General features: G+C 72.3%; 50 protein-coding genes and 1 pseudogene (1 of these 51 only partly in view). 24 read left to right on the forward strand and 27 right to left on the reverse strand.

Going from position 1 to position 57,045, the window contains the following annotated elements; genetic code table 11:
- Both OG570_RS41860 and OG570_RS41865 read left to right on the forward strand, forming a co-directional pair.
- Window positions 1-101, forward strand: the 3' portion of a protein-coding gene (locus OG570_RS41860; protein ID WP_326954286.1) for an aldo/keto reductase. It extends 805 nt beyond the left edge of the window; 101 of the gene's 906 nt are visible here — the last part of the coding sequence; its start codon lies beyond the left edge, outside the window; the stop codon is at window positions 99-101.
- Between the two features lie 85 nt (window positions 102-186).
- Window positions 187-579 carry a hypothetical protein gene (locus OG570_RS41865; RefSeq protein WP_326948384.1) on the forward strand — a complete coding sequence of 131 codons (393 nt, stop codon included), beginning with the start codon at window positions 187-189 and terminating at the stop codon, window positions 577-579.
- A 30-nt stretch (window positions 580-609) separates the two neighbouring features.
- Here OG570_RS41865 and OG570_RS41870 read toward each other — a convergent pair whose 3' ends face one another.
- Complete coding sequence (locus OG570_RS41870; protein WP_326954287.1) at window positions 610-1,266, reverse strand: TetR/AcrR family transcriptional regulator; 657 nt, start codon at window positions 1,264-1,266, stop codon at window positions 610-612.
- Between the two features lie 112 nt (window positions 1,267-1,378).
- Between OG570_RS41870 and OG570_RS41875 the strand changes: the two genes are divergently transcribed.
- Both OG570_RS41875 and OG570_RS41880 read left to right on the forward strand, forming a co-directional pair.
- A complete protein-coding gene (locus tag OG570_RS41875; RefSeq protein ID WP_326954288.1) occupies window positions 1,379-2,713 on the forward strand; it encodes an MFS transporter in 1,335 nt (444 codons plus the stop codon).
- Window positions 2,710-3,531 carry an SGNH/GDSL hydrolase family protein gene (locus OG570_RS41880; protein ID WP_326954289.1) on the forward strand — a complete coding sequence of 274 codons (822 nt, stop codon included), beginning with the start codon at window positions 2,710-2,712 and terminating at the stop codon, window positions 3,529-3,531. Before OG570_RS41875 ends, OG570_RS41880 begins: the two co-directional genes overlap by 4 nt.
- Here OG570_RS41880 and OG570_RS41885 read toward each other — a convergent pair.
- Window positions 3,528-3,992: a hypothetical protein gene (locus tag OG570_RS41885; protein WP_326948380.1), complete on the reverse strand. Its 465-nt coding sequence runs from the start codon at window positions 3,990-3,992 to the stop codon at window positions 3,528-3,530. The two genes, OG570_RS41880 and OG570_RS41885, sit on opposite strands and share 4 nt — an antisense overlap.
- Window positions 3,989-5,233: an MFS transporter gene (locus OG570_RS41890; protein WP_326954290.1), complete on the reverse strand. Its 1,245-nt coding sequence runs from the start codon at window positions 5,231-5,233 to the stop codon at window positions 3,989-3,991. Before OG570_RS41890 ends, OG570_RS41885 begins: the two co-directional genes overlap by 4 nt.
- A 59-nt stretch (window positions 5,234-5,292) precedes the next feature.
- Here OG570_RS41890 and OG570_RS41895 point away from each other — a divergent pair, with 59 nt between their 5' ends.
- On the forward strand, window positions 5,293-6,420 hold the full coding sequence (locus OG570_RS41895) for an ROK family transcriptional regulator (RefSeq protein ID WP_326948378.1): 1,128 nt from the start codon (window positions 5,293-5,295) through the stop codon (window positions 6,418-6,420).
- Here the strand turns inward: OG570_RS41895 and OG570_RS41900 are convergent.
- A complete protein-coding gene (locus OG570_RS41900) occupies window positions 6,401-6,913 on the reverse strand; it encodes a GNAT family N-acetyltransferase (protein WP_326948377.1) in 513 nt (170 codons plus the stop codon). The genes OG570_RS41895 and OG570_RS41900 overlap by 20 nt on opposite strands.
- A gap of 49 nt (window positions 6,914-6,962) precedes the next feature.
- Between OG570_RS41900 and OG570_RS41905 the strand changes: the two genes are divergently transcribed.
- Window positions 6,963-7,793, forward strand: a complete 831-nt coding sequence (locus OG570_RS41905) for a helix-turn-helix domain-containing protein (RefSeq protein ID WP_326948376.1) — start codon at window positions 6,963-6,965, stop codon at window positions 7,791-7,793.
- A gap of 63 nt (window positions 7,794-7,856) precedes the next feature.
- Window positions 7,857-8,489, forward strand: coding sequence for a dihydrofolate reductase family protein (locus tag OG570_RS41910; protein WP_326948375.1), 633 nt, complete (start codon window positions 7,857-7,859; stop codon window positions 8,487-8,489).
- On the opposite strand, the gene OG570_RS41915 is transcribed toward OG570_RS41910, so the two are convergent.
- Window positions 8,469-11,330 carry an AfsR/SARP family transcriptional regulator gene (locus OG570_RS41915; RefSeq protein ID WP_326954291.1) on the reverse strand — a complete coding sequence of 954 codons (2,862 nt, stop codon included), beginning with the start codon at window positions 11,328-11,330 and terminating at the stop codon, window positions 8,469-8,471. The two genes, OG570_RS41910 and OG570_RS41915, sit on opposite strands and share 21 nt — an antisense overlap.
- A gap of 77 nt (window positions 11,331-11,407) precedes the next feature.
- Complete coding sequence (locus OG570_RS41920) at window positions 11,408-12,643, reverse strand: NAD(P)/FAD-dependent oxidoreductase (protein WP_326954292.1); 1,236 nt, start codon at window positions 12,641-12,643, stop codon at window positions 11,408-11,410.
- 148 nt (window positions 12,644-12,791) lie between these two features.
- Here OG570_RS41920 and OG570_RS41925 point away from each other — a divergent pair, with 148 nt between their 5' ends.
- Complete coding sequence (locus OG570_RS41925; RefSeq protein WP_326954293.1) at window positions 12,792-13,550, forward strand: SDR family oxidoreductase; 759 nt, start codon at window positions 12,792-12,794, stop codon at window positions 13,548-13,550.
- Here the strand turns inward: OG570_RS41925 and OG570_RS41930 are convergent.
- On the reverse strand, window positions 13,528-14,241 hold the full coding sequence (locus OG570_RS41930; RefSeq protein WP_326954294.1) for a VOC family protein: 714 nt from the start codon (window positions 14,239-14,241) through the stop codon (window positions 13,528-13,530). The genes OG570_RS41925 and OG570_RS41930 overlap by 23 nt on opposite strands.
- Window positions 14,242-14,412: 171 nt before the next feature.
- Between OG570_RS41930 and OG570_RS41935 the strand changes: the two genes are divergently transcribed.
- Entirely contained in the window at window positions 14,413-15,189 is a 777-nt protein-coding gene (locus tag OG570_RS41935) for an SDR family oxidoreductase (protein WP_326954295.1), read from the forward strand.
- A gap of 28 nt (window positions 15,190-15,217) precedes the next feature.
- Here the strand turns inward: OG570_RS41935 and OG570_RS41940 are convergent, their stop codons facing one another.
- Entirely contained in the window at window positions 15,218-16,108 is an 891-nt protein-coding gene (locus OG570_RS41940; protein ID WP_326948369.1) for a LysR family transcriptional regulator, read from the reverse strand.
- Window positions 16,105-16,719 (reverse strand): TetR/AcrR family transcriptional regulator, encoded by a 615-nt coding sequence (locus tag OG570_RS41945; protein ID WP_326954296.1) that lies wholly within the window; start codon window positions 16,717-16,719, stop codon window positions 16,105-16,107. The genes OG570_RS41940 and OG570_RS41945 overlap by 4 nt, the downstream gene beginning before the upstream one ends.
- A 90-nt stretch (window positions 16,720-16,809) precedes the next feature.
- Here OG570_RS41945 and OG570_RS41950 point away from each other — a divergent pair, with 90 nt between their 5' ends.
- The 4 genes from OG570_RS41950 (at window position 16,810) to OG570_RS41965 (ending at window position 20,659) form a co-directional block, all read left to right on the forward strand.
- Window positions 16,810-17,547, forward strand: a complete 738-nt coding sequence (locus tag OG570_RS41950; protein WP_326954297.1) for an SDR family NAD(P)-dependent oxidoreductase — start codon at window positions 16,810-16,812, stop codon at window positions 17,545-17,547.
- On the forward strand, window positions 17,544-18,416 hold the full coding sequence (locus tag OG570_RS41955) for an alpha/beta fold hydrolase (RefSeq protein ID WP_326954298.1): 873 nt from the start codon (window positions 17,544-17,546) through the stop codon (window positions 18,414-18,416). Before OG570_RS41950 ends, OG570_RS41955 begins: the two co-directional genes overlap by 4 nt.
- Window positions 18,413-19,348, forward strand: a complete 936-nt coding sequence (locus OG570_RS41960) for an NAD-dependent epimerase/dehydratase family protein (RefSeq protein ID WP_326954299.1) — start codon at window positions 18,413-18,415, stop codon at window positions 19,346-19,348. The genes OG570_RS41955 and OG570_RS41960 overlap by 4 nt, the downstream gene beginning before the upstream one ends.
- 111 nt (window positions 19,349-19,459) lie before the next feature.
- A complete protein-coding gene (locus OG570_RS41965) occupies window positions 19,460-20,659 on the forward strand; it encodes an MFS transporter (RefSeq protein WP_326954300.1) in 1,200 nt (399 codons plus the stop codon).
- 399 nt (window positions 20,660-21,058) lie between these two features.
- Here OG570_RS41965 and OG570_RS41970 read toward each other — a convergent pair whose 3' ends face one another.
- From OG570_RS41970 to OG570_RS41990, 6 genes and pseudogenes are all read right to left on the reverse strand, one after another.
- Window positions 21,059-23,890, reverse strand: coding sequence for a helix-turn-helix transcriptional regulator (locus OG570_RS41970; protein WP_326948363.1), 2,832 nt, complete (start codon window positions 23,888-23,890; stop codon window positions 21,059-21,061).
- Window positions 23,891-24,536: 646 nt separating this feature from the next.
- Window positions 24,537-25,100, reverse strand: a complete 564-nt coding sequence (locus tag OG570_RS41975) for a YbhB/YbcL family Raf kinase inhibitor-like protein (protein WP_326954301.1) — start codon at window positions 25,098-25,100, stop codon at window positions 24,537-24,539.
- Window positions 25,097-25,663: an isochorismatase family protein gene (locus OG570_RS48500; RefSeq protein ID WP_442788352.1), complete on the reverse strand. Its 567-nt coding sequence runs from the start codon at window positions 25,661-25,663 to the stop codon at window positions 25,097-25,099. The genes OG570_RS41975 and OG570_RS48500 overlap by 4 nt, the downstream gene beginning before the upstream one ends.
- 33 nt (window positions 25,664-25,696) lie before the next feature.
- Window positions 25,697-27,349 (reverse strand): annotated as a pseudogene (locus OG570_RS41980) (MFS transporter); the annotation flags it as partial.
- A 27-nt stretch (window positions 27,350-27,376) separates the two neighbouring features.
- The gene (locus OG570_RS41985) at window positions 27,377-27,817 is read right to left on the reverse strand and encodes a MarR family winged helix-turn-helix transcriptional regulator (RefSeq protein ID WP_326954303.1); all 441 of its coding nucleotides are present in this window, start codon (window positions 27,815-27,817) and stop codon (window positions 27,377-27,379) included.
- A gap of 80 nt (window positions 27,818-27,897) precedes the next feature.
- Complete coding sequence (locus OG570_RS41990) at window positions 27,898-28,437, reverse strand: helix-turn-helix domain-containing protein (RefSeq protein WP_326954304.1); 540 nt, start codon at window positions 28,435-28,437, stop codon at window positions 27,898-27,900.
- A 77-nt stretch (window positions 28,438-28,514) separates the two neighbouring features.
- Between OG570_RS41990 and OG570_RS41995 the strand changes: the two genes are divergently transcribed.
- The 3 genes from OG570_RS41995 to OG570_RS42005 all read left to right on the forward strand — a co-directional run bounded on the left by OG570_RS41995 (window position 28,515) and on the right by OG570_RS42005 (window position 33,614).
- Window positions 28,515-29,402 carry an alpha/beta hydrolase family protein gene (locus OG570_RS41995; RefSeq protein ID WP_326954305.1) on the forward strand — a complete coding sequence of 296 codons (888 nt, stop codon included), beginning with the start codon at window positions 28,515-28,517 and terminating at the stop codon, window positions 29,400-29,402.
- A 61-nt stretch (window positions 29,403-29,463) separates the two neighbouring features.
- Window positions 29,464-30,276: a CPBP family intramembrane glutamic endopeptidase gene (locus OG570_RS42000; RefSeq protein ID WP_326954306.1), complete on the forward strand. Its 813-nt coding sequence runs from the start codon at window positions 29,464-29,466 to the stop codon at window positions 30,274-30,276.
- Window positions 30,277-30,446: 170 nt separating this feature from the next.
- Window positions 30,447-33,614 (forward strand): family 78 glycoside hydrolase catalytic domain, encoded by a 3,168-nt coding sequence (locus tag OG570_RS42005; protein ID WP_326954307.1) that lies wholly within the window; start codon window positions 30,447-30,449, stop codon window positions 33,612-33,614.
- 256 nt (window positions 33,615-33,870) lie between these two features.
- Here OG570_RS42005 and OG570_RS42010 read toward each other — a convergent pair whose 3' ends face one another.
- The 3 genes from OG570_RS42010 to OG570_RS42020 are packed head-to-tail and all read right to left on the reverse strand — an operon-like array spanning window position 33,871 to window position 36,138.
- Window positions 33,871-34,119: an Atu4866 domain-containing protein gene (locus tag OG570_RS42010; RefSeq protein ID WP_326954308.1), complete on the reverse strand. Its 249-nt coding sequence runs from the start codon at window positions 34,117-34,119 to the stop codon at window positions 33,871-33,873.
- 54 nt (window positions 34,120-34,173) lie between these two features.
- Window positions 34,174-34,959 carry an FAS1-like dehydratase domain-containing protein gene (locus OG570_RS42015; protein ID WP_326954309.1) on the reverse strand — a complete coding sequence of 262 codons (786 nt, stop codon included), beginning with the start codon at window positions 34,957-34,959 and terminating at the stop codon, window positions 34,174-34,176.
- A 21-nt stretch (window positions 34,960-34,980) separates the two neighbouring features.
- Window positions 34,981-36,138 carry an acyl-CoA dehydrogenase family protein gene (locus tag OG570_RS42020; protein ID WP_326954310.1) on the reverse strand — a complete coding sequence of 386 codons (1,158 nt, stop codon included), beginning with the start codon at window positions 36,136-36,138 and terminating at the stop codon, window positions 34,981-34,983.
- Window positions 36,139-36,327: 189 nt separating this feature from the next.
- Between OG570_RS42020 and OG570_RS42025 the strand changes: the two genes are divergently transcribed.
- Entirely contained in the window at window positions 36,328-37,863 is a 1,536-nt protein-coding gene (locus tag OG570_RS42025) for a hypothetical protein (protein ID WP_326954311.1), read from the forward strand.
- Complete coding sequence (locus tag OG570_RS42030; protein WP_326954312.1) at window positions 37,860-39,317, forward strand: MDR family MFS transporter; 1,458 nt, start codon at window positions 37,860-37,862, stop codon at window positions 39,315-39,317. Before OG570_RS42025 ends, OG570_RS42030 begins: the two co-directional genes overlap by 4 nt.
- A gap of 58 nt (window positions 39,318-39,375) precedes the next feature.
- On the opposite strand, the gene OG570_RS42035 is transcribed toward OG570_RS42030, so the two are convergent.
- The 3 genes from OG570_RS42035 to OG570_RS42045 all read right to left on the reverse strand — a co-directional run bounded on the left by OG570_RS42035 (window position 39,376) and on the right by OG570_RS42045 (window position 42,665).
- A complete protein-coding gene (locus OG570_RS42035; RefSeq protein WP_326954313.1) occupies window positions 39,376-40,836 on the reverse strand; it encodes an alpha/beta hydrolase in 1,461 nt (486 codons plus the stop codon).
- A 109-nt stretch (window positions 40,837-40,945) separates the two neighbouring features.
- Window positions 40,946-41,323, reverse strand: coding sequence for an STAS domain-containing protein (locus OG570_RS42040; protein WP_326954314.1), 378 nt, complete (start codon window positions 41,321-41,323; stop codon window positions 40,946-40,948).
- Window positions 41,324-41,627: 304 nt separating this feature from the next.
- The gene (locus OG570_RS42045) at window positions 41,628-42,665 is read right to left on the reverse strand and encodes a fatty acid desaturase family protein (protein WP_326954315.1); all 1,038 of its coding nucleotides are present in this window, start codon (window positions 42,663-42,665) and stop codon (window positions 41,628-41,630) included.
- A gap of 219 nt (window positions 42,666-42,884) precedes the next feature.
- Here OG570_RS42045 and OG570_RS42050 point away from each other — a divergent pair, with 219 nt between their 5' ends.
- Window positions 42,885-43,124 carry a hypothetical protein gene (locus OG570_RS42050; protein WP_326954316.1) on the forward strand — a complete coding sequence of 80 codons (240 nt, stop codon included), beginning with the start codon at window positions 42,885-42,887 and terminating at the stop codon, window positions 43,122-43,124.
- A gap of 19 nt (window positions 43,125-43,143) precedes the next feature.
- Here the strand turns inward: OG570_RS42050 and OG570_RS42055 are convergent, their stop codons facing one another.
- Window positions 43,144-43,962 carry a phytanoyl-CoA dioxygenase family protein gene (locus OG570_RS42055; RefSeq protein WP_326954317.1) on the reverse strand — a complete coding sequence of 273 codons (819 nt, stop codon included), beginning with the start codon at window positions 43,960-43,962 and terminating at the stop codon, window positions 43,144-43,146.
- 72 nt (window positions 43,963-44,034) lie between these two features.
- Between OG570_RS42055 and OG570_RS42060 the strand changes: the two genes are divergently transcribed.
- Window positions 44,035-45,030: a LacI family DNA-binding transcriptional regulator gene (locus tag OG570_RS42060; RefSeq protein ID WP_326954318.1), complete on the forward strand. Its 996-nt coding sequence runs from the start codon at window positions 44,035-44,037 to the stop codon at window positions 45,028-45,030.
- Between the two features lie 100 nt (window positions 45,031-45,130).
- Window positions 45,131-45,958 (forward strand): SCO6745 family protein, encoded by an 828-nt coding sequence (locus tag OG570_RS42065; protein ID WP_326954319.1) that lies wholly within the window; start codon window positions 45,131-45,133, stop codon window positions 45,956-45,958.
- Between the two features lie 238 nt (window positions 45,959-46,196).
- On the opposite strand, the gene OG570_RS42070 is transcribed toward OG570_RS42065, so the two are convergent.
- Entirely contained in the window at window positions 46,197-47,063 is an 867-nt protein-coding gene (locus OG570_RS42070) for an alpha/beta fold hydrolase (RefSeq protein ID WP_326954320.1), read from the reverse strand.
- Between the two features lie 229 nt (window positions 47,064-47,292).
- Here OG570_RS42070 and OG570_RS42075 point away from each other — a divergent pair, with 229 nt between their 5' ends.
- Window positions 47,293-49,002, forward strand: coding sequence for a glycoside hydrolase family 3 N-terminal domain-containing protein (locus OG570_RS42075; protein ID WP_326954321.1), 1,710 nt, complete (start codon window positions 47,293-47,295; stop codon window positions 49,000-49,002).
- Window positions 48,999-51,521 (forward strand): glycoside hydrolase family 3 C-terminal domain-containing protein, encoded by a 2,523-nt coding sequence (locus OG570_RS42080; RefSeq protein ID WP_326954322.1) that lies wholly within the window; start codon window positions 48,999-49,001, stop codon window positions 51,519-51,521. The genes OG570_RS42075 and OG570_RS42080 overlap by 4 nt, the downstream gene beginning before the upstream one ends.
- A gap of 28 nt (window positions 51,522-51,549) precedes the next feature.
- On the opposite strand, the gene OG570_RS42085 is transcribed toward OG570_RS42080, so the two are convergent.
- The 4 genes from OG570_RS42085 to OG570_RS42100 form a co-directional block, all read right to left on the reverse strand.
- Window positions 51,550-51,786, reverse strand: a complete 237-nt coding sequence (locus tag OG570_RS42085) for a hypothetical protein (RefSeq protein ID WP_326954323.1) — start codon at window positions 51,784-51,786, stop codon at window positions 51,550-51,552.
- Window positions 51,787-52,040: 254 nt separating this feature from the next.
- On the reverse strand, window positions 52,041-52,619 hold the full coding sequence (locus OG570_RS42090) for a LutC/YkgG family protein (RefSeq protein ID WP_326954324.1): 579 nt from the start codon (window positions 52,617-52,619) through the stop codon (window positions 52,041-52,043).
- Complete coding sequence (locus OG570_RS42095) at window positions 52,616-54,055, reverse strand: lactate utilization protein B (RefSeq protein ID WP_326960305.1); 1,440 nt, start codon at window positions 54,053-54,055, stop codon at window positions 52,616-52,618. The genes OG570_RS42090 and OG570_RS42095 overlap by 4 nt, the downstream gene beginning before the upstream one ends.
- A 67-nt stretch (window positions 54,056-54,122) precedes the next feature.
- Window positions 54,123-54,848 (reverse strand): (Fe-S)-binding protein, encoded by a 726-nt coding sequence (locus OG570_RS42100; RefSeq protein ID WP_326960307.1) that lies wholly within the window; start codon window positions 54,846-54,848, stop codon window positions 54,123-54,125.
- A 519-nt stretch (window positions 54,849-55,367) separates the two neighbouring features.
- Between OG570_RS42100 and OG570_RS42105 the strand changes: the two genes are divergently transcribed.
- Entirely contained in the window at window positions 55,368-56,972 is a 1,605-nt protein-coding gene (locus OG570_RS42105) for a beta-1,3-glucanase family protein (protein ID WP_326948337.1), read from the forward strand.
- Window positions 56,973-57,045 lie beyond the last annotated feature (73 nt).

Here is a 57,045-nt window from a genome sequence, read left to right on the forward strand (position 1 = left end):
TCGAGGAGAACGTCGCCGCCGGTTCGATCGGGTTCGACGACGCGACGCTCGCCACCCTCGACGCCGTCCCGTCGCGCTCCCAGGACATGGCGCTCGGCTGAGCCGTCGGTATGTCCGGAGTGCCGGGCCCGACCGCGGCGTGAGATGCTCCTCTCGCTGGAAGGTCTTAGGCGAGAGGCGGAGCGGGTGACCACCTGGACCGATGTGATCAACTTTGTCCGGACACGGTACGAAGTCCTGGAGGAGCAAGGCGACTGGCTGCGGTTCCGCCTCGCCGGGCCGCAGGACCGGACGCAGCAGGCGACGGTGCACCACCTGCCCGAGCTGGACGGCGGCGCGTGGGTCGAGATCTCCTCACCGGTCGGCTGGGCCGACAAGATCGACCTGCGGCAGCTGCTGGAGCTGGCCGGGGCCGCGGCCGCCGGCGGCGCGGCGGTCGTGGACGGGGTCGCGCTGCTCAAGCACACGCTGCCCCTGGAGGACCTCAGCATCGAGCTCGAGTTCGAGCGTCCCCTCAAGACGCTCGTCGCCCGGGCGGACGCCTTCGAGCACGAGCTGACCAAAGCGGACGAGTTCTGATCCCGCGCGGGCAGGCGGCCGTGGCCGGGGTCAGCCGGCCAGGCCGCCGATCAGGAGGTCCACGACGCTGCGCGCCAGTGCGTGGATCTCCTCGGCCGGCTGGCCCTCGATCCGGCGGAACCACGTGTCGACCGCGTTGAGGTTGCTCAGCAGGGTCCGCGTGGCCAGCGACGCGTCGACCGCACGCAGGGAGCCGTCGGCGAGGCCGGCCTCCACCACCTTCCGGAACAGCTGCTCGTAGTCGCTGCGCAGCTGGTTCAGCTCCTGCAGCGCCTCGACCTGGCGCGCCTTCAGCGCGGTCGCCACCTGGCCGCGTACCGCCTGGTGGACGACGTGGTGGTAGGCCAGGTCCTGCATCAGGTTCACCACGTGCGCCTCCGACATCGCCACGAGCCGGTCGCGACCCGTGCCGTCGCCGTGGGCGAGCACCTCGATCCGCTCGCGCACGCGCCCCATCGCCTCCTCGTAGACGGCGAGGAAGATGTCGAACTTCGACCGGAAGTGGTAGTACACCAGGCCTTTGGTCGCACCCACGTCGCGCGCGATGTCGTCGATCGTGGCGTTGGCGAACCCGGTCGCCATGAAGGCCTCCGCCGCGGCGTCGAGGATCCTGCTCCGCGCACCGGGTTCGACGTCGGGGCTCGCGCTCACCTGGTCGTCCTCCTCGTTCTTCAGGTGTCCCATCATCCCATGTCCGGCTCGGGCTGTTGACACCAACACGCGCCGAACCCTACCGTGATACTCCGTAGTATTGCAGGTCAGACGGTATCAGCGTGAGAAGTCACCTGAAAGGCGTCCAATGACGAACGCACGAGACCTCCTGCACGAACTCGCCACCAAGAAGGCCGTGACCCGGCTGCTGCCGGTGCTCGGCCTCGCCTACTTCATGTCTTATGTGGACCGGACGAACGTCGCGCTCGCCAAGACCTCGCTCGCGGCCGACATCGGCCTCAGCGCGGCCGCCTACGGGCTCGGCGCCGGCCTGTTCTTCATCAGCTACGCGCTGCTCGAGGTGCCCAGCAACCTGATCCTCTACCGCGTCGGCGCGCGCCTGTGGATCACGCGCATCGCGATCACCTGGGGCATCGTCTCCGCCGCGATGATGTTCGTGGGCGACGACGTCTCGTTCTACATCCTGCGGTTGCTGCTCGGCGCCGCCGAGGCGGGCCTGTTCCCGGCGATGATGTACATGGTCACGCAGTGGTTCTCGCAGAAGCACCGCGTCACGATCGTCGGCCTGATCTACGTCGCGCCCTGCGTCGCGGTCATCATCGGCTCCCCCGTCGGCGGCGCGCTGATGGAACTGCAGGGTGTCGCCGGGCTGCGCGGCTGGCAGTGGATGTTCCTCGTCGAAGGCCTGGTCACCGTCCTCATCGGCGTCGTCGTCTGGTTCGCGCTGCCCAGCCGGCCCACCGACGCGAAGTGGCTCACGGCGGAGGAAGCGGCCATGCTCTCGGAGCGGGCCGTCGGCGACACCGCGGCGTCGCCGACGCGCGTGCGCGGGAACCTGCGCCGGGCGTTCGGCCACCCGACCGTGCTGCTGCTCGGCGCGATCTACCTGATCAACCAGTCGATCGGCGGCGGGATCGGCTTCAACTTCCCCGCCTACATCCAGTCGCTCGGCCTGCAGAGCCCGTTCCTGATCGGCCTCGTGGCGGGCAGCGGCGGCATCTCGGGGCTGGCCGGGGTGCTGTTCTTCCCCTGGTTCAAGCGCCGGTACGGCCACGAGGTGACGCTCATCGGAATCTGCGCCGGCGCCGTGCTGCTGGTCCTCGTGGGCTTCCTGGTGTCGCGGAACCCGGTGTGGAGCATCAGCTTGCTCTTCATCTCGAACTTCTTCGCCTTCGGCACGCTGCCGCTGTTCTGGTCGGTCGCGATGTCACGCCTGTCCGGCCTGATGGCCGCGGCCGGGCTCGCGTTCATCAACATGCTCGGGATCACCGGCGGCTTCGTCGGGCCGTACGTCTACGGCCTCATCGAAGGCTCCACGGACAGCCTCGTCGCGCCCTACTACGTGTTCGCCGCCGCGGCCTGCGTCGCCGTCGCCCTGGTGCCGGTGCTGGGCATGTCGATCCGGCGCGCCGCGGTGCAGGACCAGGCCGTCACGGCGAGCGAAGGGCAGCCGGTCCAGTGAGGTACGTGCTGGTGCTGGTGCTGCTGGCCTGCCTGGCCGCCGCACCGGCGGAGGCGAGCGGGCGGATCCGGTACGTCGCGCTCGGCGACTCGTCGGCCGCGGGCCCGCTGATCCCGGACCAGATCGACGCGACGTGCTTGCGCTCCGACCGGAACTGGCCGCACGTCCTGGCCGGCCGGCTGGGCGCGACGCTCACCGACGTGACGTGCTCCGGTGCGACGACCGCCGACCTCACCGGGCGGCAGGCCGGGATCGTCGCACCGCAGTTCGACGCGCTGCGCCGGGACACCGACCTCGTCACGCTCGCGATCGCCGCCAACGACATCGTCCTCAGCTCGGCGTTCGTGACGTGCGCGAGCCCGGACGGGCCCGTCGTCCCGTCGTGCCGGGACCAGTACACCACCGGCGGCGTCGACCAGTTCCAGGCGCGGATCGCCGCCACCGCACCGAAAGTGGCCGCCGCGCTGGCCGAGATCCACCGCCGCTCCCCCGCCGCCCGCGTGGTGGTCGTCGGCTACCTGACCTACTGGCAACCGGGTGGCTGCTACCCGGCCGACCCTTACACCGCCGCCGACGCGAACTACATCCAGGCCACGTTCGACCGCCTGATGGTGATGCTGGCCGGCCAGGCAGCCCGCACCAAGGCGTCCTATGTGGACATCCGGAACCCGAGTGCCCGGCACGGTTTGTGCGCGGCACCCGCGACCCGGTGGCTGGAAGGCGCGGTGCCGGCGTCCCCGGCGTACCCGTACCACCCGAACGCCGCGGGCATGGCCGCGGCGGCCGCGATCATCGCGGCCGCCGGGGTCGCCCGCTAGGAGGTGAGCAGGCCGCGGATCCGGTCGTACTCCGCGGCCATCTCGGGGGTGGCCAGCATGTCGTCCAGATCGGCGGACACCTGGAAGTCGACGTCCTCGATCGAGCGGATCGCCAGTTCGTAGAGCTCGCCGCGCCGGCCGCCCTGGAGGTAGCTGTTCCAGTGCATCAGGGCGGTCAGCGCGGCGACGATCCCGCGGTCGAGGTCGTCGTCGACCAGGATCCCCGCGTCGATCCGCTCGATCAGCGCCCCCAGCTCGCCGGCGTCGACGGTCAGGATCGACTCGCGGGCGGTGGCCAGCGCGGCCCAGGCGTCTTCGGAAAGTTCGTCCGGTACGGCGTCTTCCACGGCTTCTTCCCGGAGCAGCCGGGTGATCGTCGCGGCGCCGAACGCCGCGGCGCTCTCGTCGCTCGCCGCGATGACGAGGTTCAGGATCGCCGTTTCCAGTTCCGGGTATTTCACCCGCCGGACCCTATCCGGTCCCCTTCCGCGACCGCCGCCGGCCGGGCGGCCCGACGGCGCTCCACCGCCAAGCCCGCCACGGCCAGCGCGAACCCGATCGCGCTCACCACGACGCCGGCCCATGCCGTCGCGCGGTAGCCCAGGCCGACCGCGATGACCACGCTGCCCAGCGCCGCGCCGATGCTGTTGGCCGCGTTGAACGCCGACTGGTTGAGCGCCGCCCCCATCAGCTGGGCGCCCGGCGCCACCGCGATCAGCCGCGCCTGCAGGACCGGGCCCAGGAACAGGATCGTCCCGCCGATCAGGAAGGCGCCGGTGAACAGCCCGAACGCCGAGCCGGCGGTCAGTCCGAAGTAGACGTTCGCGACGATCACCGCGCCGAAGCCCGCCACCATGGCCCGGTGCAGGTTCCGGTCGGCGGACCAGCCGCCCAGGACGTTGCCGACGGTCATGCCCAGCCCGACGGCGACCAGGACCCAGGCGACCGACCCGGACGACAGCCCGGTGACCGACGTCGTGATCGGCGCCAGGTAGCTGTCCACCGCGAAAAACCCGGCGATCCCGATCGACGCGGTCGCCACGACCAGCCACACCTGCGGCCGCCGCAACGCCCGCAGCTCGTCGGCCGGCGACCCGCCCGAGGCCGGCGCGTCCGGCACCGTGAGCGCCACGGCCAGCAGCGCGAGCAGGAACACCCCGGCGATGACCAGGTACGCCGTCCGCCAGCCGACGGCCTGCCCCAGCCGCGTGATCACCGGGACGCCCGCCACGTTGGCGACGGTCAGCCCGCTCAGCACCACCGCGAACCCCCGGCCCTCGCTGCCGGGCCCCATCAGCGACGCCGCCAGCAGCCCGGCCGCCCCGAAGTACGCGCCGTGCGGCAGCCCGGCGGCGAACCGGGCCGCCAGGACCAGCCCGAACGTCGAGGCCAGCGCGGACGCCGCGGTGCCGAGCACGAACAGCACCAGCAACCCGAGCACCAGGCGTTTGCGCCGCAGCCGCGCGGTGATCGTGGCGATCAGCGGCGCGCCGACGACCACGCCCAGCGCGTACGCGGTGATCATCCAGCCGGCGTGCGCGACGGCGTCCGGTTCGGACCGAGCGTATTCGTCCCCGAGCACGCTGCGCGCGATGTCCGGCAGCAACCCGGCCGGCACGAACTCGGTCAGCCCGATCGCGACCGAGCCGAGGGCCAGTGCGAGCAGCGCGGCCCAGCGGCGCCGGCGGGTGAGATCCTCCATTCCGGCGACTTTAGCAACGCTGTTGCGTTAGTTCCAGACACCGGCGGTAAGGTGACGCGGTGCACCTGGCTTTCCTGCGGGACTACCACGAGGCCCTGGTGATCGCGCTGGCGCGAACCTTGCCCACCCTCGAGCGGGGCACGGTCGCCGAGGTCACCGGGCTGACCCCGCAGGCGGTGTCGAAGGTGCTGGCGCGCCTGGTCGAGGAGGGCCTGCTCGAACCGGCCGGCGTGCGGCGGCCGGCGCTGGGCAAACCGGCCGCGGTCTACCGGCTCGTCCCCGAAAGCCGCTGGGCGATCGGCGCGCAGGTCACCCGCCGCGAGCTGCGCCTGGCCCTGACGGACCTGGCCGGCACCGTCCGCGCGTCCGCCACGACCCCGCTGCCGGACGACTTCACCCCGGAGCAGCTGCTGGTCCGGCTCGCTGCCGGCGTCACGACGATGATCGCCGAACACCGCCTGAGCGCACCCGAGCCGGCCGCCGGCGCGGACCCGGCCCGGATCCTGGCGGGTGTCGGCGTCGGCATGATCGGGCCGCTCGACCAGTCGAGCGGCACTGTCCGCGGCGCGCACCGGCTGCGGCACTGGCGCGACGTCCCGCTGGCCGAGCTCGCCGAACGCGCGCTGGGCCTGCCGGTGGTGGTGGACAAGGACGTCACGGCCGGGGTCACCGCCGAAGCCTGGCGCCGCGGCCCCGCCTTCCGCGACGCCGCCCTGGTGGTGGTCGACGCCGGGGTCGGCGCCGGCCTGTGGCTGCGCGGCGCCGCCCACCGCGGCGCGCACACCAACGCCAGCGAGTTCGGCCACACGGTCGTCCAGCTCGACGGGCCGCGATGCGCGTGCGGCCGGCACGGCTGCCTGGAAGCCGTCCACGAACGGGCGGCCGACCCCGCGGCGGCCGCGGCCGTGCTCGCGACCGGCGTGGTGAACCTGCTGCAGACGCTCGACCTGGGCCACATCGTCCTCGGCGGCGCCGACCTGCTCCGCCACGGCGACGTCTACCGGGACGCCGTCGAGCACGCGGTGCGCACCCAGCTCCCCGGCGCCGACTGGCTCACCGTGGAGGTCAGCTTGACGACGCTGGGCACCGACGTGGTCGCGGCCGGCGCGGCCATGCAGGTGCTCAACACCCGCTACGGCCTGCCCGATCCGGCGGGCCTGCAGCCACTCACCGGCCGGCCGGCCTGACCGGCGACCACCGGCCGAGCCACTGCTGGGCGCCGTACGCCTCGTACGTCTCCACCTCGGTGAACCCCAGTTTCGCCGCGAGCCGCATCGAGGGGACGTTGGCGGTCTGGGTGCGCAGCGCCACCGGCTCGCCGGGGCGAACGCCGGCGAACCAGCCGAGCGCCGCCGCGCACGCCTCGGTGGCGTACCCGTGGCCCCACGCCGCCGGCAGGAACAGGTAGCCGAGCTCGGTCTCCGCGTCGCGCCGGTCGAGCGTGATCATGCCGATCATCGCGCCGTCGAGGTCGGCCGCGAAGAGGCCGAAGCGCCGCCCGGGCACCTCGGCCACCGTGCGCTCCAGCTCGTCGCGCGGCTGCGCGCCACCGATGTAGCCGCCGACCTCAGGCGAGGCGAACAGCTCGACGAACGCCGCGCGGTCCCGGGCTTCGGACTCGCGCAGCACGAGCCGCTCGGTCCTGATCGGGGCCGGGGGCCAGGGTCCGGGCTCGGTCATGGCGGGCAACCTATCGCGCGGGCCGGACCGGCCCGGCCACACTGGGCTCATGGAGTACGTCGGCCAGGTGCCCGCCCCGCCGCTCGACCGGTTCGTCGACGACGTCTACTGCCAGACCGGCGTGCCGGGCCACCGGCTGATGACCGTCCCGCCGATGCCGTCGGCGCACCTGTTCCTCAACCTGGGCGCGCCCGTCCGGCTGTACGACTCCGACCCTTCGGTGCCGCCGGCGGTGTTCGCCGACGGGTGGTTCATGGGGATGTGGACCCGGCGCTTCCGCGTCGAGTTCCCCGCGCGGGTGCGGCTCGTGGGGGTGCACTTCAAGCCGTGGGGGCTGTCGCCGTTCGTCGGCGTGCCGGCCAGTGAGCTGCGGGACCGGTGGGTGCCGGTCGACGCCGTCTGGCACCGGTCCCTCGACCGGATCCGCGACCGGCTCGGGGAGCTCGCGTCGGCCGGCGAGACGCTGCGGGTGGTCGAGGAGGAGCTGCGCGCCCGGCTCGCCGAGGCGCCGGCGCGTGGTCTCGACCTGGTCCGGCACACCGGCGGACGGCTGGCGACCTCCTACGGCGCGGTCCCGGTCGGCGCGCTGACCGAGGCCGCGGGGGTGAGCGGCAACCACCTGGCCGCGCAGTTCAAGGCCCACGTCGGGATCACCCCGAAACGGGTGGCGCGGATCTACCGCTTCGCACGGCTGATCCTCTCGGTGGACGCGCTGGGCCCGGCCGGCTGGGCGGATCTCGCGCACCGCGTCGGCTACTTCGACCAGGCGCACTTCGGCAAGGAGTTCAAGGACTTCACCGGCCACACCCCGACGGAGTTCCTGGCCCTGCGGCGCCGGTTCCCCGCCGAAGGGCCGTTCCCGCCGATGCCCGCCGAGTGATTTTTTACAAGCGCGGCCCGGCCCGGGACACCAAGATCGAGCGAGACGACCTGAGGAGGGCCCGTGGGCACGGTGATCATGCAGAACGTGGTGTCGGTGGACGGCTTCATCGCCGACGAGCACGACGACGTCGGCCCGCTGCACGAGTGGTACTTCTCCGGCGACACCCCGATCACCGAGACGCCACCCGACGAGGAGTTCGACCATTCCGGGACGGGCAACGGCTTCCGGGTCTCGAGCGCGTCGGCGCCCTACGTCCGGGCGATGTGGGAGAGCATCGGCGTGATCGTCATGGGCCGCACGCTGTTCGACCTGATGAACGGCTGGGAGGGGAAGCCGCCCGCGGGTGAGCACGTGGTCGTGGTCTCCCACCGGCCCAAGCCGGCGGGCTGGCACCCCGAGGCGTCCTACCACTTCGTCGACGACCCGAAGGCGGCGATCGCCAAGGCCCAGGAGCTGGCCGGGGACCGGACGATCGCGGTGAACGCGGGCGAGGCGGGCAGCCGGATCTTCGCCGCCGGTCTGGTGGACGAAGTGGCGATGGACGTCGTGCCGGTGGTGTTCGGGTCGGGCAAACGCTTCTTCGCCGGCATCGAGGGGCAGCAGTTGCTCGAGGATCCGCACGTGGTCATCCAGGGTGACCGGGTGCTGCACCTGAAGTTCAAGGTGCGCCGCTCACCAGCCGGCGGGGCGTAGGTGGGGCAACGACTTCGGCCGGTCCAGGTCGAGCCGGGCGGCGATGTCCGCGGCGGCCCGCTCGTGGTCCCGCGCCGCTGACGGGTCGTCGCCGGTGCGGGCGAGTTCGGCGTGGGCCTGGGCTCGTTCGTGGAGGTGCTCGCCCCGGACCACGATCGTGAACTGCTCGACGGCCTCGGTTCCGTGGCCCAGCGCGAGCTGGGTCCGGCCCAGCTCGATCCGGGCGTAGGCCTGGAGGCGGACGTCGTCGTCGAGCATGGTCACCGCGGCGCGCTGCGGCTCCAGGGCGTCGTGGGCGCGTCCGGCCACGCGGTGGGCCGTGCCGATGAGCACCAGGGCCTCGGCTTCGCCTTCCCGGTCGCCGATCCGCTGCCGCAGGTCACGGGCCTGGCGGAGGTGGCCGAGGGCCTCTTCGCCGTCGCCGAGCGCGATGAGGCACCGGGCCAGCGCGGTGAGCACGTGGTCGTTGGGGCTGAACCGGCCCAGCTCGTCGCAGCCCGCGTAAGCCGTGCGCAGGAAGGCCAGCGCCGGCTCGTAGTCGCCGTTCAGCCAGCGGACGACGCCGCGGGTCCAGCAGGTGATGATCCGCGCGTCGATGCCGAGCGGGGACAGGCGGGCGAGGCCGGCCAGCTCGTCGGCCGCCGCCTGCGCGTGCCGCGCCGCCGGCTCGTGGTCGCCGCGTTGCAGGTGCATCAAGCCGAGCAGGGCGAGGGTGTGCGCGTGGGACTCGGTGTTCTCCGGCTGCTTCGCCGACGCCGTCAGCAGGTCGAAGGCCCGCGAGGTGTGGCCGGCGGACCAGTGGGCCAGCGCCAGCAACGTGCTCAGCAGGCCTTCGCCGCCCTCGGCCGTCTCCTGCGCCGCGGCCAGGCTCTGCTCCAGCAGCTCGATCGGGTCGCCGCCGAGGTCGCGCTCCAGGAAGTGCCAGAAGGAGATGGCCAGCTGCCAGGCGTGGGTGCCGTAGCCCTCGGCCGCGGCGCAGCGCGTCGCGGCCAGGAGGTTGCCGCGCTCGGCCAGCAGCCAGGCGTGCGCCGCCGCCGCTTCCGGGCCGCCGGCCTCGAAGCTGGCCGCCGCGTCGGTGACGGCCGCCAGGTAGTGGTCGAGCATCTTCCCGGTCATCCGCGGGTCGTCGGAGAGCCCGCGGGCGTACTGGCGCAGCAGGTCGTGCTGGCGGTACCGGCCGGGCACGGCCTCCTCGGCCAGGTGGACGTCGACCAGCCGCTGCAGGGCGTCGTCGGCCCGCCCCACCGGCGTGCCGGTCATCGCCGCGAGGACGGCGGTGTCCGCGTCGGCGCCGGGATGGCGGCCCAGCGCGTAGAAGAGCTGCTGGTCTTCCGGGGGCAGGTGCTCGTGGGACATCCGGAACGCCAGCGCCACCTCGCGGTCGGCGAACAGCTTCGGCAGCCGCCGGCGCGCGTCGGCCAGCTGCGCGGACAAGTACGCGATCGGCCAGGCGGTGCGGTGCGCGAGCCGGGCGCCGGACAGCCGCAGCGCGAGCGGCAGGCCCGCGCACAGGCGGACGATGCGCGCCACGGCCTCGGGTTCGGCGGCCGCCCGGTCGGTGCCCACCAGCCGGGCGAAGAACGCCGTGGCTTCTTCCTCCGGCAGGACGGCCAGCGAGATCGGCCGCGCCCCGGCGAGGTCCGGCAGCCGGGCCCGGCTCGTCACGATCACGAGGCCGGGACCGGCGGGCAGCAGCGCGGCCACCTGCGTCTCGTCCACGGCGTTGTCGAACACGACCAGCAGCCGCAGCGCCGCGGTCTTCGCCCGCCACTGCGCCTTGGCGTCGCCGGTCGCCGCGAGGCCCAGCTGGCCCAGCAGCACGTCCAGTGCCTCGTCCGCGGTCAGCGGCGTCTTCCCCGCGCTGTGCCCCTGCAGGTCCACGAAGACGACGCCGTCGGGAAAGCGGTCGGCCAGCAGGTGCCCGGCGTGGACGGCGAACGCCGTCTTGCCGACCCCGGCCATCCCGTCGACCGAGTAGACGGTGGCCCGGTCGCCGGTCGACGTCACCAGGCGGGCGAGCTCGGCGGCCCGCCCGGTGAAGTCCGGGAGGTCGCGCGGCAGGCAGTTGCGGCGGGCCGGGGTCCTTCCTGCACTGGCGGGCGGACGCGCTTCGCGATCCCGCCCCAGCAGCCGCCGGTGCGTGTCCGTCAACGCGGCGGTCGGGTCGATGCCCAGGTCTTCGGACAGCCGGGCGTGGACCTCCCGGTAGTGCTGGAGGGCGTCGGCCGTCCGCCCGGCCCGGTGCAGGGCCGTCATGTACAGGCCGGCGATGCGCTCGTCGTACGGGTGCCCGGTGGCCAGGGCGGCGAGCCCGGCGACCAGCTCGGTGCCTTCGCCCAGCCGCAGCCGCGTCTCGGCCAGGTCGAGCTGGGCCGCCAGCCGGGCCCGCTCCAGCCGGTCGCGCTCGGCGTCGGCCCAGTCGCCGGTCAGGCCGGTCAGCGCCGGTCCGTGCCACAACGCCAGCGCCTCGGTGAGGGTCGACACCACGCGCGCGTCGTCGCTGTCCGCACCGGCCTGCGCGCAGAGGTCCTGGAAGACGTACAGGTCGACCGGGAGCGGCGTGGCGTCGGCGATCAGCGCGTAGCCGCCGGACCGGCGGACGAGGCTCACCCCCGGCACCGCGCTCACGGCGCGGCGCAGCCGGGAGATGTAGCTGTGCACGGTTTCGCGGCCGCGCAACGGCACCGCGCCGCCCCACACCCGCTCGGCGAGCCGGTCGGTCGACACGACCCGGCCGCGCTCGACGACCAGCGCGGCCAGCACGCACCGCTGCCGCGGGTGCCCGAGGTCCACCGGAACGCCGTCGACGGACGCGGCCACCTCCCCCAACAACCGCAGCACCGCACTCACCTCCCCGAGCGTCACGGAAACCGGACACAGCGTATACGCTCCGTCAGAGGCTCGGCACCGCCTGTTCGTCAGCCGGTCAAGTCGGCCAGCAGCGCGGCCGCCGCCCGTTGCCCGGACACCAGCGCTCCCTGCACCGACGGCGTGTCGCGGTGGTCGCCGCAGACGTAACGACCGGGGGCGAGCCGCACCGGACGTCGCAGCGGCGCGCCGGGCCCGAACACCGGCAACGCCCGGGGCAGCGCGTAGGCGGCCAGCAGGTCCCAGCCGCCGGTCCCGGTGCCGTAGATCCGGGCCAGCCGTCGCCGGACCTGCGGCTCCAGGCCGGCGTCGGCGTGATCGGGCACCGACGCGGAGATCAGCGCCGACCCGCTCGGGGCGTACCCCGGGGCGACCTCGCTGAGCACGGCGGTGTTGAGCAGCAGCTCGTCGAGCCCGTCGACCAGCAGCGTCGGCGACCGCAACGGCGTCGCCGCGGCGCAGTAGTAGAACGTCGTCACCGCGTGCCAGGCGGGCGCTTCGACGCCGGGCAGCAGCCGGGCGGCGGTGTCGCCGTCGGTCGCCACGATCACGGCTCGCGCGGGCAGGTGCTCGCCGTCGCCCGTGCGGACGCCGTCGGCGGTGATCTCGGCGACCTCGACGCCGGTGCGGACCGTGCCGGGCGGCAGGCCGTCGGCCAGCTGACGCGGCAGGGCCTGCATGCCTTCGGCCGGCAGTACCCCGCCGCCACGCAGGAAACTGCGCCACAGCAGGTGGAACATCCGCGCGGACGTCCGCAACGACGGGTCGAGGAACACCCCGGCGAGGAACGGCCGCAGCACCTGCTCGACCGTGGCCGCGCTCAAGCCCCAGCGCCGCAGCTCCTCGGCCGTGCTGCGCCCGGCGTCGGCCCGGACGGTCGCGTCCGGCGCCAGCAGGTCCCGGGCGGCCAGGGCCGCCATCCGCGCTGCGTCACCGGGATGGCCGACGGCGAACCCGGCGACCCCGCCCACCGCGGGCAGCCCGTGCCACGGACCAGCCAGCCACCGGCGGCCCGTCTCGGTCACGGCGATCGTGCCGCGGGTGAACGGCTTGGGCCGCAACGCTTTCACGTCGACCAGCCGCCGCACCGCGGGGTACGCGGGCAGCAGCACCTGGAACCCGCGGTCGAGCCGGAACCCGTCGACCACGTCGGTGCGGACCCGGCCGCCGACGTCGTCGCCCGCCTCCAGCACGGTGGTCCCGATCCCGGCCCGGTGCAGCCGCGCCGCGGCACTCAGCCCCGCCAGCCCACCCCCGACGACGATCACACCCGATTCCCCGGCCATCCGCGCTCCCTTCGTCACGGTGCGGGGTTCCCGGCCCGGCCGAGTCCAACCGCGCCGGTCGCGAACCTCACCCACGCGAGGCGGGGATCGCCGGTCCCCCGATGTCCGCTCTCTGCCACCGCGCGGGCGGGTGCGTGATGCTCGCAGCATGGACATCACCGGAAACACCCTCTTCATCCCCGGCGCCACCAGCGGTATCGGGCTGGCGCTCGCGCTCGCCCTCCGGGAGCGGGGCAACAGCGTGATCGTCGGCGGCCGGCGCACCGGCCGGCTGGAGAAGATCGCCGCCGAGTACCCCGGGATCGGCACCGTGCGGATCGACACCACCGACGCCGCGAGCATCCAGGCCGCCGCGAAGGACGTGCTCGCCCGCTACCCCGAGCTGAACGTGCTCGTCACCATGGCCGGCGTGATGCGCGTCGAGGACTGGCACCGGCCGGAGTCGTTCCTGGAGTCGGCCGAAGAGGTCGTGACGACCAACGTGCTCGGCCCGATCCGGCTGATCGCCGCGTTCGTCGAGCACCTGCGGAGCCGGCCGGACGCCACCATCGTGACCGTCTCGTCCGGACTGGCCTTCACCCCGCTCAAGGTCACTCCGAGCTACAACGCGTCCAAGGCGGCGATCCACATGCTCAGCGAATCCCTGCGGCTGCAGCTGGCCGACACCACCGTGGACGTGCTGGAACTGGTGCCGCCTTCGGTGCAGACGGACTTGCTGCCCGGCCAGGCCGAGAGCGAGCACGCCATGCCGCTCGACGAGTTCGTCACCGAGGTCATGACGATCCTGGAGACCCGGCCGGAGGCGAAGGAGATCCAGGTCGAGCGCGTCAAGTTCCTCCGCTACGGCGAAGCCCGCGGCGACTACGACCAGGTCGTCGCGACGCTCAACCAGACCGATCCCCACTGAGCACGCGGAACTCGGTGCCGTCCGGATCCGCCAGCACGACGGTGCCGTCGTCGCGGACGCCGAGCCGAGCGGCGCCGAGGGAGATCAGCTCGTCGACCGCCGCCCGCTGGTCGCCGTCCGCCGGGAGCAGCTCGAAGCGCTGCCGGTTCGGCTCCTCGGGCGTGCCATCCCACACGTCCCACGCGAGTTTCGTGCCACCGCGCGGTGACTGGATCGCGGTCTGCTCGCCCTGGTCCCACACCAGGGGCCAGCCCAGCGCCTCGCTCCAGAACTGCCCGACCTGCCGGGAACCGGCACAGGTGAGCTCACCCAGCGGGCCGCACCCGGCGAGGTAATCGTCGCCGGGCTCGATCACGCAGAACTCGTACCCTGCCGGGTCGCCCAGGACTACGTGCCTCTCCTCGGGACGCTGCCCGACGTCGACGTGACGGCCACCGAGCCCGATCGCCGTGTCCACCGTGTGCCGCTGGTCGTCGAGGTCGGCGCTGGTCAGGTGCAGGTGCATCCGGTTCGCGCCGAGCCGGCCGGCGCGGCCCGGGACGAACCGCAGGCCGAGCTGAGTGTCCCCGCCCGGGAGCAGCACACCGCCGTCATCCTCGACGACCTCCCGGCCGAGCAGCCCGGCCCAGAACCCGGCCGCTCCAGCCGGGTCGTCCGCCTCGAAGGTCACCGCAAGCAGTCTCGAACGCATCACCGGAACGTAGACACCGCCCCAGGTGAGGGCAAGGCAATATATCGACCCGGTTGCCCGCAATGGCGCCATAGGAGTTCCCTATACCGGCTGCTGACAATTCGTCTTTGCTTCCCGCGCTTTCCGGACCTACCGTGACCAAGACGAACACGGAAAGAAAGGACCGGTGGCATGACCACGATCGGAAACGGATCGGGACCGCGGGAACTCGCGGGAAAACGAGCCCTGGTCACGGGTGGCACTCGCGGCATCGGCGCGGCCGTCGTACGCCAGTTCCTGGACGCGGGCGCCGAGGTGCTCACGACCGCCCGCTCGGCGACGAGCACGGTGCCGGACGGAGCTTCCTTTGTGGAGGCCGACGTTCGGACGCGGGCCGGGGTGGAAGCGCTCGCCGCGGCCGCGCAGGAGGTGCTCGGCGGGGTGGACGTCCTGGTCCACAACGCGGGCGGGGCGCGACCGCACGCGGACTCGTCGGCCATCACCGACGAGGAGTGGCAGGACGCGCTGGACCTGAACTACCTGGCTTCGGTCCGGCTGGATGCGTTGCTGCTGCCGGGAATGCGGGACCGGCGCGCGGGGACGATCGTGCACGTCTCCTCGGCCGCGGTACTCACCCCGGTCGGGCCGTTCCTGCACTACACGGCGGCGAAGGCGGCGCTGGAGAACTACAGCCGGGGCCTGGCACTGGAACTGGCCCCGCTCGGCATCCGCGTCAACGCCGTTTCCCCGGGCCGCACCGCCACTCCCGGCGGTGAAGCGACGCGGGAACAGTGGGCGAGCCTGAGCGTGGCGCCGGCCGAAACCAACGCCGGGGACACCACGCCGCTGGGGCGCGACGGCCGGCCCGGGGACATCGCCGACGCGGTGCTGTTCCTCGCGTCCGACCGGGCGAGCTGGCTGACCGGACGGAACCTCATCGTCGACGGCGGGGAATTCCCGATGGGCTGACGCCGTTCCGGGGAATTGTTCCCGGCCGTCAGGACACCGGCGAGAAAGAATGCGACCAGGTTTCCCGGCGCAGCAGTTCGAGCAACGCCGTTTCCGCCGGTCCCGGGCCTTTCCGGAGAACGGCGACAACGGGCTGGGTCACGGCCGGGAAGACCGGGCGGACGAGGTGCGCGTGCCCCTCGGGCACCGCCGAGGCCGGGACGAGCGTCACGCCCAGCCCGGCGGCGGCCCACCGCACGGCCGTCGCCGTCTGGGACACGCGGGCGACCGCGCTCGGCGTCACGTCGTTGTCCCGCAACACGTTCAGCAGCACGGCGTCGAGCGCGCCGTCCCGGTCGAAGCGCACCCACGGCTCCCCCGCCAGCCCGCTCAGCTCGACCCGGTCCGCGGCGAGCCGCGGGTGCCCGGCGCCCAGCACCACGACGAACTCCTCGTCGCCGAGGTGGTGGGCGTCGTCCGGGGTCTGCTCACAGGCCGCCATCAGGGCGAGGTCCAGCACACCCCGGCGGCCCAGCCGGTCCAGCTCGGCGGAGCTCGGCTCCTCGAAGACGGTGACCTCCAGCCGCGGGAAGCGGCGGCGCAACGCGCCCAGCGCGCCCGGCAGCTGCCGGGTGCCGAAACCCAGCTGCACCGCGACCGTCAGCTCGCCCACCAGCTCGTCGGCCCCGGCCCGGGCCGTCGCCCGCGCCCGCCGCGACGCGTTCACCGCGACCTGCGCCTCCCGCAGGAACGCGCGGCCGACCACCGTGGGCACCAGGCCGGACGGCGTGCGGGCGAACAACTGCACGCCGAGCTCCCGCTCCAAGCCGCGGATCTGCTGCGACACCGAGGGCTGGGCGACGCGCAGCCGTTCCGCCGCCGCCGTCACCGAGCCCTCGTCGGCCACGGCGAGGGCGTACTCGTACTGCCGGAGGCTCATCGGGCGCTCGCGGCGAACGAGTGGATGTAGGCCAGCGCGGCGTTCATCGACGCTTCGAGCGGCCGCACGTCAAGCATGGTCTGCGAGAGCAGGACCCCGCCCTGCAGGGCGGCGAGCAGCGAGAACGCGAGCTCGTCGAGGTCGGCGCCGGCCCGCAGCTCGCCGCGGTCGCGCATCGCGCGCAGGCCCTCCAGCAGGAGGTCCTTCCAGCGGAGAAAGCCGTCGGCCAGGTCGGTCCGGGACTCCTCGTCGCTGACGCTCAGCTCGCCGGCCAGGGCGCCGAGGTTGCAGTCGCTGCGGCAGCCGTTCTCCCGCTGCCGCTCGATCCCGGCGTCGGCCCAGGCCCGCAGCGCCTCGAAGCTGTCGAGCGCGGAGATCCGCGGCAGGCCCGAGTCCGCCTGCCGGGTGATGACGGCCCGGATCAGCGCCTGCTTGCCGTCGAAGTAGTGGTAGAGCTGCGATCCGCTCACGCCGGCCGCGGCCCGCACGTCCTCGATCCCGGTACCGGCCACGCCGTGGCGGGCGATGAGATCGGTCGCGGCTTCGATGATGCGGTCCCTGGTGGCGCGGCCCTTCGGGGTCAGGCGACGCGGTTTCGGCGCTTCGGTCACGGCGTCAGCCTACCGCAAGAATGGGTTGCGCAATCCAGAAACTGTCCCTACTGTTCTGGACAAAACAACCCAGAAAGTGAGGCCGACCCCATGTCCCCCACCCGCACCGCCCTCGTGACCGGCGCCACCGCCGGCATCGGCCGGGCCGTCGCGCTCGACCTCGCCGCCCACGGCATCGACGTGATCGCCCACGGCCGCGACCCCGAGCGAGGCGCCCAGCTCGTCAAGGAGATCACCGCGGAAGGCGGCACCGCGCGCTTCGTCGGCGCGGACCTGACCGATCCCGGCGAGGTCGTCGCGCTCGCCGCGGCAGCCGGCGACGTGGACATCCTGGTCAACAACGCCGGCAGCTACGCGTTCACCAGCACGCCGGACACGACCGCGGACAGCTTCGACCGGCAGTTCGCGCTCAACACCCGCGCACCGTTCCTGCTGGTCGGCGCGCTGGCCCCGGCCATGGCCGAGCGGGGGCACGGCACGATCGTCAACATCACCTCGACCGCGGCGACCTCGCCGGCACCGATCGGCGGCGCCTACGGGGCGTCCAAGGCGGCCGTCGAACTGCTGACGCGCTCGTGGGCCACGGAGTTCGGCGGCCGCGGCGTCCGGGTCAACGGCGTCTCCCCCGGCCCGATCCGCACCGCGGGCACCACCGCCATGCTCGGCGACAACGTCGACGTCCTGGGCCGGGCCAACCTCCGCGAGCGCATCGGCGAACCCGAGGAGATCGCCCGGGTGGTCCGGTTCCTCGTGGACTCCGACAGCAGCTACATCAACGGCACCGTCGTCGTCGCCAACGGCGGCGAGCCGAGCGGACTGCCCGCATGAGCACCTACGAGTGGCTGCCCGAGGGCTTCGACGTCCGCACGGCCGACACGAACGGCGTCCGGCTCTCGGCCGCGGTGGGCGGCCGGGGTCCGCTGCTGGTGCTGCTGCACGGCTGGCCCCAGACCGGCCGCGCCTGGGCCCGGGTGATGCCCGCCCTCGCCGAGGACCACACGGTGGTCGTCCCCGACCTGCGCGGCACCGGGGCCAGCGAGCGGCCCGCCGGCGGCTACACCAAGGTCAACCAGGCCGACGACGTGCGCGGCCTGCTCACCGCACTCGGCCTGACCGGGCCCGCGGTGGTCGTGGGGCACGACATCGGCAGCATGGTCGCCTTCGCCTGGGCGCTGCACCGGCCCGCGGACGTCGCCGCCGTCGTGCTGCTCGACGCCTTCCTGCCGGGGGTCGACCTCGAGGAGTCGATGAACGTCGTCACCGGGGGCTCGTGGCACTTCGGGTTCTTCATGGCACCGGCGTTCCCCGAAATGCTCCTGGACGGCCACGAGCGGGAGTTCGTCGAAGCGACCTTCACCGCCCGGAGCACGCCCTCGACGTTCACCAGCGAAGAACTCGACTTCTACGCGCGCTCCTACCGCGGCCGGGACCGGCTGCGCGGCGGTTTCGGGCACTACCGGACCCTGCTCGACGACGGCGTGGAGAACCGGGGCGCCCTCGCCGAACGCGGGGTGAGCGTGCCGGTCCTGTCCATCGGCGGCCGGGATTCGGTGGGCGGCCAGACCACGGAAGCCCTGCGCCCGTACGCCAAGGACCTCACCGGCTTCATCGCCCCGACCGGCCATTTCGTCGCCGAAGAAGCCCCGGAGTGGTTCGTGCGCACCCTCCGCGAGTACCTCGCAGGGGCCCGGCCGTGAGGGTCCTCGTCATCGGCGCGACGGGCTTCGTCGGCGGCGGCGTCGCGCGTCACCTCGCCGGAGCGGGCCACGACGTCACCGGCCTGGCCCGCTCCGCCGACGCGGCCGAACGCCTGACGCGCCAGGGCATCACGCCGTTGCGCGGGGACGTCGACGGCGGCCTCGCCGAGGTCGTCGCGGCCGCGACGGCGTCCGGCGCGGTCGTCTTCGCCGCCCAGCTCGACGCCGAGGCCGAAGAGCGCGTCGTCGCGCACCTGCTCGACGCGCTCGCCGGCTCCGGGAAGACGTTCCTGTTCACCTCCGGCAGCGGGGTCCTCCTCCAGCGCACCGGCGGTGCCTGGAGCGAAGACAGCTTCGCCGAGGACGACCCGTTCACGGTCGAACCGCTGGCCGCGCGGCGGCTGGCGGTCGAGGAGCTGGTGCGGGCCGCGGCCGGCCGGGACGTGCGCGCGATCGTCGTGCGGCCCGGCATGGTCTGGGGTCCGGGCGACCACGGCCACGTGCCGCTGATCCGCCGGTCGGCCGAGCGGACCGGCGCCGCGTGCTACGTCGGCGAAGGCCTCAACACCTACTCCCACGTGCACCTCGACGACGTCGCCCGGCTCTTCGGGCTCGCGCTGGTCCGGGGCACCGCCGGCGCCCTCTACCACGCGGTCGCGGGCGAGACCCCGACCCGGTGGATCGCCGAAGCCGTGGCCCGGGAGCGGGGGTGCGCCACGCGAAGCCTCACCCCGGCGGAGGCCACGACCGTCTGGGGTGCCTTCGACGCGCTGATCCTCGCCGCGTCGAGCCGGTGCCGCGCTCCGCGCAGCCGCCGGGAGCTGGGGTGGGCACCCCGGCACACCGACCTGCTGGGCGCGGTCGGCGCACCCCCGTCCGGCCGTGCCGATGCACGCCCGTTCGCGGGCGTCCGGGACACCGCACTCCCTTGAGCTGCAACGGAACTTCATAGATCCGTCAGGTGACGGATGTCTGTTGTGGTCCGATCGCGAAGCATTGCTTCACGGGGCTCCACGCTCCGGCCTCGATACCGAGGAGGAGCGATGTCCCGTGCTACCCCTGTTTCGACCGTCGTGATCTTCATCTTGGCCCTCAATCTGCGCCCGGCCGTGACGAGCCTGGGCGCGGCCCTGCCGGACATCTCGGTCGCCGGGAGCCTGGTCGCCGCCGTGCTCGTCGCGCTGCCCCTGTGGGCGATCGGCCTCGGCGGCTGGGCGTCGCCCTGGCTGTGCGCCCGGATCGGGACGCACCGGATCGTCACCGTGTCCCTCCTCGGGCTGGCGGCGTCGCTGTTCGCACGGGTCCTCGGCGGCCCGGTGCCGCTGCTGGCCGGGACGGCGCTGGCGTGCCTGGCCATCGCCGCGCTCGGCACCGTGCTGCCGATGCTGGCCAAGGGGTCGGCCGCGTTCACCCTCGGGCTCGGGCTGGGCAGCACGGCGGGGGCGCTGATCACGCCCCTGGCGGTGCTGTCGTCGTCGTGGCGGGTCGGCCTGGGCGTGTGGGCGCTCACGGCCCTGCTGGCCCAGCGGGTGTGGCGGCGCACGCACGTCGAGTTCCTGGCGCCGAAGGTCGCGACCGGACCGGTGCGGGCCCGGGCCCTGACCCTCCACTTCGGACTCATCTCGACGGTCACCTTCCTGGTCATGGGCTGGCTCCCGGGAATCCTGCGCAGCGCGGGTGTGCCGCCGGCGAGTGCCGGCGCGTACCTCGCGCTGTCGATGGCCATGGGGCTGCCCATGATGTGGCTGGTGCCCGGCTGGACGCGCCGGTGGCGCAACCAGACCCTGCTCGTGGTCGTCCTGGCCGCACCCAACGTCGTCGGCGTGGCCGGGCTGCTCATCGCACCGGCGGCCGCGCCCTGGCTGTGGGCCGCGGCCACCGGCGCGGGCATGGGGTCGCTGGCGTTCGTCCTGACGACGATCTCGTTGCGCAGCAAGGACAGTTCCCTGGCGCTGTCCGCGGTGGTCCAGGGCGTGGGGTACGTCATCGCCGGCTTCGGCGTGCTGGCCTGCGGCTGGCTGCACACGCACACCGGCGGCTGGCAGATTCCGCTGGTACTGGTGCTGGTGATCCTGCTCGGCCAGGTGGCCAGCGGGCACATCACGGTGTCCCAGCGGGTTCCGGCGGAACCGGAACCCGAACCGGCGCCCAAGCCGGAACCGGCTCCGGAGCCGGCACCGACGCCGGCGCCGCACGTCCTGCTCCCGGTGCACCAGCAGGACGCGCCCGAGGCCGCGGCCTGATGTTCCCTTCCCGGCCCGCTCCGGGCACACCCCTGGTCGGGGTGCGCCCGGAGTTCACCCGTTTCAGCGATGGCGCTCGCTCATCAGTTCGATAACGTGGAGGGCGTGACGACAACCACGCGTGGTCCCATGGATCGGCCGAGCACCCCCGGCCCGTTCGTGGCGGCCGTGTGGCGGTGGTTCCGGCGCTTCCACCGCGCCGCGTCAGCCCGAAGCGGACCGGTGCCGGGCCGCTTCCCGCGCAATGTCGATGCGCGAGTGGACATCGAGCTTGGTCAAGATGTGCGACAGGCGGAGGGCGTGACGACAAACACGCGCGTTCCCATGGACCGGCCGAGCACCCTCGGCCCGTTCATGGCGACCGTGCGCCGGTGGTTCGAGCGCTTCCGCCGCGCGAAGTCAGCCCGAAGCAGACCGGTGCCGAGCGGCTTCCCGCGCGATGTCGATACGCGAGTGGACATCGAGCTTGGTCAGGATGTGCGACACATGCGTGCCGACCGTCCGCGGCGACAGGTACAGGCGGGCCGCGATCTGCGGGTTCGACAGGCCTTCCACGACGAGCGCGGCGATCTTGCCTTCCGTCGGGGTCAGGCTGTCCCAGCCGTGGGTGATCTGGCGGTGCTTCACCGTCGGGCCGCGCCGGATGCCGAACGCCCGGAACCGCGCGCGCAGCCTGGCCACGTCCCAGTGCGCGCCCAGCTCGGCGTAGAGGTCGAGGGCGTAGGTGAAAGCGGCCCGCGCCGAGCCGCGGTCGTCGGACCGGGTTTCGGCGAAGGCGATCGCGGCGGCTTCCAGGGCCTTGGCCCGCGAGAGCGGGCGGCCCGCGTCGCGGTAGCCGTCGGCGGCCTGCAGCAGCGTCGCCGCGTCCAGCTCGAGCAGGCCGTGGCAGTACGAGGCCAGCGCGAGGCGGTGCGGCACGGTGGAGCCGGCGGCGATCTTGCGGACCCGGGCGTCGATCTCCACCGCGGTCCGCGTGTCGCCAGTCGCCGCGGCCAGCCGGGCGGCGTCGGCGAGCAGGTCCTCACCCTCGTCTTCGCCGGCCAGCGCGTCGGTGAGCGCGGCGAGCGCCCGCTCGGGCAAGCCGTCGTGCTCGAAGGCGAGGCTGCGGGCCCGGGCCAGGGACTCCACGACCCGGCCGCCGATGCGTTCCGAATACGGCGACGCGACGTCGAGGTGCTTGCGGGCCGCGGGGCCGTCGCCGCGGTGGAAGTGGATGATCGCGGCGACCCCGTGGTCGCAGCACGCCACGCTCGGGTCCTTGAGGTCGTCCGGGACGACGTCCACCTCGGCCAGCGCGTCGTCCCAGCGGCCGGTGCCCAGCAGCAGCTGCCCGAGCGCGCTCTGGGCCTGGGTCAGCCGCACGACGCTGCCGGTGCGGTCGGCCAGTTCGCGGGCGCGCGTGGCGGCGGCGAGCGCATCGGTGTAGCGGTCGAGCGCCCCGAAGGTGACCGACTGGTTGATGCGCAGCAGCAGGCCGAGGTCGGTCAGCGCGGGATCGCCCTGCGCCTTGGCCATCGCGCGCTCGAACAGCGGCAACGCCGCGGTCCACTCGCCGCGCATCATCGCCACCAGGCTCAGCACGTGCAGCGCCCACCCGGTGGCCCAGCGGTCCTCGACCTGGCCGGCCTCCTCCAGCGCCTCGGTGGCCACCCGGCTGGCGGTGACGACCTGGCCGAGGTCGCGGTGCGTGCGCGCGATGAGCACGAGCAACCGGGCCCGGTGCCGGGGTTGCAGGCCCGGCCGGGCCACCGCGTCGTTCAGCGCCGCCAGGGACTCGGCGGAGCGGCCGGTCATCCCGCGGCACTGGGTGACCGTCGTGTGCAGGTCGACGAGCAGGTCGGGGTCGTCGAGGTGTTCCAGGGCGCGGCACGCGATCCGCTCGGCCTGGCCGAAGTTGCCCAGCCGGTAGTGCGCGTCGGCCAGCCGGCAGGTCAGCGCGGCGGTCACGGCGTCGCCGGGCCGCGCGTCCCGCACCGCGCGGCGCAGGAGCGCGACGGCGACCGCGGGCGCCTGGCCGATCAACGGCGCGGCCACCTCCAGCAGCCACTGCACGGCCCAGGCCGGCACCGGCACCCGGCTGTCGGTGGTCGACACCATCGGCAGCAGGTGCAGCGCGACCCGCTCGACCGGCGCGCCCGCCTCGGCCAGGGACCGCGCGGCACCCTGGTGCCAGGCGACCCGGACCGACGTCGGCATCTCGTCGTACAAGGCCTTGCGGATCAACGGGTGCCGGAACGCCAGGTCGTCGCCGGCCGCCACCAGCACCCCGGCGGTCCGGGCCTCGTCGAGGGCGGGCAGCAGGCCGGGAAGCGGGGAGCCCGTCACGGTCACGAGGTCCCCGACCGAGAAGCCGACCCCGAGCAACGCCGCCGCCCGCAGCACGGCCCGCGTCGGCTCCGGCAGGAAGCCCAGCCGGTCCGCGATCGCCTCCGGCAGGGAGTCCGGGGTGTCCCCCTCGGCGAGCTGGGCGACACCCGCGTCGTCGACGTCCAGGCACGAGCCCCTGGTCAGGGCGTCGAGCAGTTCGGTGAGGTACAACGGGTTCCCGGCGGCGTCGTCGGCCAGCCGCTCCAGCTCGGCCCCCGGTCTGCCGCCGGCCAGCGCGGTCACCAGCTCGATCACCGCCGGTTCGGCCAGCCGGCCCAGTCGTAACCGCTCGGCCGGGCCGACGATCCGGTACAGCGAGCGCAGGTCGTCGCGGCGCGGGACCGGGCGCAGCACGCCGATCAGGAGCAGTGGAAGCTGCCGGACCGAGCGGGCGAGCCGGCCCCACACGGCCACCGTCGTGCGGTCGGCCCACTGCAGGTCGTCGACGACCAGCACCACCGGTCCGTCCTGGCAGAGCTCGTCCACCAGCGCGAGCAGCTGCTCGGCGGCCGCGGCGGCGAGGTCGGCGCCCTTGCCCGCGACCGCACTCCCGTGCAACAGCCCGGAGATGGCGCTGCGGCGGGAATCCTTCGCGGACGGCGTGATGTGCAACGCGTCCAGCAGCGGCAGCAGCGGCAGGGCCTGGCCCAGCTCGTCGCCGGCGCCCCAGTAGACCTGGCAGCCCATCCCGGTCGCGGCACCGCCACCGGCGCGCACCAGCGCGGACTTGCCGATGCCCGGTTCGCCGTCCACGAGCACGGCGCGACCACGGCCCGCGACCACCTCACGCACCCAGCCGACCAGCCGGGAGACCTCGTCGTCCCGGCCGATCAGGAGCTCGGCACCCTCCGTGAGCGGTCGCACAGGGGAGATAATAGGAGGGAAACTGTTACCCAACAAGATGTACACTGTGGTTGCCGGAACGTCGGCCGGGGTTGCCGAACCCTCCTCACGGGATAATAACAATTCGGCAATTGATCGGCTTTCCGGTTAAGCTCCATTCCGCCACTTGTCGTTGGGGGGTCATTAACCGCCCGTTGACCACCGGTTGCCCCGGCTCTGCGATGGTCCATCGAGGCCCGAACAGATCAGTCACGTACAATTGACCACCGGAGGAATCGATGCGGGTTCACCGAGCGGTCGCCGTCGGCGCCGCAGTTGCCCTGAACGTTTTGGCCCTGGCCGTCCTGGGTACTTCCCCCACGGCTGCTGCCCGTGACGAGAACGTGACATCGGCCCTCGTGAGCACGGCCGTTCCGGACGAAATGGGGTACAACCGCGTTTCGACCGACGAAATGGGTTACAACTAGGTCTCCCCGACCTCCCCGGCCACAGAATGGGTTACAACTCGGTCACCGCGACCCGACGGCCGCAGCCGGATCAATTCCCGGCTGCGGCCGTTCTGTGTCCGCGGAGCAGTCCGTTCGATGATTTCGATGAATCGCCCCTGACTTCCCGTATCGTTTGCCGCGTCCGCGCCGGGTTGCCGATTAATCCGCGGGCAACGGGCTCAGCGTTCGAAAACGCCGGTCAGCCGTGCGCGGGCGAGAACGGGGCCGGTGATCACGGGCAGCAACGTGCGGGGCCGCGCCCGCTCCGGTGACGGTGAGTCGGGAACCGGCGCGGACAACGCGAAGAGCTGGAAGACGTAGTGGTGCGGCCCGTGCCCCTTGACCGGCGCGGGACCGTGGTAGCCCCGGCCGATGGTGGATCGCAGCACCCGGACCCCGGGACCAGGCTCTTTCGCCGTCAGGGCACCGGTTTCCAGCGGACCGGCCGACGGATCGGCCAGCGCGACGCAGTGCACAGCGGGCTTGCCCAGCGGGACGTCGACGTCTTCGACGACCACGAGGAGCTGGGCGGTGGCGGGCGGCAGCGTCGTCCAGGCCAGCTGGGGAGACCGGTCGGCGCCGCCGACGTGCTTGGCGCACTGCGCCAGCGGCATCGGGCCGCCGTCGTCGAAGTCCCGGCTGGTGAGCGTCAGCTGTTCCGGACCCTGGAGGTTGGGCAGGTTCCAGGCCAGGTGGGCGTCGCCGGCCCGGCGGTTGCGCAGGAGCCGGCCGAGCAGCGTCATCGGGTCGCCTCGACCATGCCGATGACCTCGGCGGTGGTGGCGGTTTCGCCGAGCTTGGGGAAGACGCGTTCGACGCTGTGCCGGTGGGCGACGGCGTCGGGGTCGGTCATGGCGTCCGTGGCGAGGACGACGTGGTAGCCGTGGTCGGCGCCCGAGCGCGCGGTCGACTCGACGCCGGAGCTGGTCGAGATGCCGGCGAGCACGATCTGGGTGACGCCCAGGTCCCGCAGGAGCGTGTCGAGGCCGGTGTCGTGGAACGCGCTGCGCCGCCGTTTGGTGATCAGGTGGTCGGTCGGCCGGACGTCGAGGTCGTCGACGAGGTCGGCCCAGCCGGCCGGCGGCGGGGCGCTGCTCGCGGCCCGGCCGGCGTCGGTGCGGCCCGGCGCGCGGCCGGTGACGTTGACCAGGACCACGGGCAGCTCGTGCCGCCGGAACTCGGCGGCCAGGTAGGCCGCTTGCTTGACGGCCGCGGTGACGGTGGGATCGCGGTGGGCGTCGACGATCCCCTGTTGCAGGTCGATCACGACGAGCGCGGACCTGGGGTCGATGGTGGTCAGTGGCACGGTGGTTTTCTCCTGTGAGGATCGGTTGGTGGCGCCGCGCAGCAGGGACGCGATCGCGGCGAGGAAGGCGAGGGCGGCACCGAAGGCGAACACGATGACCAGCCCCGAGTGGAAGGGCCCGGAGATCAGGTTCGGGAAGAACTCCCGGCCGGTCAGGGTCTGCCGCTGGGCCGCGGTGAGGCCGGCCAGGGTGCCGCTGGGTTCGAGCAGGTGCTGGACCGGGTTGACGCCCAGCTGGGCGGCGAACAGCGACGACACCGGCGGCAGCGCGCCGATCTGGCCGGCGACACCGGCCGAGACACCCTGCTGCTGCAGGCCGGCGGTGAGCGTGTGCGGGAGGTTGCTCGCCAGTCCGGCGATCATCAGCGAGAAGAACACGCCGATGGAGACGGCGGTGCCGGAGTTCTGGAAGGTGGCGCGCATGCCCGAGGCCACGCCGCGCAGGTCCGCGGGCACGCTGCCCATGATCGACGACGAGTTGGGCGAGGCGAACATGCCGCTGGCGATCCCGTTGAGCGCGATCAGCAGCGCGAACACCCCGTAGCCGAAGTCGATCGGCAGGAGCATCAGGCCCAGGAAGCTGGCGCCGAACAGCGCCGCGCCGCCGGTGGCCAGGCCCCGGGAGCCGAACCGGTCGGACAGGTAGCCGGAGATCGGTCCGGCCGCGAGGAAACCGGCCGTCAGCGGCAGCATGAAGATGCCGGCCCACAACGGGGTGCTCTCGTAGTCGTAACCGTGCAGGGGCAGCCAGATCCCCTGCAGCCAGATGATCAGCACGAACTGCAGGCCGCCGCGGCCGATCGAGATGGCCAGGCCCGCCAGGTTGCCGAAGGTGAAGGCGCGCAAGCGGAAGAGGCTCAGCTGGATCATCGGGGCCTTGACACGGTTCTCGATGACGACGAAGGCGGCCAGCAGCACCAGTCCCCCGGCGATCAGGATCTGGACGAGCGGGTTGCTCCAGCCCATGGTGTGGCCGCCGTGGGGCTGCAGCCCCACGGTGATCGCGATCAGGACCGCGCTCAGGCCGACCGCGAAGGTGACGTTGCCCCACCAGTCGATCCGGCCGCCGCCGCGCTTTCCGGTTTCGCGCAGGGTGCGGTAGGCCCACACCGTGAAGAACACGCCGATGGGCACGTTCACCCAGAACACCGCGCGCCAGTCCCAGGCCGCGAGCAGGCCGCCCGCGACCAAGCCGATGAACATCCCGCCGAGGCCCGCCACCTGGTTGATGCCCAGGGCGAAACCGCGCTGCTCCGCCGGGAAGGCGTCGGTCAGGATCGCGGCGGAGTTCGCGGTCAGCATCGACCCGCCGACGGCCTGCAGCACCCGCCAGGCGATCAGCCACAGAGCGCCGTGACCGCCGTCGAAGGGGTCGAAGGACAGCAGGATCGAGGCGAAGGTGAAGACCGCGAAGCCGGCGTTGTAGATCCGGACCCGGCCGTACATGTCGCCCAGGCGCCCGACGGTGACCACGAGGACGGCCTGGACCAGCCGGTACCCCATGATCATCCACAGCAGGTAGGCGATGTTCCCCGGGGCCAACGGATCCAGGTGCACGCCCGTGAAGATCGCGGGCAGGGCGATCAGCACGATGGAACCGTCCAGCGCGGACATGAAGACGGCGGCGGTCGTGTTGGTCAGCGCCGTCCACTTGTACCGGTCGCCGGCCGCGCGCGTCTCGGTCATCGGCTCGCTCCCTCGTGGTTTCGCGTGTCAGAGGTGCTGGGCCAGCCGGTCCAGCAAGGGCGCGGCCGCCGCGAGCCGCGCCAGCTCCGCCGGGGTGAACTCGCCACCGGTCAGGGCCTGCGCGATGAGCTCGGCCCGCGCGTTCCGCTTGTCCCGCAAGGCCTGCCGACCGGCTTCGGTGACGAGCAGCACCGCCCGCCGGCCGTCGTCCGGGTCCGGCCGGCGTTCGACGAGGCCGCGATCCCGCAACGCGCCGAGCGTCGCCCCCATCGCCTGCGCGGTGATCTGCACTTCCCGGGCGAGCGCCGAGGAAGTGGTGGGACCCGAGCGGTCCAGCAGCGCCAGCGCGGTGCGCTCGGGCATCGTGAGGCCACCCTCGGCGGGCACCTGCCGCACCCGTCGCACCAGCACGCTGACACTCGCCAGCAGGACGGCGGCAACCTCGCCGGGATCCGGATCAACGGTCATATACTAAGGCTACCTTATCAACCTGCCTTAGTAAATTCCGGGCGCGCTCACGCCGGCCTCGGCGAGGTGTGCGGCCGGCCTTAGCCGGCGCTTGCCTGGGGTTCGTCCGGGACCACGACCAGGCTGACGACGCGCCGGATGCGGCCCTCGCGGACGTTCTCGAACCGCGAGACGACCGCCTTCTCGATCTCCTCGACCATCACGGCGAACTCTTCCTCCGTCAGCCACACCGCCGCCTGCCGGTAGACGACGCCGTCCGCGTGCGGGTCGGCGTCCGGGTGGGCCAGGTAGCGGTCGAAGTCCCCCAGCAGCGACGCCGCGAACGTCGTGTACGACCGCAGGTGGTCCTCCTTCGACATCGCCGCGCGCGCCTCGGGGTCGACCACCGCCTCCTCCTTGCGCACCCGGTAGCTGCGCTCGATCGTGCCGCGCACCCGCCGCTCCTGGGCCACCTCCAGCACCCCGGCCTCGGCCAGCACCGCGATCTGCCGGTACATCGTGGCCGGCGCCACGTCGGGGATGCGCTCGCGCAGCTGCGCGGTGGTCAGCGGATCGGCGTCGAACAGCGCTTGCAGGATGCGCATCCGGACGGGGTGCAGGAGGAGATCGGCGGTCGCCATGGACCAATGTTCTCACATACGATACTGTTCTCACAGTCGAGAACATTTGCACGATCGAGAATGATGGGGGACGACCCATGCGGGACGTCGACACGACGGTCACCGCGGACGACGGACTGCCGCTGGCCGGCACCCTGACCCTGCCCGCGGGCGCCGGCCCGCACCCGGCCGTCCTGCTGTTGCACGGATCCGGACGGCTGGACCGGGACGCCGGCACGCGCCGGCTCCGCACGGGGTACGGCCCCGCGCTGGCCGAAGCCCTTGCGCGCCAAGGGATCGCCTCACTGCGTTACGACCGGCGCGGCGTCGGCGCCACCCCCGGCGACTGGCTCGCGACCGGGTTCGCCGACAACCGCCGCGACGCGGCCGCCGCCGTGCGCGCCTTGGCCGCCCGGCCGGACGTCCGGGCCGACGCCGTCGGCGTGGTCGGGCACAGCGAAGGCGCCGTCCACGCCATGGCCCTCGGCGCGCATGCCGACGTCGCCGCAGTGGTGCTGCTGGCCGGGTTCGCCCGTCTCGGCGAGGACGCCCTGCGGTGGCAGGCCGGGATGATCGTCCGCGACCTCCCCGCGTTCGTGCGACCCGCGCTGCGGGCCTTCGCCCGGCGACAGCTGGCCCGGATCAAGACCACGGACACCACCCGGGTCGCCGGGATTCCGGTCAACGCCCGGTGGACGCGCGAGCTGCTCGCCCACGACCCGCGCCCGGACCTCGCGGACATCCGGGTGCCCGTGCTGGCGATCACCGGCGGGAAGGACGTCCAGGTCGACGCCGCGGATCTGGCCGAGATCCGCCGGCTGGTGCCCGGCGAGGCCGAGGTCCACCGGATCCCCGACCTCACCCACCTGTTGCGCCGCGACGCCGGCCGCGCGTCGGTGCGGTCCTATCGCCGGCAGTTGCGCCGTCCCGTCGACGCCGACCTGCTCGCCCAGGTGTCCGGCTGGCTCGCAAACCGACTCAAGTAACTCTGACAAACGAATTGTTCCCGGGCTCGATGCTGCCCATTTTCGAACGAAAGGCACAAGCGTGACCACCATTTCCCCGGTTCGACGGAAAAGCGGGCTGACCCTTTTCTGGACCGTCACGTTCACGACGAGCTGGGCGTTCTGGCTCGTCGCGATCCTGCTCGGCGGACCGCCGACCAGCTCCCCCACCGTCGTGCCCTACCTGCTCGGCGGCTTCGGCCCGGTGTTCGGCGCGATCGCCGTCCGGGTGCGGCGCGCCCGCCGCGGCGAACCCGCCCCGGCGCACGCGGTCGGCTCCCGGCCGGGCGTGCGGTGGTTCTGGATACTTCCCTTGCTGGTACTGGCATCCGCGACCGTCGTCGCCGCCGTGCTGCTCGCGGACGTCCTCGGCGGTCCCCCGCTGAGCCTGACGGCGGGACAGCACCTGGTCACGACCGCCGGCGGGCCCGTGGCCTTCGTGATCAGCATGCTGATCGGCGGCCCGCTGGCCGAGGAGCCCGGCTGGCGCGGCACGGCTTATCCGCGCCTGCGCGCGTCGATGACGCGGCTGCAGGCCGGTTTGCTGCTGGGTGTCATCTGGGCCGTGTGGCACCTGCCGTTGTTCTTCATCACCGGCACGATCCAGGCTTCTTTCGGCCTGTTCAGCTTGAGCGGTCTGCTGTTCATTCTCGGTGTCATCCCGATGGGACTGCTGACCGTTTTCGCCTACGAACGCGGCGGTGTTCCGGCGTCGATCGCGGTCCATTTCGGCGTCAACACGACCATCGCGCTGCTGACCGTCAACGCGCCACTGGCGCAGGCGATCGTCCTGGTCGTGCAAGCCGTTGTCGCGCTCGCGTTGCTCGGCCGCGGTCCCCGCCCGGCGCGGGCCTGACGCGGCCGGAGCCGGCCGGCGGTCGCCGCGGAGGCGACCGCCGGCCTCTTGTCACCGGGTCGGAGTTCTGCCTACCATCATCCTCGCCACACGGGTTGAAACGATTCATTTCGTCGGGGATCGACCGCCGCCCTGTCAACGGAGAGAGGAACGCGATGTCTTCGCGCCTGATGACGGCTTCGTTGGCCCTGCTCACCTTCCTGGTCCTGGGGGTGGCGCCCGTCGAGGCGTTTCCCGCGCTCGGCGACGTCCAGGCCGGCGGCCTGCAGGTCGAGCACCAGACCGACCCGCTCGGGGTCGACGTCGCCCGGCCGCGGTTCGGCTGGGCGCTGACCGCGAAGGACACCGCGCGTCAGTCGGCGTACCGGATCGTGGTCTCCACCGAGGCCGGCGGGCCCGCGAACGTGTGGGACAGCGGCGAAGTGCGGTCGTCGCAGTCGTTCGACGTCACCTACGCCGGCCACGCCCTAAAGGCGCGGACCCGCTACTTCTGGCGCGTCCAGGTCTGGGACGCCGCCCGGCACGCTTCGCGGTGGAGTGCATCGGCGTCGTTCGAGACGGCGTTCCTGGCGCCGGGCGAGTTCCAGGGTGACTGGATCGGCGCGCAGACGACCGCGACGCCGCCGTCGCTGACCGGCGCGAGCTGGATCTGGTACCCCGAAGGGAATCCGGCCGACTCGGCACCCGTCGGCACGCGGTACTTCCGGCGTGCGTTCGACCTGCCCGCCGGCGACCGGATCACGTCGGCCCAGCTCGAGCTCACGGCCGACGACAGCTTCACCGTGTCCGTCAACGGACAGCAGGTCGCCGCTTCGCCGCACGTCGGCGACTCCTGGCGGACGGCGACCGTCGTCGACGTCTCGACCGCGCTGCGTCCCGGCCGCAACGTGATCGCGGCCGAGGCGACCAACGCCCAGCCCGGACCGGCCGGCTTCCTCGGCAAGCTCCGGGTCGAAAGCTCGGGCACCCCCTTCGAACTCGTCACCGACACGACCTGGAAGTCCGCAAACACCGCCGCGACCGGCTGGCAGCAACCGGACTTCGACGACGCGGCCTGGCCGCAGGCGCTCGTGGCCGCCGCGTACGGGTCCGGTCCGTGGGGCAGCTCCGTCAGCACTCCTCCCCCGCCGGAACCGTTGCTGCGCAACGAGTTCACCCTGAACAAGCCGATCAGGTCCGCGCGCGTCTACATCGCCGGTCTCGGCTACTACAAGCTCTACCTCAACGGCGCCCGGGTCGGCGACCATGAGCTGGACCCCGGGTTCACCGTTTACGACAAGACCGCGCTGTACACGACCTACGACGTCACCGCGGCCCTGCGCGCGGGCGGCAACGCGGTGGGCGTGAGCCTGGGCCGCGGGTACTACGCGATGACGAACCCCGACGAGTGGGTCGCTTCGCCGTGGCACAGCGAGCCCAAGCTGAAGCTCGAGCTCGACGTCACCTACCAGGACGGCAGCACCAAGCGGGTCACCAGCGACAACACCTGGAAGGTCGCCGACGGGCCGACTCGCACGGAGTCGCTCTGGTTCGGCGAGACCTACGACGCGCGGCTGGAGCGGCCCGGCTGGACCGCCACCGGGTTCGACGCCACCGGCTGGCGGCCCGCACTGCCGGTGACCGGACCCGCCGGGACGCTGCGCGCGGAGGCGTTCCCGCCCATCAAGGTGACCGACGACCTGCCGATCACCGCCGTCACCACGCCGCGTGACGGCGTGCACGTCTACGACGTCGCCGGCCCGACCGCGGGCTGGGCGCGGGTCGGCCTGCGCGGACCCGCCGGCGCCCAGGTGACGATCACCTACGGCGAGAAGCTGAACCCGGACGGCACGGTGGACAACGTCGGCGGGTTCGGCATGCAGCTGCAGTCCTACACGTACATCCTCAAGGGTGACGGCCTGGAGAGTTACCAGCCCAGCTACAGCTACGCGGGCTTCCGCTACGTCCAGGTCGCCGCGCCGGCGGGGGTCACCGTCGCGTCGGTCGACGCCGAGCGCGTCCACACGGCGGTCGCCACCACCGGCGACTTCACCAGCTCCAGCCCGCTGCTCAACCGCTACGACGACGCCGAAGCGAACACGATCCTGAACAACCTGCACTCCGTCCCGACCGACACCCCGATGTACGAGAAGCGGCCCTACACCGCGGACGCGCACCTGTCGGCCGACTCCGCGATCGCCCACTTCGACATGCAGGACTTCTACGAGAACTGGATGCGCGAGCACCGCGACGACCAGAACCCGGACGGGTCGATCGGCCAGACCGTGCCCGCGACGGTCGGCGGCAAGCAGGTCAAGGACCCGGTCTGGTCGGCGAGCTTCGTCCTGATCACGTGGGACCTCTACTGGTACTACGGCGACACCCGCGCCCTCGCCGAGAACTACGACGCGATGAAGGCGTGGCTCGCCTTCTACGAGCAGGACATCGCGAAGACCGGGAACATCTACACCGGCTTCAGCTACGGCGACTGGCTCGCGCCCGGCGCCGCGAACCCGCCCGAGGGCACCCGGCTCTCCGGCACGGCCTACATCGACAAGACGGCCACGACCATGGCCAAGATCGCCCGCGCTTTGGGCCACGAAGCCGACGCCAAGCACTTCGACGCCTTCGCGGGCACGGTCGCGAACGCGCTCAACACGACGTTCCTCGACAAGGCGTCCGGGGCGTACTACGACGACCGCGCGGCCGGCTACCGCCAGACGTCGAACCTGCTGCCGCTGAGCCTCGGCATCGTCCCGGCGCAGAACCGCCCGGCCGTGGTCGCGAACCTCGTCAACGACGTCAAGACGCGCGGCGTCCACCTCAACACCGGGGCGCTGGGCACGAAGATCATCCTCCCGGCGCTCACCGACGCCGGGTACGGCGACCTCGCCTACCAAGTGGCGACGAACCCGACGTACCCCGGCTGGGGCTACTGGTTCACCGGGCTCGGTGCCACCACGATGTGGGAGGAGTGGGCCGCCACCTCGCGCTCGCACGACCACGCCTTCCTCGGCACCGTCGACGACTGGCTCTACCAGCGCGTCGCCGGGATCGAGCCGGCGGCGCCCGGCTACACGGCGGTCAAGATCCAGCCCCACCCGGTCGGCGACCTCACGAACGCGTCCGCCCACGTCGAGTCCCCGCTCGGCCAGGTGAGCTCGGCGTGGACCCGAGACCACGGCCGTTTCACCCTGCGCGCCGGAGTGCCGGTCGGAGCGACGGCCGAGATCTCGGTGCCCGCCCGCGACGCCCGCACCGTCCAGGCACCCCCGGGTGCCCGGTTCGCGGGGGCGCAGAACGGCTACGTCACCTACCGGGTCGGCTCGGGCGACTACGTCTTCCGCTCGACCTTGTGAGGATCGGCCGGGTGACGGGACAGCTGACCCCGTCACCCGCGTGACCCGGCCCGTCACCGACGTGATCCGAGCCCGAACTCGCGTGATCAGAGCCGTGACTCGCGTGATTGAACCCGGAAGTCGCGAGTTCCGGCTTCGATCACGCGAGTTCCGGCCTCAGTCACGTGGGTTACGGCTTCGATCACGTGGGTGACGGGCTTGGTCACGTGGGTTGGAGTCACCGACGACACCGCTGGTCCACTGTGGAGCGTGTGGCTCAGTCGGCTTCGCGGTAGAGGACCAGGTGCTCGTGGTACAGCACACCGTCGCGGATGTCGCCGGTTGCGGTGAAGCCCGTGTCGTCGACGTAGTCGATGTGGTTGCCGGCCACGGTGTAGCTGCCGGTGTAGGCGCTCTTCCTGGTGCCGCGGGCTTCGTCGTATCGGCCGTCCGGCCGCAGTTCCTGGCGGATGTGCCCGTCGGCGGTCACCCACATCCCGGTGACGGGGGCGTGTTCGTTGTCCATGCTTCCAGCGTCGCCGGTCTCCCCTGGCGCAACCAGGCCGTGGTGCTCCCTGGCTCAGCGCAGCGTGCCGGTGGCGGTCTGCCGGCCGTGGTGGTCGCGGGCGGCCGTCGTGACGCCGTCCGCCGCGATGTCGGCGCGGGCGATCAGGCCTTGGTGGTCGAACAGCGGTGAGACGAGCCGGTAGTCGAAGGTCTGGTCGCCGCCTCGGCCCGCCGCGCGGGCGGCTTCCGCCATGGCCAGGGCCTGGAGCGGGCCGTGGGTGAGCAGGCCGGGATAGCCCTCGACGTCGCGGCTGTAGTCGCGGTCGTAGTGGATGCGGTGGGCGTTGTAGGTCAGGGCGGAGAAGCGGAACAGCAGCGTCGGCGTCACGTCGAGCGCCCGGTCGCCGTCGGCGGGCGGGACCACCGGACCGTCTTCGGGCAGGCTCGGTAGGCCGGCTTCGCGGTAGACGACGTCCTGCTGCTCGTCGACCACGACCTGCCCGCGCTGCGAGATCCGGTGCGCGACGACGACGAACGTCAGCGTGCCCGATCGGCCGTGTTTCTCCGTCGTGGACAGGACTTCCGAGTGCCGGGTCGCGGGTTCGCCGCAGCGCAGCGCCCCGGACGTCCGGACCCGGCCGCCCGCCCACATGCGACGTCGTCCCGGGCCTGGCGGGGCGAGGACCCCGCCGCGCAGCGGGTGGCCGTCCGGGCCGAGGTCCGCCTGCGCGGGCCGCTCCAGGAGGTACAACCAGTGCCACAGCAACGGAAGCCCGGCCTCGATGTCCGGCAGCGGCACCCCGAGCAACGCGGCGAGCGCCTCGGCCGGCTCGGGCTGGATCAGCTCCGTGCGGTCCATGTGTCTCCTTCCGCGCGAGGGTCAGGACGGGATCGGGTGCCGCTTGACGAGCTGGCGCGCGATGACGTTCCGCTGGATCTCGTTGGTGCCCTCGCCGACGATCATCAGCGGCGCGTCACGGAAGTACCGTTCGACGTCGAACTCGGTGGAATAGCCGTATCCGCCGTGGATCCGCACCGCGTCGAGGGCGATCTCCATGGCCGTCTCCGACGCGAACAGCTTCGCCATCCCGGCTTCCAGGTCGGCGCGCTCGCCGGAGTCGTACCGGCGGGCGGCGTGGTGCACCAGCTGGCGGGCGGCCTCGAGCTTGGTGGCCATGTTCGCCAGGAGGTTGCCGACGGACTGGTGCTGCCAGATCGGCTTGCCGAAACTCTCGCGCTCCTGGGCGTAGCGCAGGGAATCCTCGAGTGCGGCGCGTCCGACGCCCAGCGCCCGGCAGGCGACCTGGATGCGGCCGATCTCCAGCCCGCGCATCATCTGCGTGAACCCGCGCCCTTCCGTCCCGCCGAGCAGCGCCGTCGCCGGGACGCGGAAGTCGTCGAAGGCCAGTTCGCAGCTCTCGACGCCCTTGTAGCCCAGCTTCGGCAGGTCGCGCGAGACGTGGAAGCCGGGACCGGGCTCGGCGAGCAGGATGCTGATGCCGCTGTGCGCCGGGTCCGCCGCGGGATCGGTCTTGCACAGCAGGGCGATGAGCTGGGAGCGGCGGACGTTCGTGATCCACGTCTTCGCGCCGTTGACGACGTAGGCGTCGCCGTCGCGGCGGGCGGTGGTGCGCAGGGCCTGAAGGTCGGAGCCGCCGCCGGGTTCGGTCAGGGCCATCGTCGCGCGGATCTCGCCGGTCGCCATCTTCGGCAGGTAGGCGTCCCGCTGCTCCGGCGTGCCGTGGTCGAGCAGCAGCTTCGCGACGACGGTGTGCCCGCCCATCGCGCCGGCCAGGCTCATCCAGCCGCGGGCCAGCTCCTCGGTGACGGCGGCGTAGCACCGCGCGGACACGTGCGCCTCGCCCCACGGTCCGGGGATCGCGAGGCCGAAGATGCCCATCGCCTTCATCTGCTCGATGAGCTGCTCCGGGTAGACGTCGCCGTGGTCGAGCTCCCGCGCCACGGGCCGCACTTCGCGGTCGACGAACTCCCCCACCAGGGCGACGATCGCCACTTCCTCTTCGGTGAGCCCGTCCATGACGACTTCCTCTCTGTGGCCGGCCTGCCGGGTAATGGTGGCCCAGCCGGCGGGCGAACGTGCACCAGCCGCCAGTTCCGCGGCGGCGGGATGCTCCCGCCGGGAGGAGCGCGTAGGCCCCGGACCCGTCCCCGAAGATCCACCTGTATCGTGAATCAAGCAGTTGCTTTAAACACCGGAAGGGGGCCCATGACCGGCTTCCGGGCTCGGCGGCTGACCCGGCCCGCGCCCCTGCGGGGGTCGAACGGCATCGCCTTCGGGCCGGACGGGCGGCTGTACGCGGCGCAGTTCCTGGCCGGGCAGATCAGCGCCGTCGACCTCGCCTCCGGTGACGTCGAGGTGATCGTGCCGGCCGGCGGGCCGGTGCAGGCGCCGGACGATCTCGCCTTCGGCGCGGACGGCTCGATGTACGTCACCGACCTGGTCCCCGGCCGGGTCTGGCGACGCCGGCCCGACGGCGCGTTCAGCCTGGTCACCGACCAGGTGCGGCTGCCCAACGGGATCGCCTGCGTCGGCGACCGGCTGTTCGTCAACGAGATGATCCCGGGCGGGCGCCTGCTGGAGCTGCGTGACGACGGGCCCGTGGTGCTCACCGGCGGGCTCGCCATGGGCAACGCCATGCAGCTCGGCCCGGACGGCCACCTCTACTACCCGCACATGATGACCGGCGAGGTCTTCCGCATCCCGCCCGACGGCGGCGAACCGGAGCTCGTCGCCGCGAACGTGCACGAGCCCGTCGCCGTCCGCTTCGACCAGGCCGGTGTGCTGCTCGTGCTCTCCCGCGGCGTCGCCGGCATCGTCACCCGTGTCGACCTCCACGGCTCCGGCACCGAATCCCTCGTCACCAGCGGGATTCCCGGGCTCGACAACGCCGCCTTCGACGACGGGAACCGGATGTACGTCTCCAGCTACACCGGCGGCGGCATCACCGAACTGCACCCCGACGGGCGCACCCGCGAGATCACGCCCCGCGGCCTCGCCGGCCCGTTCGGGGTGACGATCGACCTCGGCGGCGGCGTGCACACCGCCGACCACTACCGCGTCGCCCGCCCGCGCACGCCGGACGACGACGTCGCCACCACCGGGCTGCTCACCTTCGCGCACGGCATCACCGCCGACGGCGACCTGCTCCACCTCACCTCGCAGTACGGCCAGGTCCGGACGTACGACCGGACGACGCGGGCCGTGCGCACCCGGGCGTCCGGGCTGGACCAGCCGCTGGGGATCGCGCTGCGCCAGGACGGCGTGCTCGTGGTCGCCGAAGCCGGGGCCGGGCGGGTGCGCACCATCGACGCCGACGACACCGTCGGCGTGCTCGCCGAGGGACTCGGCCGCCCGGTCGACGTCGCGGTGGCCGATGACGGGCGCTGGTACGTCAGCGACGAGGACCGCGGCGCGGTGTACCGGCTCGACGGGGAGACGCCGGCCGTGCTCGCCGACGGGCTCGACCGTCCACAAGGGATCGTCGTGAGCGACGGCCGGCTGTTCGTCGCCGAAACCGGACGCCACCAGGTCGTCGAGGTCGACCTGACGACCGGGGAAAGCCGGACCGCGGCGGACCTTCCCGGGACCGGACCGTCCACAAGGGACCAACCCGCGCTGTTCGCCCACGGTATGCCGGGCGTGCCGCGGCCGTTCGCCGGCCTCGCCGCGGCGGCCGACCACAGCCTCTACCTCGCCGCCGACGGCGTCCTCCTGCACCTCACCCCCGCGGAAACGCCGTGACCGCGCCGGGACGCCGGCAGATCCTCCAGGCGCTCACCGGCCTGCTGCTGGCCCTGTTCGTCTCGACGCTGAGCAGCACCGTCGTCGCCACCGCGCTGCCCCGGATGCTGCGCGACCTGCACGGCTCGCCCACCCAGTACGCCTGGGTCGTCACCGCCACCCTGCTCGCCGCCACCGCCGCGACGCCGATCTGGGGCAAGCTCGCCGACCTCTACAGCAAGAAGTCCCTCATCCAGCTCACCGCCGGCGTGTTCATCGCCGGCTCGATCGCCGCCGGCCTGGCCCAGGACGCGGGGCAGCTGATCGGCGCCCGCGCGCTGCAGGGCATCGGCGTCGGCGGCCTGCAGTCGCTGGTGCAGATCGCCATCGCCACGATGATCCCGCCCCGCGAACGCGGCCGGTACGCCGGTTACCAGAGCAGCGTCACGGCGTTGTCCACGATCGGCGGGCCGCTGCTGGGCGGCTACCTCGTCGACACGTCGTGGCTGGGCTGGCGCTGGTGCTTCTTCATCGGCGTGCCCTTCGCGGTCGTCGCGATGGTGCTGCTGCAGCTGACCTTGCGCCTGCCCGTCGTGCGCCGTGACAACGTCCGCATCGACTACTGGGGCGCCACCCTGATCACCGGCGGGGTGAGCCTGCTGCTGATCTGGGTGTCGTTCGCCGGCGACTCGTTCGCCTGGGTCTCGTGGCCGAGCGCCGTCATGGTCGGTGGCACTCTGGTGCTGCTCGCGCTGGCCGTCCGGGTCGAGCTGCGGGCCGCCGAACCCGTGGTGCCGCCCCGCATCATCCGGCAGCGCACCACCGCGCTGGCCGTGCTCGGCAGCCTCGCCGCCGGCACCGCGATGTACGGCGCCGCCGTCTTCCTCAGCCAGTACTTCCAGGTCAGCCGCGGGCACTCCCCCACCGAGGCCGGGTTGCTGACCATCCCGATGATGGCGGGCATCCTGGTCTTCTCGATCGTCGCCGGCCGCCGGATCAGCCGCACCGGCCGGCTGAAGCCGTTCCTCGTCACCGGCGCCGTCAGCCTCGCCGCCGGGTTCGCCGGGCTGGGGCTCATCGACGAGCACACGCCGCTGGTCCTGATCGGTGTCGCCATGCTCCTGATCGGCGCCGGGGTCGGCATGACGCTGCAGAACTTCGTCCTCGTCGTGCAGAACGTCGTGCCGCTGCAGGACATCGGCGCGGCGAGCGCCACCGTGTCGTTCTTCCGGTCGCTGGGCGGCACGATCGGCGTCGCCGTGCTCGGCGCGATCCTCGCCCACCAGGTCGCCGGCAGCACAGCCGAAGGTGTCCCGGCGCCGGCCGCGTACGGGGCCGCCACCGGGCACATCTTCGCCATCTCCGCGGGCGTCGCGCTGCTGGGCGTGCTCGCGGCGGTCCTGCTCAAGCCGGTTGTGCTGCGCACCAGCCTGGACGTGCCCGCCCCGGCGAAGGACTCGTCCACGACCGGGTGACGTAAACGTTTGCGGGCCCAGCCGGTTTCAAAGCCGGCCGGGCCCGCAAACGCGTCGATCAGGGGGTTTCCGCTGCGCAGGACGTGTCGTGCGCCGGGCGCTCGCCCGTGACCAGGAAGTCGGTCACCGCGTTGTTGCCGCACTTGTTCGGCGCGACCACGTAGGCGCCGTGGCCTCCCTGGTCGATGGTGACCATCCGGGCCCGGTCACCGAACGCCGCGCGCAGCTTGCGGGCGTTCACCAGCGGGGTGCCCGGGTCGCGCCGGTTCTGCACCAGCAGGACGTTCGACGGCCCGTTCCCGGTGATCCGCACCTTCGGCTCCGTCGCCGGGGCCTGCCAGTACGCGCACGCCGAGATGTTCGCCGAAGCCGCGCCGAGCATCGGGTACCGGACGCGGTCGACCGCGACGTCACGCTGGTAGCCCGCCACCGACTTCGGCCAGACCGAGTCGGTGCAGATGACGGCGAACCGGGCGGCGAAGGCGTTCTCCGTGGCGGCCTCCCCGGCCAGCGTCGGCACCTTGCCCTGGTCCAGCGACTGCCACGCGGCCGCCAGCATGGGGAACGAGGTGTCGCCGTAGGTGAAGCTGAAGTTCAGCCCGCGGAAGATCCCGCCGGTGAACGCGCCGACCGGCTTCTTGTCCAGGCGGGCGGCCAGGTCGTAGAACTTCGCCGTCACCTGGGCGGGCGTGGTGCCCAGCCCGTACTCCGGGTGCGCCGCGGCGAACTTCGCGAAGTCCGGGAACCGGTCTTCCAGGCCCCGGCCGAAAGCCCGCATCGCGTCGACGTCGTAGCCGTCCGGCCCGAGGTTGCTGTCCAGCACGATCCGGTCGCTGCGCCGCGGGAACATCGTCGTGTACACCGCGCCCAGGTACGTGCCGTACGAGCCGCCCAGGTAGGAAACCTGGGTCTCGCCCAGCGCCTCGCGGATGCGGTCCATGTCCCGCGCGGTGTTCGCCGTCGTCACGTGCGGCAGCATCCACCCGGTCTTCGACGTCGCGCACTGCTTGGCTTCCGCCTTCGCGACCTGTGCCTGCTTCACGACGTCGGCCGCGTCCTTCGCGTAGGGCAGGTTGCCGATCGCCTGCTGCTCCGGCGTCAGGTCGCAGGTCACCGGCGTGCTGTGCCCGACGCCGCGCGGGTCGAACCCGATCACGTCGTACGCGTCGCGCACGCTCTGCGGCAGCGGGGCCGGCAACCCCTTGAGCGTCATCAGCTGCGGGTAGTCCCAGCCCCCGACGCCGGGACCGCCCGGGTTCGTCAGCAGCACCCCGCGCCGCTTTTCCGGGTTCTTGCTCGGCATCTTCGAAACCAGGAGGTCGATCTTGCGCCCGCCCGGGTCCCGGTAGTCCAGCGGCACCTTCAGCGTCGTGCACTGCAGGTCCGGGGTGGGGAACGTGGTGGCCGGACAGGACCCCCACTTCAGGGTGTCCGGCGGCGACGGCGCGGCGGACGCGCTCGGCACCAGGGCCGTCGCGGCGACCGCGGCGATCGCCGCGGCCAGCAAGAACTTCTTCATCGGTGTCCCTTCTCGTGGCGCCCCCTCGGCGCCAGGCGATGGTCGAATCCCATCGCGGACCGGGCTCACCGAACAGTGCGAAGGCATCACCAGTGGGCGTGACGTGACGTCACTGGTGGCGTTGCCTCGAGTGCGGGACGCTGGGCCCGGCTGCGGTGTGCAGCCCCCGCGTGCCGCCGACCGCGTCCGCCAGCCGCGCGTAGACGGGGACACGCACGTCGAGGGCGAACAGGCGCAGCACCCGGTTGACGGAGAAGGAGCGCGTCACGAGGGCGATCCGGCGCTGCTCGGCCCGGGCGCGGGCCGCGGCGCCTTCGAGGACGCGCACGCCGGCGATGCCCAGGACCGGGACGTCCGACAGGTCGACCACCGTCGTCGCGGGCAGGTCCCGCCAGAGGGCGCGCTGCAGCAGCCACGCCGTGGTCCCGTCGAGGATGCCGGCCGCGGCGACCACCAGCACCCCGGCCCCGGCTTCGCTCTGGCGCACCAGCAGCCGCGGCCCGGCGGACCGGCGCGGCTCCCGACTGGCAGGTGTTCCAGGGAATGGCTGTGCAGGAATCATGGCGCGGTCTCCCGGAGGCGTGGACAGGACCGTCCGCGCGGGGCCTGGGCGCCGACCTTCACTCTCCCGCCACCGTAATGCCCGCGACGGCGCGTCACAAACGCTGACGACGGGTGAGCGCCAGGTCAACCCGTGCGGCCGACACGGTTCGCCCGGTCGGCTGACGCCCGTGACCCTACGGTGATGCGCCGGCCGGTCCCGGTGGCCCTCCGGCACTGTCCGAAGTGGACTAGTGCGCTACGCGGAGCGGTGCGCTGACGTCGTGCAGGTAACGCAGGACGTAGTAGTACGTTTTGAACAACCCGCACTGGGCGTAGTCGATCCCGTGGTCGTCGCAGAACTTCCGCACCAGCGGTTGCGCGCGGCGCAGGTTGACCCGCGGCATGCTCGGGAACAGGTGGTGCTCGATCTGGTAGTTCAACCCGCCGAGGGTGAAGTCCACCCACGGGCCGCCGCGGACGTTGCGGCTGGTGAGCACCTGCTTGCGCAGGAAGTCGAGCTTCGTCTTGTCGGTGTAGGTGGGCATCCCCTTGTGGCCCGGCGCGAACGAGCAGCCCATGTACACCCCCCACAGCCCCTGGTGCACGGCGATGAACGCCAGCGCCACCGGCGGGGACAGCACGACGAACACCGCGCCGAGGTAGACGCCGATGTGGGCGAAGAGCAACACCGCTTCGAGCCGGCGGTGCTTGACCTCGTCGTCGCGCACGGCCTGGATGCCGGCCCAGTGCAGGCTCAGCCCTTCCAGCAGCAGCAACGGGAAGAACAGGAACGCCTGGTACTTCGACGTCCAGCGCACGAGCCCGCGCTTGTCACCCGTCTGCCCGCGGGTGAAGGCGAGCAGCGGGATGTCGATGTCGGGGTCGTCGTCCTCGTGGTTGGGGCCGGCGTGGTGACGGGTGTGCTTGCCCATCCACCAGCCGTAGCTCATGCCGACGATCCCGCCGAGGGCGTAGCCCAGCCGGTCGTTGGCCCGGCCGGTGCGGAAGATCTGGTTGTGCCCCGCGTCGTGGCCGAGGAACGCGATCTGGGCGAACATCACGGCGAAGAACACCGCGGTCGCCAGTTGCCACCACGAGTCGCCCAGCAGCACGAACGCCACGCAGCCGCCGGCCAGGGCGAGCAGCGTGAGGCTGATTTTCACCGCGTAGTAACCGTAACGCCGGTCGAGCAGCCCTTCGCTGCGCACCAGGCGGCCGAGATCACCGAAGTCGTTGCGCGACGTCGCGCGCGCGCCCGCCTCGGCGCTCATCGGAGACGTAGTCATGTGTTTCCTTCCCAGTCCTGCGGCGCCGAGGACTGAGGCCACCACTTGTCTACCCGCGCCGGATTCCCGGACGCGGGTCGCGCTAAACAAGATCACGCTGTGCCGCGCCTCTCCGATCTCGTTTATCGGGGAGCCGTCCGGGTAGCCGATCGCACTACAGGCCGATGTCCGCGTCGGTACCGCCGAGGCACGGATCTGCCTCTACCCCCGGAGGTTCGCATGACCCAAGACCGCGACCAGTCGCCGCAGCGAGACAGCGGGTCGCCCCCGACGCCGGAAGCGGCGGAGAACGAAGCTCGCGAGCCGGTTCCGCCCGTGGCGCCTTATTCGGCCGCGCCGCCGCCCTCGGCGCCGCCCGTGGCACCGGCCGCGACGCCACCCGTCGCGCCCTACTCGGCCGCGGCCGGACCGGGCGGGTTCGCCGCACCGCAGCCGCCGGAACCGCCGGAACAGTCCTGACCCACGGCCCGGGGTCGCGTCACTCACCCATCACCAGGCCTTCGATCGTGTGCTTCTGGGTGATGGGCGTCAGGGTGCCGACGATCGGGCAGCGCAGGTGGGCGCGCACGGACGCCGGCAGCGACGCCCAGTACCCGCGCGTCACGGCGGTGTCGTGGTGGGCGTCGTGGCCCGCGCCCGGTGCGTCGAGACCCAGCACGAGGACCGGGCGGGCCTTCCTCGACCGGTTCGCGGTGCCGCGGTGCACGGTCAGCGCCGACCGGATCGAGATGTCCCCCATCTTCGGGAACTTGCGCGTCGCGCGCTCCCGGTAGCGCGGGTAGGTCTCGCGCGCCGGGAACATGCCGTGCTCGAACGCGCCGCCGTCGTCCCGGTGCGTGCCGGGGGCGATCTCGAACGGCCCCATGTCCGGTTCGGTGTCGACGGCGGTGACGTTGACCGCGAGCGACGTCAACGCGGTCCCCTCCGGGGCCGGGAAGTCGCGGTGCCACGGCTGGTCGGCCGCGCCGGCCAGCGGGACGTCGAAGCCGACCTCGACGATCCGGTACTCCGGGCCCAGCACCGCCTCGGCGATCGCGGTGATCCACGGGTGGGTGGCCAGGTCGGTGAACCCGCGCAGCTGCTCCGGGTGGATCTCGACGTAGAAGCGGTTCGGACCGCGGCCGACGGCACCGTCCGGCCTCGCGCGAGCTTCGGCGAACGCGGTGTCGATGTCCTCGCCGAGCCGCGTCACCCAGTCGCGGGTGAAGGCGCCTGGGAGGCCGATGATGCCGTCCTCGTGCAGGCGGTCGGTGTGGGACTCGACTTCGGCGGCGGTGAACGGGGTCACTCGGGTCATTGGCGGACCTCCTGACGGCGTGGCAGCCAGTTTGCAACGTGGCATGCCACGTTGCAAGGTTAGGGTACGAAGATGAGCCCGAAGCTGCGTGATGTGGCCGAGCACGCCGGGGTGTCGGTGCGGACGGTGTCCAACGTCGTCAACGGGTTCCGGTACGTCGCCCCGGCGACCCGGGAGCGGGTGCAGGCGAGCATCGACGCGCTCGGCTACCTGCCCAACCTGGCCGCCCGGACGCTGCGCCGCGGCCGGACCGGCCTGGTGGCGCTGGTGATCCCCGAGATCGACTCGCCGTACTTCGCCGAGCTGGCCGCGCGGACCGTGCGCATCGCCGGCGCCCGGGGGCTGACGGTGCTCATCGACCAGACCGACGGCGACGCCGAGCGCGAGAAGCAGCTGCTGCACGGCAAGCGCAGCCAGCTCGTCGACGGCGTGCTGTTCAGCCCGTGGGCGGTGGCGCCCGCGGAGCTGGCCGCCCGCACCGACACGGTCCCCCTGGTGCTGCTGGGCGAGCACGACGGCACGGCGGGCGTCGACCACGTCGCGATCGACAACGTCGCGGCCGCGCGCGAGGCGACCGAGCACCTGCTGGCGTCGGGCCGCCGGCGCGTCGCGGCGGTCGGCATCCAGCCGGAGTCCCTGAACGCGACCGCCCGCCAGCGTCTCGCGGGCTACCGGGCCGCGCTGGCCGGCGCGGGTTTGCCGGCCGACCCGGAGCTGGAGGTGCCGGTCCCGCGTCTGCACCGCGCCGACGGCCACCGCGCGATGCTGCGGCTGCTGGACTTGCCGCAGCCCCCGGACGCGGTGTTCTGCTTCACCGACGAGCTGGCGCTGGGCGCTCTGCGCGCGGCGGCCGACCGGGGCGTCGCGGTGCCGGATTCCCTGGCGCTGGTGGGATTCGACGACATCGAGGACGGCCGCTACAGCGTCCCGTCGCTCACGACGGTGGCCCCGGACAAGGACCGCATCGCCGAGCTGGCCCTGGACCGCCTCACCCGGCGGGCGGGCGCGGCGGAACCACCGCGGTCGATCGTCGCGCCGCACCGCCTGGTCGTGCGCGGCACGAGCTGACCGGCCGCCGGCGCGGGGACCGGTCCCCGCAGCGGCGGGATACAACCTGCCGATCGATCCACCGCGCGGTGCGCGACCCGGGCAAACCGTAAGGAAGCACATGACTCACCTCGCCCGTCGCATGTTCGAGCTCCTCGAGCCGATCTGCCTGGTCACCTTCTTCGCCGACGAGAGCAACGAGGAGCAGGCCGCGCTCGGCCACCGCACCTACTGGGACGGCTACTTCGCCGGCCGCGCCGCTCCGCTGGGGCGGGTGCCGGCGCAGGTCGTGCACGCGGCCTTCTACAACTTCGCCGACGGCGAGGCCGCGCGGCACATCCCGAGCGCGTGGGAGACGATCCCGCCCGAGGCGTCGCTCGCCGCGCGGGAGCGGGGCAGCGCGGCGTCCCTGCGGCGGATCCTCGGCGACGAGCTGGCCGGCTCCCCGGGCCTGGTGCGCGCCGCCGACCTGACGACCAAGGCCGCGACGAGCGCGCCCACCGCGGGCCGGGTGATGTACGCCGGGATGCGCACCGTCGCGGTGCCGGGCGACCCGGTCGCCCGGCTGTGGCACTCCGCGACCATGCTGCGCGAGCACCGCGGTGACGGGCACATCGCCGCGCTGGTCGGCGCGGGCATCGGCGGCACGGAGTCGCACGTGCTCAGCGCGCTGGACATGGACATCCACCCGGCGGAGTCGTTCGGGCGCATCCACCACCTGCCGAAGGAGCGGCTGGCCGAGGTCATGGCGGGCTTGCGCAAGCGCGGGCTGGTCGACGCCGAGGGCCGGTTCACCGACTCGGGCCGCGAGACCAAGTACCGCATCGAAGCCCTGACCGACGCTCTCGCCGTCCCGCCGTACGAAGCCCTGTCCCCTGCCGAACTCGACGAGCTGATCACCGAGCTGGAACCCATCACCGCGCGGCTGGTGGCCACGGGATCCCAGTGACGACAGGGTTTCAGCCGACGACGACCGGGACGTCGGGCGACGCGTCGATCGTGTAGGACGTACAGCCAGCACGGTCGAAGCCCGCTGATCCGCACCTCCGCGAGCGCCTGCCGAGGCACCGGGGCGAACCCCCGATGCCTCGACGCCGGCCGGGCCGCACCGCAGTAACCAAGGCGTGCCGCGAGAGGAACGCGACCCAGCACGCCGAGAGCCCCTGATCTACGGTCTCGGCAATTCTTCACTGTTCACGAAGGAACTCACGGATGGCCCGGACCACCTCACCCGGTGCCTGTTCGGCCTGGTGGTGTCCGGAATGGACGGCCACACCGCGGAGTTCGCCGGCGATCCAGGGGCGCCAGATCTCGAGGGGGTCGCCGTGGATGTCGATGTCGTCCTCGGTCGCGGCCAGCAGCAGGGTCGGGCAGCGCACCTGGCGCCCGGCCGCGCGGTCGGCTTCCTCGTGCTCGCGGTCGACCCGCAGGCCGGCGCGGTAGTCCTCGCACATGCCGTGGACGACGGCGGGGTCCCGCAGCGCCGCCCAGACGTCGGCGTGGTTGTCCTCGCCCATCTCGTACGGCAGCGGCGTGCGGTACCAGGCGCCGGGGTCGGCGTTGATGACCCGCTCGGCCGGTTTGTCGGTCTGGGCCAGGAACCACCAGTGCCACCACGCGCGGACGAAGTCCTCGTTGAGCCGCTCGAGGTGCTCGGTGACGGGCAGGCCGTCCATCACGACGAGCCGGTCGATGGTGCCCGGGTGGTCCATCGCGGCCCGGAAGGCGACGAGCGAACCGCGGTCGTGGCCGGCGATCGAGAACCGCTCGTGCCCGAGGTGGCGCATCAGGGCCACGATGTCGCCGGCCATCGCCCGCTTGGCCGACTGCGTGTGCCCGGGCTCGTCCGGCGGCAGCGTCGACTGCCCGTAACCGCGCAGATCGGGGCAGACGACGAAGTGGTCGTCGGCCAGTTCCGGCGCGACCCGGTGCCAGGTGGTGTGGGTCCGGGGGTGGCCGTGGACCAGGACCACCGGCGGGCCCGACCCGCCGTGCCGCACCCGCAACCGCACCGGCCCGACGTCGACGGTCTCCAGCGTGAAGCCCCTGAACACGCGTGCTCCTCTCCTGCGAAACGGCGCGCTGCCGCCTTGACGGACTACCCACCCGGCCCGCGCCGTAACGAGCCGCCGGTGACTGTCCGGTTCCTGACAAAGCCTGGCGATCAGCACGTCTTGACCCTGCGCGGATCCGGGTCGTAGGCTCAGCGGACTTCGATTGAAACGTTATAAGTCCGGTTCCGGACGCGGATTCGTCGCGCGCAGAATTCCGAGAGGATCACGCATGCCCCTGCTCACCGGCGAGCACCGGCCCGGCCGTTCACGGCGACGTTGGACCGCCGGGGTGCTGGCGGCGCTGCTCCTCACCCCGGCTGTACCCGCGGCCGCGGCGGAATCACCCCAGGCGGCCTGCCCGTGGCTCGGGTCCACAGCCGCGCCGGCCGAGCGGGCCGCGCAGGTGCTGGCCCAGATGACCACCGACGAGAAGCTGTCGATGACGCACGGCTCCCAGCTCCCCGGGTACGCCGGTGTGGTGGCGCCGATCCCCCGGCTGTGCGTGCCCGCGCTGAACCTCAACGACGGCGGTGCCGGCGTGGTCATGGGCGGGACGACGGCGCTGCCGGCCCCGGTGGCCGCCGCGGCGAGCTGGGACCCGGCCGCCGAACTGGCCTACGGCAACGTCGTCGGCGCCGAGGCCAAGACGAAGGGCGTCGGCGTCAACCTCGGGCCCGACGTCAACCTCGTGCGCGACCCGCGCGGCGGGCGCGTCTTCGAGATGGCGGGCGAGGACCCCTACCTGGCCGGCGCGATGGCGACGCAGTACGTCCAGGGTGTGCAGTCCCGCTCCGTGATGACCGACCTCAAGCACCTGGTGGCCAACGACACCGAGCAGAACCGCAACAACGCCGACGCGATCATCGACGAGCGCACCCTCAACGAGATCTACTACCCGGCGTTCAAGCAGGCGGTGCAGCAGGGCAACGCGGCATCCATCATGGCCGCCACCCGTCTCGTGAACGGCGTGCACGCCAACGAAAACGCCAGCCTGCTCAAGGACACCGCCAAGCAGGACTGGGGCTTCGACGGTTTCGTCGTCACCGACTGGGACGGCGCCCGCAGCACGGTCCAAGCCGCGAACGCCGAACTCGACCTGACCATGCCGACGCCGGGCAACTTCGGGCAGCCCCTGGCCGACGCCGTCCGCTCCGGAGCGGTCAGCATGGCCGTGCTCAACGACAAGGTCGCCCGGCTGCTGACCGAGGAGTTCGCCTACGGCCTCTTCGACACCGTCGCCGGATCGCCGGCCGCGACGGCCACCACCCCCGAACACGTCGCCACGGCCCGCGACATCGCGGCGGCGGGCACCGTCCTGATGAAGAACCAGGGCAACGTGCTCCCGCTGAACCCCTCGGCAACGCCGTCGGTCGCGGTGCTCGGAGCGGCCGCGAAGGACGCGCCGATCACCGGCGGTGGCGGCAGTTCGCACGTCCCGGTCGACCCGGCGGCGGTCGTCACGGTCGCCGACGGCATCGCCGCCCGGCTGGGCACCGCGGGCCGGGTCGACTACGCCGGCTCGTGGGCCGCGAGCGCGTCGTCCTCGGCGAGCGCGGGTGACCAGCCGCGCAACATGGTCGACGGCAACCCGGCGACCCGGTGGTCCAGCGGCGTCCCGATGGCGCCCGGGCAATGGGTTTCGGTCGACACCGGAGCGCTCCACCCGATCGACCAGGTCACGATCGACGCGGGCAACGACACCGACTACGCCCGCGGGTACGAGGTCTCCCTTTCCACCGACGGGACGTCGTGGGGCGCGCCGGTCGCGACCGGTGCGGGCACCGGCCAGCTGATCACGGCGACGTTCCCGGTCCAGCAGGCGCGCTACGTCAAGGTCACGCAGACGGGAACGGCTTCCAGTTGGTGGTCGATCACCGAACTCACCGTATCCGCGAACGGAATCCCTTGGCGCACACGGGTCTGTCGGTGCCGGGCGTGACCGACAAGCTGCCGACCGTCCCGTCCGCGCAGTTCAGCACGGCGAGCGGGCAGCCGGGCCTGACCACCGAGTACTTCAACAACCTCGATCTGTCGGGCAAACCGGCGCTGACGCGCGTCGAGCCGAACGTCGACGACCACTACACCCAAGCCCCGGGGCCCGGCGTCAACCCGGCCGGGTTCTCCGTGCGGTGGCGGGGTTTCCTCACCGCCCCCGTCACCGGCACGTACACCTTCTCGATGGCCAACACCGGCGGCATCCGGATGACGGTCGGCGGCCAGCCGGTCTTCCAGGACTGGGCGCAGTACGGCCCCGGTGTCTCCGCGATCCGCCTGCAGGGCGGCGTCAAGACGCCCATCACCGTCGAGAACTACCAGCCGGTGAACGGCCCGACCGGGCCGGTGGCCGGGACGCCGACCAGCCCGCCCGGCAACGGGTCCGTCACCCTCGGCTGGCAGGTCCCCGACGTCGCCGCGATCGCGGCCGCCGCGGCGCTGGCCAAGCAGGACAGCGTCGCCGTCGTCGTGGTCAACGACGACGAGAGCGAGGACGGTGACCGGCAGAACCTCACCCTGCCCGGCGCCCAGGACGACCTGGTGGCCGCCGTCGCCGCGGCCAACCCGCGCACGATCGTCGTGCTCAACACCGGCGCGCCCGTGCTCATGCCGTGGCTCGACTCGGTGAGCGGCGTGCTCGAGTCCTGGTACGGCGGCCAGCAAAACGGCGCCGCACTCGCGTCCGTCCTGTTCGGCGACGTCAACCCGTCGGGCAAGCTGCCGCAGACGTGGCCCGCGAGCATGGCGCAGCTGCCGACCGCCGACCCGGCGCGTTACCCCGGCGTCGTCGATGTCGCGACCAACACGACCGCGTTCCACTACAGCGAAGGCCTGAACGTCGGTTACCGCTGGTACGACGCCCACAACCTGACGCCGTTGTTCCCGTTCGGATTCGGCCTGACGTACTCGTCGTTCGCCTTCAGCGACCTCGACGTCTCACCGCGCCTCGCCGTCACCGCGGGCCCGGCGAAGGTCACGGCGACGGTGAAGAACACCGGCACGCGCACGGCGTCCGAGGTCGCGCAGCTCTACGTCGGCGACCCGGCCAGCGCCGGCGAACCGCCCAAGCAGCTCAAGGGGTTCCAGCGCGTCACGCTCCAGCCGGGCCGGTCCCAGCGCGTCACCTTCACGCTCGCGCCGTCGGACCTGCAGACGTGGGACAGCAAGGCCCACACCTGGACGACGAACCCCGGCACGTACCGGCTGTTCGTCGGCGACTCGTCCCGGAACCTGCCGCTGACGTCGTCCTACACGCTGCTGCAGTCGACCGGCGCGCGGACCGTCACGGCGGCCGCGCCCTCGACGCTCGATCCCGCGCACGGCACCGTCGTCACCACGACGCTCACCCCCGGCGGGACCCAGCTGCTGACCCACGTCCAGCTCGGCCTCGACCTGCCGAGCGGCTGGCAGGCGAAGCCGCTGACCCCGGCGACGTTCCCTCTCGTCACGCCGGGCGCCCGGCTGCAGACGTCGTGGCTGGTGACTCCGCCGGCCGACGCCCAGAGCCGGTTGTGGCGGCTGACCGCCTCGGCGACGGCGAACGGGGGCTTCCGCTCGACGTCCGGGCTCCAGGTCACCGTGGGCCCGCTGGTGTCGGCGCAGTTCACGTCGGCGACCAAGATGGCCCAGCCGGGCACGAGTTTCGGCGCCACCCTGACCTTGCGCAACACGACCGACGCACCCGTCACGGTGGCCGCGCACATCGACGCTCCGGCCGGGGTGACCGTCACGCCCGCGCAGGTGCCGGTGGTGCTGCGCCCGCGGTCGACGTCCACCACGGCGCTGACCGTCGCGGTCGGCAGCGGCGCGAAGTCCGCGTCCCTGGATCTGTCCGGCACCGTCAGCTCGTCGGGACGTGACCGGCCGTTGCAGGGCAGTTCCCTTGCGCTGCCGTTGTTGTTCGGGTCGCTCGCCGACGCGTACGACGACACCGCCGTCAGCGCAGATGCGGCACCGCAGAGCGCGAACTTCGACGGCTCGGGCTACAGCTACTCCGCCCAGGCCCTCGCCGAGGCCGGTCTCGTGCCAGGTCAGCCCGTCACGCACGGACCGGTCACCTTCATCTGGCCGTCGGGGGCGCCCGACAACGTCGTCGCGGCGGGCCAGCACGTCGCCGTCGGCAAGAGCGGGTCGCAGCTGTGGTTCCTCGGCTCGGCGAACAACGGGAGCGGGTCGGGCGCCGGGACGATCACCTACACCGACGGCAGCACGGCGCCGTTCACGCTCGGGCTGACCAACTGGACGCCGAGCACTCCCCTGCCCGGCAACGAACTCGTCGCCACCGCGCCCCGGTGGAACCGGCCCGCGGGCAGCCCGTACCCGGCGGAGACCGCGGTGAGCGTCTACGCGACGCCGGTGCCGCTGACCGCGGGCAAGACGGTCGCGTACGTGACCCTGCCGACCACGGTCACCGGCGACCAGGCCGGCACCCGGCTGCACGTGTTCGCCTTGGCCGTCGCATGAGGCGCCGGACGTGGACGGTGTCCAGGTCTCACTCCCGCGACTGCTCCGCGGGTGAGACGCCGGGGAGCGGCTTGCCGATGAGGGCGAGCGGGATGAAGAAGCCGACCTGCCCGAGCGCGACGGCGAGGGAGGCGATCGCCTTCTCGTCGTAGTGCGCGCACGCCTGCGCGTACAGCTCGCCAGGGACGCGTTCGCCGTGCGGGCTGGCGGTGAAGACGGCTTCCGCCAGCACGAAGGCGACCCGTTCGGCGCCGGTGAAGTGCATCGCGTCCCACCAGGACGCGACGGCGGTGATGCGCGTCCCGGCGGGCGGTTGTGACCGCCGTGGTTTTGCCTGGCACCCCGAAGTCTGATTGTGACTACGGCAGCGGATCACGTGTCAAGGCGGGAAAGCGTGCCTTGACACGTGCTCGGCTGCCGTGTTGTGGCTTCGGATCGGGGTGCTGGGCGGGGGCTGGGTGCCCTCGGGCTTTGGGTGGTTTGGTGCGCTCTTAGCGCTTCACCGTGACCCGCCGTTCCTCACTCCGTGACGATGATGACGTGCAGGGTTCTTGGGCCGTGTACGCCCTCCACCCTCGTCAGCTCTATGTCGCTCGTCGCGCTCGGGCCGCTGATCCACGTCTGCGGGCTCGTCGGGTCCAGTGCTGCCACCGCTTGGGGGACGCCTGGGACGATGTCGCGCTCTCGCAGTACGCACACGTGGATGTCCGGGACCAGGGTCAGTGCTCTGCGGCCCTGGCCGGGGCCGTGGTCCAGTACTAGGGAGCCCGTCGTGGCGATGCCCAGTGTTGCCGTGGTGACCACCGCGTCGAACGTGGTCAGGTCCGGCGCGTCGGGGGTTCCGTTCAAGGTGATCGGGAAGCCCTTTGGTACCAGGACTTTCCGCGCGTCGCCCAGGGCTGTTCGGATGGCTTCGGGTAGCTCGGCCGTTGTGCAGCGGGTCAGCGCCGCTCGGTAGTCGACCACTCGCTCGGCGAACAAGTCCACTGTGTCCGGTGGTGTCACCGTTCGGTAGCCGCGTGGTACCGGTGCTTCCGTGCGGTCCGTGTTCTGCAGGGCGCCTCGGACGGCGGCCAGGATCTCTTCGCGCGCGGTCATGGGCGGCCTTCCCTGCGCCACCACGTCCGGAACGACTCTCGTGGTGGGGCCGGCAGGTCTCGGGCGTTCGTCCACAGGGAACCCGGCCACGGGAGGCGGCTCATCGCTCGGCGGCCGCCCGGTAGCACTCGCTTGCCGAAGCGGGTCAACGCTCGGTTGGCGATGCTCAGTCCGCGTTCCGCGACGCCCAGGCGTCGGGCGTCCGACAGCAGCCAGGATGCCGACTTCATCGCCAGCGCCTCGGGTTTCGGGGCGCCGTCGCGGTGGGCGTCGACGACTTTCGCGCGCAGGTGGACCAGGACCTCGGGGATGTCGATGCGCACCGGGCAGGCTTCGAAACACGCGCCGCACAGGCTGGAGGCGTACGGTAGCGAGTCCGTCTGCTCGTCGACGCCGACGCCCTTCAGCAGCGGGTTCAGGATGGCGCCGATCGGGCCCGGGTAGACCGAGCCGTACGCGTGGCCGCCCGTCCGCTCGTACACCGGGCAGACGTTCAGGCACGCCGAGCAGCGGATGCAGCGCAGCGCCTGGCGGCCGACCTCGTCGGCCAGCGCGCGGGTTCTCCCGTTGTCCAGCAGCACCACGTGCATCTCCTGCGGCCCGTCGCCGGGCGTGACGCCCGACCAGGTCGAGGTGTACGGGTTCATCCGCTCCCCCGTGCTGGAGCGCGGCAGCAGCTGCAGGAAGACGTCCAGGTCGGTCCAGGTCGGCACGATCTTCTCGATGCCGACGACGGAGACGAGCACCTCCGGCAGCGTCAGGCACATCCGGCCGTTGCCCTCGGACTCGACGACGACCAGGGTGCCGCTGTCGGCGACCGCGAAGTTCGCGCCGGACACGGCCATCCGCGCCCGCAGGAACTTCTCCCGCAGGTGCGAGCGCGCGGCGGCGGCCAAGTCGGCGGGCTCGTCCGACAGGCCCGGGGGCGCGTCGGCCATGTTCCGGCGGAAGATCTCGCAGATCTCCGCGCGGTTGCGGTGGATGGCGGGCACCAGGATGTGGCTCGGCAGGTCGTCGCCGAGTTGCACGATCAGCTCCGCGAGGTCGGTCTCCCACGCGGTGACGCCCTGCTCGGCCAGTGCCTCGTTGAGCCCGATCTCCTGCGTGGCCATCGACTTGACCTTCACGACCTCGTCGACGCCGTGTGTGTGCGCGATCTTCGCGACGATCGCGCACGCCTCCGCGGCGTCACGCGCCCAGTGCACGGTCGCGCCGCGCGCCTGCAGGGACGCTTCCAGCTGCAGCAGGTACTCGTCGAGGCGGCGCAGCGTGTTGTCCTTGATCGCCGCACCGGCCACCCGCAGTTCCTCCCACTCCTCGACCTCGCCCACGACGGCCGCGCGCTTGGCGCGGATGGTGCCGGTGGCGTGCGCGAGGTTGCGGCGCAGCTGGGTGTCGGAAAGCGCTTTCCGGGCCGCCTCGGGAAAGGCCGGCATGCCGACGAACGTCGCGCTCACGCATCCTCCTGTGCCGTGCGGGACACCCGGGCCGGGCGAGTGGTGCTCACGCGTCCTCCTCGGTCGAAGCGAGCACGTCGGCCAGGTGCATCACGCGCACGCCGCTGCGTTCGCGCGAGAGCAGGCCGCCGATGTGCAGCAGGCACGAGTTGTCCCCCGCCACCAGCACCTCGGCGCCGGTGCCGCGGACGTGCCGGGCCTTGTCCGCGCCCATCGCCGTCGACGTCTCGGCGTTCTTCACCGCGAACGTGCCGCCGAAACCGCAGCACTCCTCGGCCGCCGGCAGCTCGACGAGGTCCAGCCCGCGCACCTCGCGCAGCAGCCGCAGCGGCTTGTCGCCGACGCCGAGCAGCCGCAGCGAGTGGCAGGTCGGGTGGTAGGTGACGCGGTGCGGGAAGTAGGCGCCCACGTCGGTCACGCCGAGCACGTCGACGAGGAACTCGCTCAGCTCGTACACCTTCGGCGCCGCCGACGCGAGCCGCTCGTCCCCCGCGCGGCGCGCGACGATGGCGTGCTGGTGGCGGATCGACCCCGCGCACGAGCCGGACGGCGTGACGATCGCGTCGTAGCCCGCGAAGGCGTCGACGAACGTCCGCACCACCGGCACGGCCTCGTCGAGGTAGCCGGTGTTGACCATCGGCTGCGCGCAGCAGGTCTGCCCGGCCGGGAAGTCCGCGTCGACGCCGAGGCGGCGCAGCAGCCGGAACACCGACTTGCCGGTGTCGGGGAACAGCGAGTCGTTGACGCAGGTGACCATGACGGCGACGTTCAGTCCCGGCCGCCGCACCATCGTACCCTCCGCATTGAAAGGTTTCACAAACTCGACGCGGTGACGCTACAACGCACCCGAAGGCGAAGTCAATGAACCGGCACAACACCACTTCGCAGCCTGACGGCGTGAGTTGTGACGTTTCAACACGCCGCTCGACGGTCGAAGTCCGCCCGGCGGGCCGGCAGCGGGGTCCGACGTCGCGGCCCGGAAGGCCGTGGTCGTCCAGCTCGCGGCCGCGTCGAGCGAGCCCGACGCCGGCCGGGTCCGCCCTGTCAACGGCCGCCAGGGCAACGGCGCTGCACGAGAAGCTCTCAATACGTCTAGACCATTGACCCGGTGAGTGGCACAGGCCTACCGTCGCGCTACTCCGTCGACGATCGTCGGCCCGTGAAAACGAGTTCAGCCGTTCCTGTCCGAAGTGTCCGCGCCCTTCGCGACGGCGCGCGCTGACAACGTTGTCGCGTTCCGCTTTCGCGTTTTCCGATCGGAGTCACCCCACCCCGGACAAAGGAGTCGCCGATGCGAACTCGAAGAAAGCTGACCGCGATCATCGCCGCGCTCGCGGCGGTCGCGGCGACGGCCGTATGGGGCGGCGTCACCCCCGCCGCCGCCTCCGGTCCCGCGCTCCTGCCGTTGTCCATCACCAACAACACCGGCCGCGGCGACGCCGTCTACCTGTACGTGCTCGGCGTCAACCTCAGCACCGGCCGGCTCGGGTACGTCAACGCCGGCGGCACCTTCACCGCGTGGAGCCCCGGCGGCAACCCCCCGACCCCGGCACCCGACGTCTCCATCGCCGGCCCGGGCAACGGCGGCAGCACGACGATCCAGGTGCCGCGCAACATCTCCGGCCGCGTGTACTTCTCGATGGGCCAGCGCCTGAACTTCTACCTCACGCCCGACGGCCTGGTCCAGCCGGCGCCGTGGGCCGGCGGCGACTCGAACCGCGACATCCTGTTCGACTGGAGCGAGTTCACCTACAACGACGCCGGTCTCTGGCTGAACAGCTCCCAAGTGGACATGTTCGCCATCCCGCACACGGTGAGCGTCACGACCGGGGCCGGCGCGGTGAACTCGACCGGCACGCTCGTCGCGAACGGCCGGGACAACGTCATCAACGGCATCAAGGGCCAGTCCGGCTGGGGCGGTTCCGTCTACACCCGCTCCGACGGCACGGTCCTGCGCGTCCTCGCCCCCGGCAAGGCGGCCGACGCGGGTCAGCTCAGCAGCACCTACCTCGACCCGTACATCAACTCCGCGTGGAACGCCTACACCGGCAAGACGCTGACCGTCGTGCCGTTCGGGGACCAGCCGAACACCAAGTACTTCGGCCGCACCTCCGGCAACGTCATGAACTTCACGAACAGCGCCGGGCAGCAGGTGGCGTCGTTCCAGAAGCCGTCCTCGGCCAACGTCTGGGGTTGTGACGGCGCACTGGCCGCCCCGAACGACCAGGTCGTCGGCCCGATCTCCCGGACGCTATGCGCCGCGCTCAACCGCGGCACGCTGGGCACGATCGACACCCAGCCCAGCAGCAACGCCGGGGACTTCTACAAGAACAGCCCGACCAACCAGTACGCGCGGCTGGTGCACGCGAACATGGCCGACGGCAAGGCCTACGCGTTCGCCTTCGACGACGTCGGCAACTTCGAGTCCCTGGTGAACGACGGCAGCCCCCGGGCCGCGGGCATCACGCTGAACAGCTTCACCGGCGGCGGCGGGACGACCCCGCCCCCGACGTCGGGCAACCGGCTCATCAGCAACTGGAACGGCAAGTGCATCGACGTGCCGAGCCAGAACTTCGCCGACGGCGTCCACCTCCAGACCTGGGGGTGCAACAACACCGTGGCCCAGAACTGGACGTTCTCCGGCGGCACGCTGAAGACGCAGAACAACATGTGCATGGACGTCGCCTGGGGCTCCACGGCGAACGGGGCGGTCATCCAGATCGCCACGTGCAGCGGCAACGCCGCCCAGCAGTTCGTCCTGAGCGCGGCGGGCGACCTCGTCAACCCGCAGGCCAACAAGTGCGTGGACATCCAAGCCTGGAACGGCAACGACGGAGCGGCCCTCGCGCTGTGGGACTGCACCGGCGGAGCGAACCAGAAGTGGCACCAGGGCTGACCTGGTGACGACCGTGGTGGCCCTCGCGTGTTGGGGCCACCACGGTTCCGCATCAATCGATGCGGAAAAGCGT

It is taken from the genome of Amycolatopsis sp. NBC_01286, from assembly GCF_035982555.1.
GTDB lineage: Bacteria > Actinomycetota > Actinomycetes > Mycobacteriales > Pseudonocardiaceae > Amycolatopsis.

Bases quoted from the DNA above. Each gene is read 5' to 3' on its own strand.
- OG570_RS42090 (WP_326954324.1), bottom strand. From the start codon at position 52,619: ATGACCGCGCGCGAAGAGATCCTGGCCGCCGTCCGAGGCGCCCTGCAG.
- OG570_RS41925 (WP_326954293.1), top strand. From the start codon at position 12,792: ATGGACATCACCGGAAACACCCTCTTCATCCCCGGCGCCACCAGCGGT.
- OG570_RS42015 (WP_326954309.1), bottom strand. From the start codon at position 34,959: ATGGACCGCACGGAGCTGATCCAGCCCGAGCCGGCCGAGGCGCTCGCC.
- OG570_RS42005 (WP_326954307.1), top strand. From the start codon at position 30,447: ATGACGGCTTCGTTGGCCCTGCTCACCTTCCTGGTCCTGGGGGTGGCG.
- OG570_RS42035 (WP_326954313.1), bottom strand. From the start codon at position 40,836: ATGAAGAAGTTCTTGCTGGCCGCGGCGATCGCCGCGGTCGCCGCGACG.
- OG570_RS41965 (WP_326954300.1), top strand. From the start codon at position 19,460: ATGTCCCGTGCTACCCCTGTTTCGACCGTCGTGATCTTCATCTTGGCC.
- OG570_RS41875 (WP_326954288.1), top strand. From the start codon at position 1,379: ATGACGAACGCACGAGACCTCCTGCACGAACTCGCCACCAAGAAGGCC.
- OG570_RS41935 (WP_326954295.1), top strand. From the start codon at position 14,413: ATGACCACGATCGGAAACGGATCGGGACCGCGGGAACTCGCGGGAAAA.
- OG570_RS41940 (WP_326948369.1), bottom strand. From the start codon at position 16,108: ATGAGCCTCCGGCAGTACGAGTACGCCCTCGCCGTGGCCGACGAGGGC.
- OG570_RS41955 (WP_326954298.1), top strand. From the start codon at position 17,544: ATGAGCACCTACGAGTGGCTGCCCGAGGGCTTCGACGTCCGCACGGCC.
- OG570_RS42055 (WP_326954317.1), bottom strand. From the start codon at position 43,962: ATGACCCGAGTGACCCCGTTCACCGCCGCCGAAGTCGAGTCCCACACC.
- OG570_RS41950 (WP_326954297.1), top strand. From the start codon at position 16,810: ATGTCCCCCACCCGCACCGCCCTCGTGACCGGCGCCACCGCCGGCATC.
- OG570_RS41890 (WP_326954290.1), bottom strand. From the start codon at position 5,233: ATGGAGGATCTCACCCGCCGGCGCCGCTGGGCCGCGCTGCTCGCACTG.
- OG570_RS42050 (WP_326954316.1), top strand. From the start codon at position 42,885: ATGACCCAAGACCGCGACCAGTCGCCGCAGCGAGACAGCGGGTCGCCC.
- OG570_RS42060 (WP_326954318.1), top strand. From the start codon at position 44,035: ATGAGCCCGAAGCTGCGTGATGTGGCCGAGCACGCCGGGGTGTCGGTG.
- OG570_RS42065 (WP_326954319.1), top strand. From the start codon at position 45,131: ATGACTCACCTCGCCCGTCGCATGTTCGAGCTCCTCGAGCCGATCTGC.
- OG570_RS41995 (WP_326954305.1), top strand. From the start codon at position 28,515: ATGCGGGACGTCGACACGACGGTCACCGCGGACGACGGACTGCCGCTG.
- OG570_RS41900 (WP_326948377.1), bottom strand. From the start codon at position 6,913: ATGACCGAGCCCGGACCCTGGCCCCCGGCCCCGATCAGGACCGAGCGG.
- OG570_RS41930 (WP_326954294.1), bottom strand. From the start codon at position 14,241: ATGCGTTCGAGACTGCTTGCGGTGACCTTCGAGGCGGACGACCCGGCT.
- OG570_RS41920 (WP_326954292.1), bottom strand. From the start codon at position 12,643: ATGGCCGGGGAATCGGGTGTGATCGTCGTCGGGGGTGGGCTGGCGGGG.
- OG570_RS41975 (WP_326954301.1), bottom strand. From the start codon at position 25,100: ATGACGCTGCTCGGCCGGCTCCTGCGCAACCGCCGGGCCGGCGACGCC.
- OG570_RS41990 (WP_326954304.1), bottom strand. From the start codon at position 28,437: ATGGCGACCGCCGATCTCCTCCTGCACCCCGTCCGGATGCGCATCCTG.
- OG570_RS42085 (WP_326954323.1), bottom strand. From the start codon at position 51,786: ATGCACTTCACCGGCGCCGAACGGGTCGCCTTCGTGCTGGCGGAAGCC.
- OG570_RS42105 (WP_326948337.1), top strand. From the start codon at position 55,368: ATGCGAACTCGAAGAAAGCTGACCGCGATCATCGCCGCGCTCGCGGCG.
- OG570_RS42025 (WP_326954311.1), top strand. From the start codon at position 36,328: ATGACCGGCTTCCGGGCTCGGCGGCTGACCCGGCCCGCGCCCCTGCGG.
- OG570_RS42095 (WP_326960305.1), bottom strand. From the start codon at position 54,055: ATGCCGGCCTTTCCCGAGGCGGCCCGGAAAGCGCTTTCCGACACCCAG.
- OG570_RS41905 (WP_326948376.1), top strand. From the start codon at position 6,963: ATGGAGTACGTCGGCCAGGTGCCCGCCCCGCCGCTCGACCGGTTCGTC.
- OG570_RS42075 (WP_326954321.1), top strand. From the start codon at position 47,293: ATGCCCCTGCTCACCGGCGAGCACCGGCCCGGCCGTTCACGGCGACGT.
- OG570_RS41985 (WP_326954303.1), bottom strand. From the start codon at position 27,817: ATGACCGTTGATCCGGATCCCGGCGAGGTTGCCGCCGTCCTGCTGGCG.
- OG570_RS41870 (WP_326954287.1), bottom strand. From the start codon at position 1,266: ATGATGGGACACCTGAAGAACGAGGAGGACGACCAGGTGAGCGCGAGC.
- OG570_RS42020 (WP_326954310.1), bottom strand. From the start codon at position 36,138: ATGGACGGGCTCACCGAAGAGGAAGTGGCGATCGTCGCCCTGGTGGGG.
- OG570_RS42045 (WP_326954315.1), bottom strand. From the start codon at position 42,665: ATGACTACGTCTCCGATGAGCGCCGAGGCGGGCGCGCGCGCGACGTCG.
- OG570_RS42010 (WP_326954308.1), bottom strand. From the start codon at position 34,119: ATGGACAACGAACACGCCCCCGTCACCGGGATGTGGGTGACCGCCGAC.